Genomic DNA, 41041 nt, shown 5'->3' with positions numbered 1-41041 from the left:
CGATGGTAGTCGGACTTACGTTCCGCTAGAGTAGGACGTTGCCAGGCAATAAAAATGGATGCGATGAGCCGCATTGAGACCGTAAGGTCTCTTTTTTTTATGTCTAAAAGTCATGAAGGTATAGAAGGACTTGACGCAGAGCAAGCGTTTGAAGCTGACGAAATTTAAAATAAAGTAACTGCAAAAAATATGACAATACTGAAAGTAAAATGATGGCTTGGTTTACTTTTTCTTAGTTATTTAGATTATATTGAGACCGTGAGGTCTCTTTTTTTGTCTAAATATATCATGTTAGTATTGAAAATAGTGCGCCGCTAATAGTAAATAAGATGTATATTTTCTAAAGTAACTTAATTATTGTACAATAGACAAGCTATTGTATAACTAACACTAACTTTTTTAAAGAAGTGTTACTATATAATTAATGAATGTTTTAAGGGAAAGTGAGTAAATATGAAAACACCCATTATAGAAAAGTTGAATAAACTTAATGATTTGAATGCTATATCATTACATGTCCCGGGTCATAAAAATATGACAATAGGACATTTAGAAGCATTAAATATAAGTATGGATAAAACGGAAATAACAGGTCTAGATGATTTACATCATCCTGAAGATATAATTTTACAAAGTATGAATTTAGTAAAAAAGCATGAGGATTATACTGCTCATTTATTAGTTAATGGTACAACTTCTGGAATCTTATCTGTTATACAAGCTTTTAATAAGGAAAAAGGCCGAGTGTTATTGATGAGAAATAGTCATAAATCTGTGTTACATGCTTTGGATATTAGTAACCAGTTTGGCCAATTCACTGAAATGATTCAAAGTAGTACTAGTTTACATTACCAACAACCACTTTTTAATAATTTAGATAAACAAAAGAATAAGTTAGCAGTGTTAACATATCCTAATTATTACGGTGAGACATATGATGTAAGTGAAAAAATTAATGAATTACATAATAAACATATCCCAGTACTTGTAGATGAAGCTCATGGTGCTCATTTTGGTTTACAAGGTTTTCCGCAGTCATCTTTAAATTGCCGTGCGGATTATGTTGTACAATCATATCACAAAACATTACCAGCACTGACAATGGGATCTATGTTATTTATACATAAGGATGCACCATTAAGAAATGAAATCATTAAATATTTGAATTACTTTCAAACCTCAAGTCCATCATATCTAATTATGGCAAGTTTAGAGTCTGCACATCAATTTTATAATGAATATGATGAAAAAATATTTTTTATTAAGAGAAATATGTTAATAAAACAATTAAAACGAATGGAATTTAAGGTGATTCAAGTAGATGATCCTTTAAAATTATTAATTAGATATCAAGGAGCAACAGGTGAAGATATTCAAGCATGGTTAGAAGCGCAACATATATATGTTGAACTAGCAGATGAATATCAGGTGCTGTTAGTCTTACCTTTATGGCATAACAATGATAGCTATCCTTTTAATGACTTATTGCATAGAATTGCAAAGATCCAGTTACCACAAAAAAAATGGAAATTAAAAGGAAATTTTGCAAGTCCAAAATTATTGACTGATAGTGGCGAATATAAACCTTTTGAAAGCGATAAAACAACATGGTTAGATTTTACTAAAGCTAATGGAAGAATAGTAGCACAACATATTGTTCCATATCCTCCTGGCATTCCCACTATTATAAAAGGAGAAACAATAACTGAAAATATGATAGAATTACTTGAAGATTATTACAAATCAGGATTAACCATTGAAGGAATGGAAAATAATAAAATTTTAGTTGAGGATGAATAAAATGTCAGCTTTTATAACATTTGAAGGACCTGAAGGTTCTGGGAAAACTACAGTATTAAAAGAAGTATCTGAAAAATTACAAAATAAATATGATATTATTGCGACACGTGAACCTGGTGGTGTACCTACTGGAGAAGAAATACGTAAGATAGTGTTAGAAGGAAATGACATGGATGTTAGAACAGAAGCAATGCTGTTTGCAGCGTCTAGAAGAGAACATTTAGTCGACAAAGTTATTCCGGCTTTACGTGATAATAAAGTCGTATTATGTGATCGTTATATTGATAGTTCTCTAGCATATCAAGGGTATGCCAGAGGGATAGGTATGGAAGCAGTTAAGTCATTAAATGACTTTGCTATCAATGGTATATATCCTGATTTGACAATCTATTTAGATATTAGTGTAGAGGTTGGTAGACAGCGTATTGTTCAAAATGCGAGAGAACAAAATAGACTAGATCAAGAAGATTTGAAATTTCATGAAAAAGTAATTGAAGGTTATCATAAAATCATTCATAATGAACCACAACGGTTTGAAATTATTAATGCAGATCAACCTCTTGAAAATGTTGTCGAGGATACGTATCAAACTATCATCAAATTTCTTGAAAAGATATGATATAATTGCTGGAAGAGGTGTTATAAATAATGAAAATGGTTATAGCGATCGTACAAGATCAAGATAGTCAAGAATTAGCAGACCAACTTGTTAAGTATAATTTCAGAGCAACAAAATTAGCAACAACAGGTGGTTTCTTAAAAGCAGGAAATACGACATTCTTATGTGGTGTCAACGATGACCGTGTTGATGAATTACTAGATGTGATTAATAATACATGTGGTAATAGAGAACAACTGGTTTCTCCAATAACACCAATGGGTGGAAGTGCAGATTCATATATTCCATATCCTGTTGAAGTAGAAGTGGGTGGCGCTACAGTATTTGTAATGCCAGTAGATGCTTTTCACCAATTTTAAATGCATTTTGCAATAATAATTCGTAAAAGCTAATTATAATATCTAAATACTTATTAAATGATTTAGGGTTGCTTTAATGTAGCTAGTTATGAATAAAGATAAGGTAATCGTTGATGTATCTTCAATACAGTACCTTATTGTAATTATTTATGAATAATTAGTTTTCTGATAGCAACCTTTTTATATAAATGAAAAGGGGATTGTAATGAATGGATGAACAGCAACAATTGGCAAATGCATACCATTCAAATAAATTATCACATGCTTATTTATTTGAAGGTGATGATGCACAAACAATGAAACAAGTTGCATTAAATTTTGCAAAGCTTATCCTATGCGATAACGATAGTCAATGTGATGCAAAGGTTTCCGCATTCAATCATCCAGATTTTTTGTATGTTTCTTCTAATGAAAATACTATAAAAAAAGAACAAATTGAGCAGCTAGTACATTATATGAATCAACTTCCTATAGAAAGTGATTATAAGGTATATATCATTGAAGATTTTGAGAAGTTAACGATTCAAGGTGAAAATAGTATTTTAAAATTTTTAGAAGAACCTCCTGATAAAACCATTGCCATTTTATTATCAACTAAACCAGAACAAATATTAAATACCATACATTCGAGATGTCAACATTTGTATTTTAAGCCTATAGACAAAGGACAGTTTATTAAACGTTTAGAAGATAGAGAAATATCTAAACCAATAGCTGAAATGATTAGTACATATACGACACAAATTGAAAATGCGCTAGCTTTAAATGAAGAGTTTGATTTAATGTCATTAAGAAAGAGTATTATACATTGGTGTGAGCTGTTATTAACTAACAAACCAATGGCATTAATAGGTATTATAGATCTATTAAAACAAGCTAAAAATCGTAAATTGCAATTATTAACTATTGCTACTGTGAATGGATTTTTCGAAGATATTTTACATAGTAAAGTTAATATTGACAGTACGATTATTTTTAGTGATTTACAAAATGACACACAAAAATATGCGCAGAATTTAACTTTTAATCAAATCGTTTTAATGTTAGATCAGCTAACAGATGCACATAAAAAATTAAACCAAAATGTTAATCCAACATTAGTGTTTGAACAAATAGTAATTAAGGGTGTGAGTTAAATGCCAAATGTTGTCGGCATTCAGTTTCAAAAAGCCGGAAAATTAGAATATTATACACCTAATAATATAGATTTAGATGAAGGACAATGGGTAGTTGTTGAATCTCAAAGAGGTATTGAAATTGGTTTGGTCAAAACAGGAGTCAAAGATATCGCTGAAGAAGATATTTGTTTACCTATAAAATCAGTTATACGTATTGCAAATGAAGCGGACGTTGCTACATATTTTAAAAATGAACAAGATGCTGAAGAGGCATTAGAATTATGTAAAAACATAGTACAACAGCAGCAATTAGATATGCGTTTAGTTAACTGTGAATACACATTAGATAAAGCAAAAGTCATTTTTAATTTTACGGCTGATGATCGTATTGATTTTAGAAAATTAGTAAAAACTTTAGCACAAAATTTAAAAACGCGAATCGAGTTAAGACAAATTGGTGTTAGAGATGAAGCAAAATTACTTGGTGGAATCGGTCCATGTGGACGCTCGCTTTGCTGTTCAACATTTTTAGGGGATTTTGAACCTGTTTCTATTAAAATGGCTAAAGATCAAAATTTATCATTAAATCCTACGAAAATATCAGGTGCATGTGGTAGATTGATGTGCTGTTTAAAATATGAAAATGATTTATATGAAGAAGCTAGAGCACAATTGCCAGATATTGGTGATGCTATTGACACACCAGAGGGTAATGGTAAAGTCGTAGCATTAAATATACTAGATATTTCAATGCAAGTTAAAATAGAAGGACTTGAGCAACCACTAGAATATAAATTAGAAGAGTTAAACGCTTTGAAATGAGGAGGCTTAAGTAGAGTTGGAACGCAATGACATATTTGATAGATTACTGCGTTTAGAAACGAGTGTTAACCAATTAGCACAAGAAGCAACTGAATTAAAATCACTTGTTGTTGAAATGGTTGAAACTAATGTAGCGTTACAATTAGAAAATGATAATCTAAAAAAAGTACTAGGTAATGAAGACGTACAAAATGATGAACATTATAGTCAAGATATTGCTACACAACAGCAGACAAAGAAAGTTAAAAAACCATTGCCAAGTAAAGACAACTTAGCAATTTTGTATGGCGAAGGCTTTCACATATGTAAAGGTGAATTATTTGGAAAACACCGACATGGAGAAGATTGTTTATTTTGCCTTAATGTATTAAGTGATTAAATGATAAGGCAAATGAATTTTAAAATGAATCATAAAATGTAACTGGGTGTATAAGTGGTAATGATAGTGATTACTAACAATACATCCCTTTTTTAGGAGTAAATGAATGTTAAATGAAAATGAACGATATGACCAATTAATTAAAGAACAATTTAAAATTATTCAAAATGATGATGTGTTTTCATTCTCTACAGATGCGTTATTGTTAGGTCATTTTACGTATCCCAAAGCAAAAGATAAAGTAATAGATCTATGCGCAGGTAACGGTATAATTCAATTGCTATTATTTGCTAAAAAAAAGATAAGTATAGAAGGTATAGAAATACAGTCACAGTTAGTAGATATGGCACGTAGATCATTTCAAGTTAACAACGTAGACCAATTTTTAACAATGCATCATATGGATATTAACAAGGTATATCAGCATTTTAAACCATCACAATATTCATTAGTTACGTGCAACCCACCTTATTTCAAAGAAAATCAATTACATCAACATCAAAAAGAAGCACATAAAATAGCTCGACATGAAATTTTATGTACCTTAGAAGATTGTGTATTAGCTGCACGTCATCTTTTAAAAGAAGGTGGCAAATTAATCATGGTTCATAGAGCTGATAGACTGATGGATGTCTTAAGTGAAATGAGGCACGCTAATATAGAACCTAAGAAAATCAATTTTATTTATAGTAAAATAGGGAAATCAGCACAAACTATTGTTGTAGAAGGTAGAAAAGGTGGTAATCAAGGATTAATCATTGCGCCACCATTTTATATATATAATGAAGATGGAACTTATAGTAATGAAATGAAGGAAATATATTATGGATAGTCACTTTGTATATATAGTTAAATGTAATGACGGAAGTTTATATACTGGATACGCAAAAGATGTTAAGGCTCGAATTGCTAAGCATAATGATGGAAAAGGAGCCAAATATACAAAAACAAGACGCCCGGTACAGTTAGTTTATCATGAAGTGTATGATACAAAATCGGCAGCATTAAAAAGAGAATATGAAATCAAAACATATTCGAGGCAAAAGAAATTGCGATTAATTGAGGAGAGATAATATGGCTATACTATATTTAGTAGGAACGCCTATTGGTAATCTAGCAGATATTACTTATCGGGCAGTATCAATTTTGCAGCAAGTAGATATGATTGCATGTGAAGATACACGAGTTACTAAAAAATTATGTCATCACTACCAAATAGATACACCACTAAAGTCATATCATGAACATAATAAAGATAAGCAAACAAACTATATTATCGAACAACTTGAAGCGGGTTTGAGTGTGGCATTGGTATCAGATGCCGGCTTACCATTAATCAGTGATCCAGGATATGAATTAGTTGTTGCAGCTCGACAACATGGTATAAAGGTTGAAACTGTTCCAGGTCCGAACGCAGGATTGACAGCATTGATGGCAAGTGGTTTACCATCGTTCACGTATACATTTTTAGGCTTTTTACCACGAAAAGAAAAGGACAAGACAGCTATCTTAACGAAAAGAATGTATGAAGATAGCACGTTAATTATTTATGAATCGCCTTATAGAGTGGTAGAAACATTAAAGACCATTGCTAAAATTGACGCTCGGCGACAAGTATCAATAGGAAGAGAATTAACAAAGAAATTCGAACAAATTACAACAAATACTATTGAACAAATTTTGGAATTACTACGACATAATGATATCCCACAAAAGGGTGAGTTTGTTATACTCATTGAAGGCGCTAAAGCACAAGTTGATGAATCATGGTTTAATTCATTAACGATTGAGCAACATGTTAATCATTATATTGACAAAGATAATTTAAAACCCAAACAAGCTATTAAAAAAGTAGCTGCAGATAGACAAAAAAAACCAAATGAAGTGTATAATATTTATCATCAGATTGAACCAAATGATGATTGATACAATAGGAATGTAACTTAAAAATTGACTATTGTCGATAATGACTTTAAATCATATAACAATGCAGGACGTATGGAATAAAAATATTCTATATTTAAAATGATGTGATTAGCAGTAAATTTATGTAATAGTCTGAGACAAAAATGATTATATAATAAATTTTTATGATTGGCAGTTACTGTTTGTATTAAAAAATGATAAATACAACATTTTATAATACTAGTCAGTCTTGCAAGGTTGGAAAGGACTCGTTATTAAAAAAACACGTGTAGTTTTTACAATAATGTGCAAGATGGACATCTACGAATCAATTTATTTTAAATCAATTATAGTTGTCCTATTTCCATCTTAGTCAGTCTTGCCGGGATGTTATTACGACATAAAGCATTTAAAGATTTATTGCTATCTCACTTTCAAATATTTACAAAATTACAAGAAGTTAATCAATTAAAGTACACCACCAATCATTGAAAAGCTAAAGTAAGTTAGCTATTATTTATATGAAACCATACGAGGAGGAACAGTTATGACTAAAGAAACATTTTATATAACAACCCCAATTTATTATCCAAGTGGGAATTTACATATAGGGCATGCATACTCAACAGTAGCAGGTGATGTCATTGCACGATATAAAAGAATGCAGGGATACGATGTCAGATACTTAACAGGTACAGATGAACATGGTCAAAAAATTCAAGAAAAAGCTCAAAAAGCTGGTAAATCAGAAATTGAATATTTGAATGAAATGATAGATGGTATTAAACAATTATGGTCAAAACTTGAAATCTCTAATGATGATTTTATTCGAACAACAGAAGAAAGACATAAACATGTTGTCGAACAAGTATTTGAACGTTTGTTAAATCAAGGTGATATTTATTTAGGAGAATATGAAGGTTGGTATTCTGTTCCGGATGAAACTTATTATACTGAGTCTCAATTAGTTGATCCTCAATATGAAAATGGCAAAATAGTAGGCGGTAAAAGCCCAGATTCAGGCCATGAAGTTGAATTAGTAAAAGAAGAAAGCTATTTCTTTAATATAAGTAAATATACAGATCGACTATTAGAATTTTATGACCAAAATCCTGATTTTATACAGCCCCCTTCAAGAAAAAATGAAATGATTAATAACTTTATTAAACCTGGTTTAGCAGATTTAGCTGTTTCTCGTACATCATTTGATTGGGGAGTCCATGTGCCATCAAACCCTAAACATGTCGTTTATGTATGGATTGATGCGTTAGTTAATTATATTTCATCTTTAGGTTACCTTTCAGATGATGAAACACTATTTAATAAGTATTGGCCAGCGGATATCCATTTAATGGCGAAAGAGATTGTTCGTTTCCATTCTATTATTTGGCCAATTCTATTAATGGCTTTAGATTTACCATTACCTAAAAAAGTGTTTGCACATGGATGGATATTAATGAAAGATGGCAAAATGAGTAAATCTAAAGGCAATGTAGTTGATCCTAACGTTTTAATTGATCGTTATGGTTTAGATGCAACACGTTACTATTTAATGAGAGAGTTACCATTTGGCTCAGATGGTGTCTTTACACCAGAAGCATTTGTGGAAAGAACAAACTTTGATTTAGCGAATGACCTAGGTAACCTTGTTAACCGCACAATTTCAATGATTAATAAATATTTTGATGGAGAATTACCAGCTTACCAGGGACCACTTCATGATATTGATGAAGATATGGAGCAGTTAGCACTTGATACAGTTAAAAACTATACTGAAAGTATGGAAAGTTTACAATTCTCAGTGGCACTTTCAACTGTATGGAAATTAATTAGTAGAACAAATAAATATATTGATGAAACAACGCCTTGGGTGTTAGCAAAAGATGACAGTCAAAAAGCTATGTTGGGTAATGTAATGGCACATTTAGTTGAAAATATTAGATTTGCAGCTGTGTTATTACGTCCATTCTTAACACATGCACCTAAAGAAATTTTTGAGCAATTAAATATTAATAATCCAGATTTAATGGAATTTGCTAGTTTAAGTCAATATGGTTTATTGACAGAACCTATTATGGTTACAAATAAACCACAACCTATTTTCCCTAGATTAGATAGTGAAGCTGAAATCAACTTTATTAAAGATTCAATGCAACCACCTGAACCGAAAAAAGAAGAAGTAACAGAAACACATAAAGAACAAATAGATATTAAAGATTTTGACAAAGTAGAAATTAAAGCAGCTACAATTATTGATGCAGAAAAAGTAAAAAAATCTGATAAACTACTTAAAATTCAAGTCGATTTAGATTCAGAACAACGTCAAATTGTATCTGGTATTGCTAAGTTTTATCGTCCAGAAGATATAATTGGCAAAAAAGTTGCTGTAGTAACTAATCTAAAACCAGCAAAATTAATGGGGAACAAATCAGAAGGCATGATTTTATCAGCTGAAAAAGATGATGTTTTAACGTTAGTTAGTTTGCCTAACGCAATACCAAATGGAGCAGTAATTAAATAATGATTTAATTATAGGAGAGATAGTATGTTAATCGATACACATGTTCACTTAAATGATGAACAATACGATGAAGATTTAACAGAAGTTATTGATCGTGCGCAAGAAGCGGGTGTTGACCGTATGTTTGTAGTTGGATTTGATACGCCAACGATTGAACGTGCCATGCGTTTAATTGATGAATATGATTTTATCTATGGAATTATTGGTTGGCATCCTGTTGACGCAGTGGATTTTACAGAAGAACGTTTGCAATGGATTGAACAGTTAGCACAACATCCAAAGGTGATAGGTATTGGCGAAATGGGACTGGATTATCATTGGGATAAATCACCAGCAGATACCCAAAAAGAAGTGTTTAGAAAGCAAATAGCACTTGCTAAACGAGTAAACTTACCAATTATCATTCACAATCGCGAAGCAACACAAGATTGTATTGACATCTTATTAGAAGAGCATGCTGAAGAAGTTGGTGGCATTATGCATAGTTTTAGTGGTTCACCTGAAATTGCTGATATTGTTATTAATAAATTGAATTTTTATATTTCATTAGGTGGACCTGTAACGTTTAAGAATGCTAAACAACCTAAAGAAGTCGCAAAACATGTGCCTATGGATCGCTTATTGGTAGAAACAGATGCTCCATATTTGTCACCACATCCATATAGAGGTAAAAGAAATGAACCAGCAAGAGTTGTGTTAGTAGCTGAACAAATAGCTGAATTAAAAGGCCTAACATATGAAGAAGTATGCGAAGCAACAACTGCAAATGCTGAGAAGTTATTTAAGTTAAATTAATATAGCATAAAGTGAGAAAGATGGCATAGTTGAATATGAATGATAACAATATCAGTCATATTCAATGGAACTTTCTCACTTTTTCTTTATTGACTCTAGTGTTATGCTTATCCCCTTTGAAAGATTAATAGTTACAATATTACTAGAATACATTTGAATGCAATATAAGAGCAAGACAGTTATGAGATCATACTCGTATAGAAAATGAGCCTGGTGCAAAAGCGTTTTAGACTTAAAATTAAACATTGGACAGTAACTGTCTAGTTTTCAAAATGATGCTAAATCAACGTTTGAAAACATAGTCAGTCTTGTGGAGATGGAATTACGAAATAAATTTTATAGGAAATTTATTTCTGTTCTATTCACGAATTAACAATCAAGATTCAGGTCTCAATATTAACTTTTTCTTTAATGTACCATATAGGATAAAGAGACCATTAAAGTAATTAATCTAAGTAATTAAAGAAGTACATATTATAAGTAATACTACCGTATTTAAAGTAATCTAGCTCATTGTTATACATAGGAAGGTTGTTTTAAATGAAAATAAACGAATTTATTGTAGTTGAAGGAAGAGATGATACCGAGCGTGTCAAAAGGGCTGTCGAATGTGATACCATTGAAACAAATGGTAGTGCAATTAATGATCAAATATTGCAAGTGATTCAACATGCGCAACAGAGTAGAGGTGTCATTGTACTAACTGATCCAGATTTCCCAGGCAATAAAATAAGGAGTATCATTACTGAGCATGTTTCTGGCGTCAAGCATGCTTATATAGATAGAGAGAAAGCTAAAAATAACAAAGGTAAAATTGGAGTTGAACATGCTTCGATTAATGATATTAAAGAGGCATTGATGCATGTTAGCTCGCCTTTTGAGGAAGCACAAGAATCTATCGACAAGGATACACTAATAGAATTAGGTCTATTAGTTGGAAAAGATGCCAGAAGAAGAAGAGAGGTAGTTAGTAGTAAATTACGTATCGGCCATTCGAATGGTAAACAATTATTAAAGAAACTAAATGCCTTTGGCTATACAGAAGAAGATGTAAGAGAAGCGTTGAAAGATTCTTAATAGAGTAGGAAGTGTAAATAGATGGAACAAAAAGATATTGCAACACCTTCGCGTACCCGTGCATTATTAGATCAATATGGCTTTAATTTTAAAAAAAGTTTAGGACAAAATTTTTTAGTTGATGTTAATGTTATCAATAATATTATTGAAGCAAGTGATATTGATGATCACACAGGTATCATTGAAATTGGTCCAGGAATGGGATCATTAACTGAACAATTAGCAAAAGTTGCCAAAAAAGTACTAGCATTTGAAATAGATCAACGTTTAATACCTGTATTGAAAGATACATTAGCACCATATTCAAATGTGACAGTAATAAATGAAGATATACTAAAAGCTAATATTAAAGAGGCTGTACAAACACATTTGCAAGATTGTAATAAAATTATGGTAGTTGCTAATTTACCATATTATATTACAACGCCTATACTCCTTAATTTAATGCAACAAGATACACCAATTGATGGTTATGTTGTTATGATGCAAAAAGAAGTAGGTGAAAGGTTGAATGCAGAAGTCGGCTCTAAAGCATACGGCTCGCTCTCTATTGTTGTGCAGTATTATACAGAAACTAGTAAAGTTTTAACAGTGCCTAAATCTGTGTTTATGCCACCACCTAATGTAGATTCAATTGTTGTAAAATTGATGAAACGACATCAACCATTAGTAACAATAGATGATGAGGAAGCATTTTTTACATTAGCAAAGGCTGCCTTTGCTCAAAGAAGAAAAACCATCAATAATAACTATCAATCGTTCTTTCTGAATGGAAAACAACATAAAGAAGACATATTAAAATGGTTAGAACAAGCGGGTATTGATCCTAAACGTCGTGGAGAAACATTAACTATACAAGATTTTGCAAAATTGTATGAAGAAAAGAAAAAGTTTCCACAATTAGAAAATTAAACGATTGACAAAGTAAAAGACTATTGTTAAAATTTAAATTTATTTGACAAAATCGTTACAAATATGATATTATGTAACTTGTAGCGAGGTGGAGCAATATGCCAAAATCAATTTTGGACATCAAAAATTCTATTGATTGTCATGTAGGAAATCGTATTGTACTGAAAGCCAATGGAGGCCGTAAGAAAACAATTAAGCGTTCTGGAATTTTAAAAGAAACGTACCCATCAGTATTTATTGTTGAGTTAGATCAAGATAAACACAATTTTGAGAGAGTGTCTTATACATACACTGATGTGTTAACTGAAAATGTTCAAGTTTCGTTTGAAGAAGATAATCATCATGAATCAATTGCACACTAAATAAGACGTATAAGTAAACTATATTTCTGAGTATAAGAAAATATTAATGATAATTATTTGAGTGTTGAGCATTATGTTCAATGCTCTTTTTATTTAGGAATATATTTTCTTATGTGTATTTTAATAACGTTGTTTAAAATGACTGACTTAAAATTTAAAGGTGCATCATTTTATATAAACAAAAAGAATGACGATACATCATCAAATACTGTAACAAAAAAGTTATTAATTAAACGCTATGTCATTTATAAAAAAATAACGAAAAGTTACTTAAAAGGTCAAATAATATTTCTCTTTATGTTAAAATCATCATATTAAGATTACGAAAAGAGGGCGCAAAAATGATATATGAAACAGCTCCGGCTAAAATAAATTTTACGCTCGACACACTTTTTAAAAGAAATGATGGCTATCATGAAATAGAGATGATTATGACAACCGTTGATTTAAATGATCGCCTTACTTTTCAAAAACGGAAAGATCATAAAATAGTGGTAGAGATTGAACATAATTATGTGCCTTCAAATTATAAAAATCTTGCATATAAAGCAGCACAGCTACTTATAGAAAGATATCGTCTTAACCAAGGTGTGACGATTAAAATAGATAAAGACATACCTGTTTCAGCAGGATTAGCAGGTGGTTCAGCAGATGCTGCGGCAACTTTACGTGGTATGAATCGTTTGTATAATATTGGTGCATCGTTAGACGAATTAGCTATATTAGGAAGTGAAATAGGTACGGATATTCCGTTTTGTATTTATAACAAAACAGCTTTTTGTAGTGGTAAAGGTGAAAAGATAAAATTTTTGAATAAACCACCTTCAGCATGGGTGGTATTAGCGAAACCTAATATAGGAATATCATCACCAGATATATTTAAAAAATTAAATTTAAATGATGAATATCATGTTCATACTCAAATGTGTTATGATGCACTAACTGCAGGAAATTATCAACAGTTGTGTCATAGTCTATCCAATAGATTAGAACCGGTTTCAGTATCAAAATATCCACAAATTGCTAAGTTAAAGCAAAACATGTTGAATAGTGGTGCTGATGGTGCATTGATGAGTGGTAGTGGTCCAACCGTTTATGGTTTAGCGCGTAAAGAAAGTCAAGCTAAGCATATTTTTAATGCTGTTAACGGTTGTTGTAACGAAGTATACTTAGTTAGATTATTAGGATAGAAGGGTTGAAAAGATGAGATATAAAAGAAGTGAGAGAATTGTCTTTATGACACAATATTTGATGAATCATCCGAATAAATTAATACCATTAACATTTTTTGTGAAGAAATTTAAACAAGCCAAATCTTCTATTAGTGAAGATGTCCAAATTATTAAAAATACTTTCCAAAAAGAAAAATTAGGTACAGTTATTACTACTGCTGGTGCTAGTGGTGGCGTTACATACAAACCTATGATGAGCAAAGAGGAAGCAACAGAAGTTGTTAATGAAGTCATAGATTTATTAGAAGAAAAAGAACGCTTATTACCAGGTGGATATTTATTTTTATCAGATTTGGTTGGCAATCCAACGCTACTAAATAAAGTTGGTAAATTAATTGCAACTATCTATATGGATGAAAAACTTGATGCTGTTGTCACTATTGCAACTAAAGGTATTTCTCTAGCTAATGCCGTTGCAAATGTATTAAATTTACCAGTTGTTGTAATTCGAAAAGATAATAAAGTTACTGAAGGTTCTACGGTATCTATCAACTATGTTTCAGGTTCATCTAGAAAAATTGAAACAATGGTACTGTCAAAAAGAACATTAGCGGAAAATTCTAACGTCTTAGTAATTGATGATTTTATGAGAGCTGGTGGCTCTATTAATGGTGTAATGAATTTAATGAATGAGTTTAAAGCCCAAGTAAAAGGGGTATCTGTACTTGTAGAATCAAAAGAAGTTAAACAAAGATTAATTGAAGATTATACTTCCTTGGTGAAACTTTCTGATGTCGATGAATATAATCAAGAATTTAAAGTAGAACCAGGTAACAGTTTATCTAAATTTTCTTAAAAGGAGTTTTAGTATAGTGAAAGTTATAAATACTAATAAAGTAGCAGAAGCACTAGGTCCTTATTCACATGCAGTTATTATTAATGACTTAGTATACACTTCTGGACAAATCCCATTACTTGCTGATGGCACAATTGTAGGCGAAGATGTTCAACTGCAAACAAAACAAGTCTTAGAAAACTTAAAAACTGTCTTACAAGAAGCAGGTTCGGATTTAGATTCTGTAGTTAAGGCAACAATTTTCATTAAAGACATGAATGAATTTCAAAAAATAAATGAGGTATATGGACAGTACTTCGATGAACATCAACCAGCACGTAGTTGTGTTGAAGTTGCCAGATTACCTAAAGATGTAAAAGTAGAAATTGAACTAATCGCTCAATTAAAAGGAATATGATTTTCAATCATAAAACATTGTTAAGCTTCTAAACAACAGATAGATATACTATAGGGGGGGCTCACTACATGAAAGTGACAGATGTAAGACTTAGAAAAATAGATACAGATGGAAGAATGAAAGCACTTGTTTCCATTACATTAGATGAAGCTTTCGTAATTCATGATTTGCGTGTTATAGAAGGAAATACTGGTCTATTCGTCGCAATGCCAAGTAAACGCACACCAGATGGTGAATTCCGCGACATCGCACATCCTATTAACTCAGACATGAGACAAGAAATTCAAGATGCTGTGATGAAAGTATATGAAGAAACAGATGAAGTAGTACCTGATAAGAATGCTACATCAGATGACACAAAAGAAGTTTAATTAAGAACATACAATGAGTAAGAGACTGACGATTTAATTAGTTAGTCTCTTTTTTTATAATCATACGTTGGTTTGCCGTTAGTTGATACTTGATTAAATAAGTTCTGAAATGCAAAGTTTATGAGAGTTAATATTAAGCGATTAGCAGTATCTCTATGAATTAAAAAATACTGTTAAATGAATGTATTTAAACTTAATTAGTCTTGATAAAGTAGGTGACCCCAACACAGAGAAACTGGTTATCTGAAATAGGTTTACAGTTTATTACTTCATAATAAACTGCATAAGATTTTCTAGCTATCAAGATAGCAGAAACTCTAACATGCAATGCAGGGACCCGTCATAGAAAAATTTTATAACTAAAATTTTTACTTTAATGTGCAAGACGGGCAAGGTTGGGCAAGAGCTATTAAAGATCAAAAATCTAAAATAAAGGGTTACAATTGATTGCTAGCGCAACAATTGCATAAGAGCTACTAAAGATTAAAAATCTAAGTAGCTCTAAATGATTGATACGACTGTTCGAATATAGCTCTTTATATTAAGGGAATATCCACCTGGCAATATATTTAAAATATAAAAAAAGTTGAATTAAAATTGATTAGATTAAAGCAATCATTTTTTATCTGTTGAAAGACGAACATATATTAAATTATAATAATGGTGAAATGCAAAATTTATTGGAGGTATATTGTTCATGGGGAATTATGCAATTATTTTAGCGGCAGGTAAAGGTACAAGAATGAAGTCTAAAAAATTTAAAGTACTACATGAGATTGCTGGTAAATCAATGGTTGAACATGTATTACAAAGTGTCAAAGCTTCTGGCGTCGATCAAGTCGTAACGGTTGTTGGTCACGGTGCAGAAAGTGTTAAACAACAGTTAGGAGAACAGTCTTTATATAGTTTTCAACAAGAACAATTAGGAACAGCACATGCAGTGCAAATGGCTGAGGATCATTTACAAGGTAAAGAGGGAACAACACTAGTTGTTTGTGGCGATACACCATTAATCACACCAGAAACGCTAGAAGCATTAATCAAACACCATGAACAAACAGATGCACAAGTTACAGTTTTATCAGCAGTCATTCAAAGACCTCAAGGATACGGTAGAATTATTAGAGATTCACGATATCAATTAGAAAAAATAGTTGAAGAAAAAGATGCGAATGCAACAGAAAAAGAGGTTAAAGAAATCAGTTCTGGAATATTTGCATTTGATAATAAAGTATTGTTTGACACTTTACAACGTGTAGACAATGATAATGCACAAGGAGAATATTATTTACCAGATGTCGTTTCTCTCATGTTAACAGATGGTGGTAAAGCTGAAGTTTATTGTACCGAAGATGTCGATGAAATCATGGGCGTTAATGATAGAGTGATGTTGAGCCAAGCTGAAAAGTTATTACAACAACGCATTAATCATTTTCATATGATGAATGGTGTTACAATAATTAGCCCAGAACAAACCTTCATTGGACCTGATGTTCAAATAGGTATAGATACTATTATTGAACCAGGAGCTAGAATTACTGGACACACAAGCATAGGGGAAGACGTCGTTATTGGCCAATACTCAGAAATTAATAATAGTACAATTGAAAGCAACGCAGTGATTCAACAATCAGTTGTCAATGATTCTCATGTAGGAACAGCTACTAAAGTTGGACCTTTCGCTCAATTAAGACCAGGTTCGAATTTAGGTGCTGAAGTTAAAGTAGGTAATTTTGTTGAAATCAAGAAAGCACAACTTAAAGATGGCGCTAAAGTATCTCATTTAAGTTACATTGGTGATGCTGAAATTGGTGAACGTACTAACGTTGGATGTGGCACAATAACGGTTAACTATGACGGTAAAAATAAATTCAAGACTATTGTCGGTAGTGATTCATTTGTTGGTTGTAATGTCAACTTGGTAGCTCCTGTAACTGTAGGGAATGACACATTAATTGCTGCAGGTTCAACAATTACGGATAACGTACCTGACCATAGCTTAGCGTTAGCAAGATCAAGACAAACGACTAAAGAAGGATATATGACTGAACATAACAATAAATAATAAATTTATAGCAACTGATATTGAGTGTAATAAAAACGTAATCTTTATGATTTAATCATTCGCATAGTAATAAACTGTCATTTTATATATAATAGAAACTGCGTAAGTAAATAATTGGAGGACTATAAATGTTAAATAATGAATATAAGAATTCGTCATTAAAGATTTTCTCATTGAAAGGTAACGAAGCATTAGCTCAAGAAGTAGCTGACCAAGTTGGTATTGAATTAGGTAAATGTTCAGTTAAACGTTTTAGTGATGGAGAAATTCAAATTAATATCGAAGAGAGCATTCGTGGTTGTGACGTATTTATTATTCAACCAACGTCATATCCTGTTAACCTACATTTAATGGAATTACTAATCATGATTGATGCTTGTAAACGTGCATCTGCAGCAACAATCAACATTGTAAATCCATATTATGGATATGCAAGACAAGATAGAAAAGCTCGTAGTCGTGAACCTATTACGGCTAAACTAGTAGCTAATTTAATAGAAACTGCTGGCGCAACAAGAATGATTGCATTAGATTTACACGCTCCACAAATCCAAGGTTTCTTTGATATTCCTATTGATCATTTAATGGGGGTACCAATTTTAGCTAAACACTTTAAAAACGATCCTAATATTGACCCAGAAGAATGTGTCGTAGTGTCACCTGATCATGGTGGTGTAACACGTGCACGTAAATTGGCTGACATTTTAAAAACTCCAATTGCTATTATAGACAAACGTCGACCTAGACCAAATGTTGCCGAAGTAATGAATATTGTTGGTGAAATTGAAGGTCGTACAGCAATTATTATTGATGATATTATTGATACAGCAGGTACAATTACGCTAGCAGCACAAGCATTAAAAGACAAAGGTGCAAAAGAAGTATATGCATGTTGTACTCATCCAGTTTTATCTGGTCCTGCAAAAGAACGAATTGAAAATTCTGCAATTAAAGAATTAGTTGTGACGAATTCTATTCATCTTGATGAAGAACGTAAACCATCAAATACGAAAGAATTATCAGTTGCTGAATTATTAGCTCAAGCTATTATTCGCGTATATGAAAGAGAATCAGTAAGCGTATTATTTGATTAAGTCTTAAATGCTATTTGACGAACATAATTGAAACATGTATAATAGTTTCGTTCGTGATTATACGAATAAATAAACACTTGCAAGCAACAATGATGTTGATGGGTAAGTGAGGTGCTCAATAACGAGCAAAATATGAAAGGTGGAAATGACAATGGCTTCATTAAAGTCAATCATCCGTCAAGGTAAACAAACACGTTCAGATCTTAAACAATTAAGAAAATCAGGTAAAGTACCTGCAGTTATGTATGGTTACGGAACTAAAAACGTGTCAGTTAAAGTTGATGAAGTAGAATTCATCAAAGTTATCCGTGAAGTAGGTCGTAACGGTGTAATCGAATTAGGCGTTGGTTCTAAATCAATCAAAGTAATGGTTTCAGATTACCAATATGACCCACTTAAAAACCAAATCACTCACATTGATTTCTTAGCAATCAATATGAGCGAAGAGCGTACTGTTGAAGTACCTGTTCAATTAGTTGGTGAAGCAGTTGGCGCTAAAGAAGGCGGCGTTGTTGACCAACCATTATTCAACTTAGAAGTAACTGCTACTCCAGATAATATTCCTGAAGCTATCGAAGTAGATATTACTGAATTAAACGTAAACGACGTGTTAACAGTAGCAGATGTTAAGACTACAGGCGACTTCACAATCGAAAACGATCCTGAAGAACCAGTAGTATCAGTAGTTCCTCCAACTGAAGAACCAACTGAAGAAGAAATCGAAGCTATGGAAGGCGAACAACAAACTGAAGAGCCTGAAGTAATCGGTGAAGAAAAAGAAGACGAAGAAGAAAAAACTGAAGAATAAGACTAACTTATTATAAAGTGATCTACTTTGTTTATATAGCACTATGTTTATTTAATTATAAGCATAGTGCTTTTTGTGTTATTATAAACTTTGATTATCCTTTTAATATGTAGTTTGAAATATTAGGTTCTCTATTTTTTAAGACTGATAAATAAAAAATGAATAATTAAAAATAAAAATTATTTTAAAGCCGAGACTCCTGAGGTAGGGACCCAACACAGAGAAACTGTGAAACAGTTTCTACAAGAAATGCAAGTTGGGCAACAGTGCTAGTCGAAGACCCGGGCCCCAACAAAAAGAAACTAATCATTTAGTTTCAACGGACAATGCCAGTTGGGGTAGGCTGAGACAGCACCCTAGGAAGGGACCCAACACAGAAAAACTGGTTATCCAGTTTTTTCATGCAATGCAGGGCCCCGTCATAGAAAAATTTTAAAAATAAAGGATTACAATTGATTGCTAGCACAACAATTGCATAAGAGCTAGTAAAGATTGTAAATCTAACTAGCTCTAAGTGTGCAAGACGGGCAAGGTTGGGCATTGGGGCCCCAGCAAAGAAAAATTCTGTCAACAGAATTTTTACTATAATGTGCAAGCTGGGGTGCGAAGCTTGAAAAAATAATTATGTATAAGTCCAATTTGGGAGAGAACCAAATATTACTAGTAATAGCTAATTAAATGATTTAACAATTTAAAATAATGATATGATCAATCTTTTAATCACAAGATAAATTAGCTGTTTGTAAAATTGACTTTGAAGTGTTGATTCACTGATGATAACAACTGATGACAATAAGTGTACAATCATTCATATCATTTAATAAAAATGGAGATATAATGAGTGAAGACCAAACGCATTGTATACTTAATATGATACATTCGGCAGTGACTACATTGAAGTTAAAATATTGATAAATTAACATTTTAAATTATAATGAGTCATATTTGGATAGGACTATGACATGTATTTTCTGAAAAAATATTTCTATTCTGTTTCCATATAACTATACGTATCGTTGTAACTATTTCAAATATATGAAACGTATAACATTAACTTGATTTAAACTTTATGAGAAAATAGATAAATCTAAAATTAAAATATAAAATGGAGGGAATACAATATGAAATGTATTGTAGGTCTTGGTAATATAGGTAAACGTTTTGAACTTACAAGACATAATATTGGTTTTGAAGTTATTGATCATATATTAACTAAAAATAATTTTACGTTAGACAAACAAAAGTTTAAGGGTGCATATACCATTGAAAGAATGAATGGTGACAAAGTCTTGTTTATAGAACCTTTAACAATGATGAACCTTTCGGGTGAAGCGGTAGCGCCACTAATGGATTATTATAACGTAGATACTGAGGATTTAATTGTCTTGTATGATGATTTAGATTTAGACCAAGGGCAAATAAGACTTAGACAACAAGGTAGTGCTGGTGGTCATAATGGTATGAAGTCAATTATTAAAATGTTAGGTACAGATCAATTTAAACGTATTCGTATCGGTGTGGGGAGACCGACGAATGGTATGTCAGTACCAGACTATGTATTACAACGTTTTTCCAATGATGAAATGATTATCATGGACAAAGTCATTGAACATGCTGGTCGTGCGGTAGAGACATTTATCGAAACTTCACGTTTTGACCATGTCATGAATCAATTTAATGGTGAAGTGAAGTAATGTCTATATTAACTCATTTCATAACAGAAGATAAACGTTTTCAAGAACTTAGTCAGGTATTTGGTCAAGAACACAATTTAGTCACTGGTTTATCCCCATCTGCAAAAGCTACTATTATTGCAGAAAAGTATTTGAATTCCGATAGACAATTATTATTAATAACTAATAATTTATATCAAGCAGATAAAATAGAAGCTGATATTTTACAATATGTTCACAGCGATGAAGTATATAAATATCCAGTACAAGATATTATGACAGAAGAATTTTCAACCCAAAGCCCTCAATTGATGAGCGAACGTGTCAGAACATTAACGGCGTTAGCGCAAAATAAAAAAGGGTTATTTATCGTTCCATTGAATGGATTTAAAAAGTGGTTGACGCCTGTTGATATGTGGAAGAATCATCAAATGACTGTTCGTGTTGGTGAAGATATCAATGTTGATGAATTTTTAAATAAATTAGTTAATATGGGATATAGACGAGAAAGTGTCGTATCGCATATTGGTGAATTTTCATTACGTGGTGGAATTATTGATATCTTCCCGTTAATTGGGCAACCAGTTAGAATTGAACTTTTTGATACAGAAGTTGATTCTATAAGAGATTTCGATGTAGAAACACAAAGATCGAACGATAATCTTGAACAAGTCGAGATTACTACAGCTAGTGATTATATTATTACTGAAAATGTCATCAATACTTTGAAGAATAATCTACAAGAAGCTTATGAAACTACAAGACCTAAAATTGATAAGTCTGTACGCAATGATTTAAAAGAAACATATGAAAGTTTTAAATTGTTCGAAAGCTCGTATTTTGATCATCAGGTTTTACGACGACTTGTTGCATTTATGTATAACCAGCCATCTACAATCATTGATTATTTCCAAGATAACGCGATTATTGCTGTTGATGAATTTAATCGTATTAAAGAAACCGAAGAAAGTTTAACAATAGAATCAGAAGATTTCATTAGTAATTTAATAGAAAGTGGTAATGGTTTCATTGGACAAAGTTTTATTAAGTATGAAGGATTTGAACGTTTATTAGAACATTATCCAGTAACCTATTTCACATTATTTACTGCTACAATGCCTGTTAAGCTAGAACATATTATTAAATTTTCATGTAAACCTGTTCAACAATTTTACGGTCAATACGATATTATGCGTTCAGAATTTCAAAGATATGTTCATAATAACTATAATATTGTAGTCTTAGTTGAAACAGAAACTAAAGTTGAGCGTATGCAAGCAATGTTAAATGAAATGCACATACCAACTGTGACTAATATGCATCACGCAACTGCTTCAGGACAAGCTATTATTATGGAAGGAAGTTTGTCTGAAGGATTTGAACTGCCGTATATGCAATTAGTTGTTATTACAGAACGTGAATTATTTAAAACGAAGCAACAGAAAAAGAAAAAAAGAACCAAAACATTATCGAATGCTGAAAAGATAAAGTCATATCAAGATTTGAATGTTGGTGATTATATTGTTCACGTACATCATGGTGTAGGTCGCTATCTAGGCGTAGAAACGTTAGAAGTAGGAGATACACATAGAGATTACATCAAACTTCAATATAAAGGCACTGATCAACTATTTGTTCCAGTAGATCAAATGGATCAAGTTCAAAAGTATGTCGCATCAGAAGACAAAACACCTAAGTTAAATAAATTAGGTGGAACAGAATGGAAAAAAACAAAAGCCAAAGTACAACAAAGTGTTGAAGATATTGCTGAAGAGCTTATTGAACTATATAAAGAAAGAGAAATGGCTGAAGGATATCAATTTGGTGAGGATACAACAGAACAAACAACATTTGAGTTGGATTTCCCATACGAACTAACTCCAGACCAAGCTAAATCTATTGATGAAATAAAAATGGATATGCAAAAATCAAGACCAATGGACCGTTTATTATGTGGTGATGTTGGTTATGGTAAAACAGAAGTAGCTGTTCGAGCAGCATTTAAAGCTGTGATGGAAGGAAAACAAGTAGCATTTCTAGTACCTACAACGATTTTAGCGCAACAGCATTATGAAACATTGATCGAACGTATGCAAGATTTTCCGGTTGAAATTCAATTAATGAGCCGCTTTAGAAGTGCAAAAGAAATTAAACAAACGAAAGAGGGCATTAAGACTGGATTTGTGGATATTGTAGTTGGTACACATAAATTATTAAGTAAAGATATTGAGTATAAAGATTTAGGGTTATTGATCGTCGATGAAGAACAGCGTTTTGGAGTTAGACATAAAGAAAGAATCAAAACAATGAAAAACAATGTTGATGTCTTAACACTAACAGCAACGCCGATACCACGAACACTACATATGAGTATGTTAGGAGTTAGAGATTTATCAGTTATAGAAACACCACCAGAAAATAGATTCCCAGTACAAACTTATGTACTTGAACAAAATACGAATTTTATTAAAGAAGCTTTAGAACGTGAATTATCACGAGATGGACAAGTATTTTACTTATATAATAAAGTGCAATCAATATATGAGAAACGCGAACAATTACAAATGCTCATGCCAGATGCCAATATTGCAGTTGCACATGGTCAAATGACTGAGCGAGACTTAGAAGAAACGATGCTAAGTTTTATCAATCACGAATATGATATTTTAGTGACGACAACGATTATTGAGACAGGCGTTGATGTTCCAAATGCCAATACTTTAATTATTGAAGATGCTGATCGTTTTGGGTTAAGTCAGTTATATCAATTAAGAGGACGTGTAGGTCGCTCAAGTCGTATAGGATATGCCTATTTCTTACATCCAGCAAATAAAGTTCTTACTGAAACTGCTGAAGATCGTTTGCAAGCTATCAAAGAATTTACTGAACTCGGTTCCGGTTTTAAAATTGCTATGAGAGATTTAAATATTCGTGGCGCTGGTAATCTGTTAGGTAAACAACAACATGGCTTTATCGATACAGTTGGTTTTGACTTATATAGTCAAATGTTAGAAGAAGCAGTAAATGAAAAACGTGGCATTAAAGAAACTCAACCAGATGCACCAGAAGTTGAAGTTGATTTGAATTTAGATGCGTATTTACCTACTGAATATATTACAAATGAACAAGCTAAAATTGAAATTTATAAAAAATTACGTCAAATAGAAACAGAAGAACAATTACTAGATATCAAAGATGAATTAATAGATCGCTTTAATGATTATCCAATAGAAGTAGAACGCCTGCTAGATATTGTTGAAATTAAAATTCATGCACTTCATGCAGGAATCACTTTAATAAAAGATAAAGGCAAAACAATCGAAATTTCATTATCTGTTAAAGGTACTGAAGAATTAGATGGTGAAGCGTTATTTAAAGCTACGCAACCACTTGGAAGAACGATGAAAGTGGGGGTTCAAGATAATGCAATGAAAGTGACATTGACTAAGAAACAACAATGGCTAGACAATTTGAAGTTCCTTGTTAAATCTATAGCTGAAAGTATGAGAATTAAGGATGAAGAATAAAGCTGCATTTAATGGCGTTGTTATTTTGACTTTAGCTTTAATTATCATCAAAATTTTAAGTGCGATTTATAGGATTCCATATCAAAATATTCTAGGAGACTCTGGCTTATATGCCTACCAGCAAATTTACCCTATAGTCGCTTTAGGAATGATATTGTCAATGAATGCCATCCCTAGTGCTGTGACACAGAATTTAGGTCGAAATGAGGATAAGTACCAAACTCAAAATTATTCACAAGTACTTAAAGTCATTCAAATTGTTGGTATAGCATTATTTGCAATAATTTTTATATGTGCCAAGATATTGGCGTATGCAATGGGTGACACACATTTAACACCTATGATTCAAACGGCAAGTATGAGCTTTTTATTTATAGGTATTTTAGGCGTATTAAGAGGTTATTATCAAGCAGCTAATAATATGAATATACCTGCGATGTCACAAATAATAGAGCAAGTAGTAAGAGTTGGTATCATTATTATCACCATTTTACTTTTTAGCTCGTTAGGATGGACCATCTATCAAGCAGGTACTATGGCAATCTTAGCATCATCATTAGGGTTTTTGGCTTCATCAATATTTTTAATTTGTCAAAGGCCTTTCCGTTTTAAAATTAAAGTAGATAACACTAATATCTCATGGAAACGACTAATTGTTTCTATATTTATATTTGCAGTGAGTCAATTAATAGTTATTTTATGGCAAGTCATTGATAGTTTTACAATTATCCAAATGCTCAAAAGTATTGGTACACCGTTTAAGCAAGCAATTAGTGATAAAGGTATATATGATCGAGGTGCATCATTTATTCAAATGGGATTGATTGTCACGACAACATTCAGTTTTGCATTAATTCCATTATTAAGTGATGCTATTAGAGATAATAATCGTCTACAAATGAATAGATATGCGAACGCATCTTTAAAAATTACTATACTTATTAGTACAGCTGCAGGTATAGGATTAATCAATTTATTGCCCTTGATGAATAGCGTGTTTTTTAAAACAGACCAATTAACACTAACATTAAGTATCTATATGATTACCGTGATTTGTGTATCTTTAATTATGATAGATATGGCACTATTACAAGCGAAACATGCTATAAAACCAATAATGATAGGTATTTGTGCTGGTATAATTTTAAAAATAATCTTTAATATACTGTTAATTAAACTATTTGGCATATTAGGTGCAAGTTTAAGTACAGTGATGTCATTAATCGTATTTGGTACAATTTTACATGTCGCAGTGAAATCATTATATAATACGTATGCAATGAAACGTTTCTTAAGTAAAGTTATGTTGAGTATGTTAGTGATGTCTGGTGTAGTACAATTATTATTATTTATAATCACAACGCATCAAAGATGGACAGGGCTAATTGAACTTTTAATTGTTGCTATAATTGGCATTATTGTGTTAATCATTTTTATTATGAAATTTAATGTATTAACTTATAAAGAATTAATTTATCTGCCATATGGAGAAAAGTTGTATCGTAGGATGAAAGGGAGACGTAAATGACACACACAATTACTATTGTTGGTTTAGGAAATTACGATTTAGAGGACTTGCCGTTAGGAATTTATCGCTTTTTAATTAAACAAGATGTCGTATATGCAAGAACGTTAGATCATCCAGTTATTCAAAGTCTAAAAGATGATATGAAGTTTGAAAGCTTTGATGATGTTTATGAAGCGCATGATCAGTTTGAAGATGTTTACAAAGATATTGTGCGACGTCTTGCTGATGCTGCTAAATCAAATGATATTGTTTATGCTGTTCCTGGTCATCCAAGAGTAGCAGAGACTACAACTGTCATGTTGCAAAAAATGGCTAGCAAAGATAAACAAATTAATGTTTCAATACTAGGTGGAAAGAGTTTTATTGATGATGTCTTTGAAGCGGTTAATGTAGATCCCAATGATGGCTTTACATTACTTGATGCCACATCATTGAAAGAAACACAATTGAATATTAGAACGCATACGTTGATCACACAAGTATATAGTGGCATGATGGCAGCTGACTTGAAAATTACTTTAATGGAACGCTATCCAGATGAATATCCCGTACAAATAGTAACAGGAGCACGTAGTAATGGTGCAGAAGTTATCAACTGTCCATTGTATGAACTTGATCATTATGACAGTACTTTTAATAATTTAACCAGTGTCTTTATACCTATGATGTCACAAAGGGAAGACTTTTATAATGATTTCGATTTTGCGGTTGAAGTCATTGATACGCTTGTTGACGATAATGATGGATGCCCTTGGGATAAAATACAAACACACGAAAGTTTAAAACGTTATTTACTTGAGGAAACATTTGAATTGTTTGAAGCTATTGACAATAATGATGATTGGCATATGATTGAAGAGTTAGGAGATATTTTACTACAAGTGTTATTGCATACCAGTATTGGCAAAAAAGAAGGATATATGGATATTAAAGAAGTTATTTATAGTTTAAATGATAAAATGATACGTAGACATCCACATATTTTTAGTAATGAATCAGCTGAAACAGTTGAAGATTTAAAAGTGATTTGGTCGAAGGCTAAAGCAAATGAAGGTAAAGTACCAAGATTAAAATTTGAAAAAGTTTTTGCAGATCATTTTTTAACATTATATGATGCAACAAAGAACAATCGTTTTAATGAAGAATCCTTGAAAAAATTTTTACAGCAAGGGGAATAAAATAGATGAGATTAGATAAGTATTTAAAAGTATCACGTTTAATAAAAAGAAGAACATTGGCTAAAGAAATGAGTGATCAAGGCCGTATTACTGTTAATGGAAATGTTGCTAAAGCAGGGACAGATATTAAAGTTGGAGATCAACTCGTGATACGCTTTGGTCAAAAATTAGTTACTGTCAAGGTAACAGCACTTAACGAGCACGCATCTAAAGAGAATGCTAAAGGCATGTTTGAGTTGATTGAAGAGCAAAAAATCAATGAAGATTAGCGTTGGAGGTGACAAGTAATGTCAAATAATATTGAGAATATTGGTAATCAATATACATCTGAAAAAAATAAGAAAAAGCAAAGACATCAAATGAAAATGCGAGTGGTGAAGAAAAGAATCGCATTATTTGCTGGAATCATGTTGGCAATTATTATTGTGTTATCAATTATGCTTGTCGCCCAAAAACATCGCAATGACACAGATGCACAAGAACGTAAACATAAAGAAGAACAATTCCAAAAGCAACAAAATGAAGAAATTGCGCTCAAAGAACAATTAAACAATTTGAATGATAAAGATTATATTGAAAAAATTGCACGCGATGATTACTATTTGAGTAATAAAGGAGAAGTTATTTTTAAATTACCAGGTGATAAACAATCAAGTAATTCAAATTCTTCAAACAATTAAATAAAAATGTGTGAAAATAAAAGTGTATAGTCATTGTGAAAAACTTAAAACAAGGATATAATAAGAAAAAATCGAATCAAATCGGGAGGATTTATTTAGCATATGTCAATCGAAGTTGGAAATAAGCTTAAAGGTAAAGTTACTGGTATCAAAAAATTTGGTGCATTTATAGAATTACCTGAAGGGAAAAGTGGTTTAGTTCATATTAGTGAAGTTGCTGATAATTACGTTGAAAACGTTGAAGACCACTTGAAAATTGGCGATGAAGTTGAGGTTAAAGTATTATCTATAGCAGATGACGGTAAAATTAGTTTATCAATTAAAAAAGCTAAAGACCGTCCTCGTAGACCACAACATAATAATAAACCAAATCATCAAAAACCAGTACCAAAGGCTGAAGATTTTGAAAAGAAATTAAGTAATTTCTTAAAAGATAGTGAAGATAAATTAACTTCTATCAAACGTCAAACAGATTCAAGACGTGGCGGTAAAGGTTCTAAACGATAATATAAATAAATGAAGACTGTTTCATTAAGAAATGATTTTAAGTAAGTACTGCTATATAAGTAGTTGTCATTAAATAAACTTAGACTGTTTCTTATATAAGGAGCAGTCTATTTTATTTGTTATAAATTTATGATGACTTGTATTTTAGGTGAGCCGCTTTATAAAGTTTTAGCCTGAAAAACAATTAAATTTTGATAGAAGATTTGGAGGTGATGACATGAAAATCAATACACAATATTGGCAACCTAACCATCATATAGTCATTGCTGTATCTACAGGGATAGATAGTATGTGCTTATTACATGATTTACTACATCACTATCAACATAGTTATCATAAAATAACTTGTCTTCATGTTAATCATGGGTTAAGAGAACAATCTAGTGAGGAAGAACAATTCTTAAAAAAATATTGTGAAGGTCATAATATAGATTGTTTTATTAAACATTTGAATTTAACTTACCTAACTGAAGAAAATAAAAGTATACAAAATGAGGCAAGACAACAACGCTATGAATGGTTTGATCAAATGATGAAGTACCTGAATGCTGACATTTTATTAACTGCCCATCATCAAGATGACCAATTGGAGACAATAATGTATCGTCTTTATAGTGGCAAAAGTACGCGTAATAGATTAGGTATACCAGAAATAACCAGTAGGGAGCATTACAAAATCGTTCGGCCATTATTAAACAGTACTAAGAAAATGATACAACATTACCAGAAACAATATGGTGTAACATTTTTTGAAGATCAATCGAATGGCAATAATAAATACATAAGAAATGATATTCGTAATCGAATTATTCCAGCGATTAATCAAAATTCTCAATTACAAACTGAACAGTTGTTAAAATTAAAAATATGGCATGATATGCAGTTTGAAAGATTGCAGCAAGACGCTATTCGTTATATCGAAGACAATGTTCATATGGATCATCATCAAAGTATGATTGAAATACCAAGAGTGGCATTTAATAGTTTAGAATTCTATATTAAAGTAGCTATTTTTGATCAATTATTGTCGGACATAAATTTAGAAGCTAGTATCAGTGAAAAGACTTATGAAGATTGGTTTAATCAATTTGAAAGTAGCCAAGCACAATTCAATATTAATATTACAGAAAAATGGATTATTCAAATTTCATATGGTAAATTAATAATAATGGCAAAAAATAAATACCCTCATTATGATAAGGAGCTATTAATTCAACAGCCAGGTTTATATCATTTTAATAATTATGTTGTAGAAATTAATGTTGGTTTACCACAATATTTGTACCCTATTGTTGTCAGAACAAGACAAAATGGAGATAAATTTCAACTTAATGGACAGTATAATCACAAAAAAGTGAGTAGATTGTTAATTGATATGAAGGTCAATCAAACTGTGCGTGATCAACTTCCTATTTTAATAAGTAGTGACGGTACTATTATTGCAGTAGGTGATTTATATATTATGAACGATTTAACACAATGGATTTCAATTAGTGAAAAAGATGGAGATGAATAGTACTATGCATAAGGATTTAAAAGAAGTTTTATTAACGGAAGAAGAAATTCAAAGTATTTGTAAATCATTAGGTGAGCAACTAACAAAAGATTACCAAGATAAGCCATTAGTATGCGTTGGTATCCTAAAAGGTTCAGCAATGTTTATGTCAGATTTGATTAAAAGAATTGATACACATTTATCAATCGATTTTATGGACGTATCTAGCTATCATGGTGGAACTGAATCAACTGGTGAAGTTCAAATCATTAAAGATTTAGGATCATCAATTGAAAATAAAGATGTATTGATTATTGAAGATATATTGGAAACAGGCACTACACTTAAATCAATAACTGAACTATTACAATCTAGAAAGGTTAATTCTTTAGAAATCGTAACATTATTAGATAAACCAAACCGTCGTAAAGCAGATATTGAAGCGAAATATGTTGGTAAAAAGATTCCCGATGAATTTGTTGTGGGCTATGGTTTAGATTATAAAGAGTTATATCGAAACTTACCTTATATTGGAACTATGAAACCTGAAGTATACACTAAATAATTCTACATCAAGGTGAAGTAATATTACTATGACTTTTGCTAAGAATAGTGTAGACTCGTAATATGAAAAATGTATTTCATATATAATAAATTTTAAACAAGTTAAATACTAAAATATCTCTTAAACACATACAGATTGTACATATACTATATAGAAATAGAAGTAACGGATTTAAAGTCAATTACTAGCTAATAAAATATGTAATGTGTTACAATTCTTGTTAGTTTTATTATGGGAAGTAGGAGGAAATGACGCATGCAGAAAGCTTTTCGCAATGTGCTAGTTATCGTAATAATAGGCGTAATTATTTTTGGTCTATTTTCATATTTGAACGGTAATGGAAATATGCCGAAACAGCTTACATATAATCAATTTACTGAGAAGTTGGATAAAGGTGACTTGAAAACTTTAGAAATCCAACCAGAGCAAAATGTATATATGGTAAGTGGTAAAACAAAAGGTGATGAAGAATATTCATCAACAATTCTTTATAATAACGAGAAAGAATTGCAAAAAATTACTGATACAGCCAAGAAACAAGATGGCTTAAAACTTACAGTTAAAGAAGAAGAAAAACAAAGTGTCTTTGTTAATATACTGACTACATTGATACCAGTAGTAATCATTGCATTATTATTTATTTTCTTCCTTAGCCAAGCCCAAGGTGGCGGTAGTGGCGGTCGTATGATGAACTTTGGTAAATCCAAAGCTAAAATGTACGATAATAACAAACGTCGAGTTCGTTTTTCTGATGTTGCTGGTGCAGATGAAGAAAAACAAGAATTGATAGAAATCGTAGACTTCTTAAAAGATAATAAGAAATTTAAAGAAATGGGATCACGTATTCCTAAAGGTGTTCTATTAGTAGGACCTCCAGGTACAGGTAAAACATTATTAGCACGTGCAGTAGCTGGTGAAGCAGGTGCACCATTCTTCTCAATTAGTGGTTCAGACTTTGTTGAGATGTTTGTAGGTGTTGGTGCGAGCCGTGTTCGTGATTTATTTGAAAATGCTAAGAAAAATGCACCATGTATCATATTTATAGATGAAATTGATGCTGTAGGTCGTCAACGTGGTGCTGGTGTTGGTGGCGGTCACGATGAGCGTGAACAAACTTTAAACCAATTACTAGTTGAAATGGATGGTTTCGGTGAAAACGAAGGTATCATTATGATTGCTGCAACTAACCGTCCTGATATTTTAGATCCAGCATTATTACGTCCTGGTCGTTTTGATAGACAAATTCAAGTTGGTCGCCCAGATGTTAAAGGACGTGAAGCAATCTTACATGTACATGCTAGAAATAAACCACTTGATGAAACGGTAGATTTAAAAGCTATCTCTCAACGTACACCTGGTTTTTCAGGGGCAGATTTAGAAAACTTATTAAACGAAGCATCATTAATTGCAGTGCGTGAAGGTAAGAAGAAAATTGATATGAGAGATATTGAAGAAGCAACTGATAGAGTTATTGCAGGTCCAGCTAAAAAATCTCGTGTCATTTCTAAGAAAGAACGTAATATTGTTGCACACCATGAAGCGGGTCATACGATTATTGGTATGGTATTGGATGAAGCAGAAGTTGTCCATAAAGTTACTATCGTACCACGTGGACAAGCAGGCGGTTATGCTATGATGTTACCTAAACAAGATCGTTTCTTAATGACTGAACAAGAATTACTTGATAAAATTTGTGGTTTGCTTGGTGGTCGAGTGTCTGAAGATATTAACTTTAATGAAGTATCGACAGGTGCTTCGAATGACTTCGAACGTGCAACACAAATTGCGCGCTCAATGGTTACAGAATATGGTATGAGTAAAAAACTTGGACCTCTTCAATTTGGACATAGTAATAGCCAAGTATTCTTAGGTAAAGACATGCAAGGCGAGCCAAATTATTCTGGTCAAATTGCTTATGAAATTGATAAAGAAGTTCAACGTATTGTTAAAGAACAATATGAACGTTGTAAGCAAATTTTATTAGAACATAAAGAACAACTCATTTTAATTGCAGAAACATTATTAACTGAAGAAACATTAGTTGCTGAACAAATTCAATCTTTATTCCATGAAGGTAAACTACCAGAAGTTGATTATGATGCAGCTAAAGTTGTTAAAGATGAAGACTCAGAGTTTAATGATGGTAAATACGGTAAATCATATGATGATATTCGTAAAGAACAACTCAAAGAGGGACATCTTGAAGAAGAAGAAGATCGCAAGGAAGAAAAAGATATAGAGAAGGATAGACAGCAAGAACAAAAACAAGCAGACAAAGAACATCCTTCAGAAGATACAGCACATGAGCAAGCACCAAATATTGAAAAACCTTACGATCCAAATAATCCAGATAATAAATAAGAAATATATTCAAGCTCTTCGTAGTCATAAATGGCTATGGAGAGCTTTTTGGTTCTCTATTTTTCGGCTCTATAATAAATTCGGTTAGTAAGATAATTTGTAAGTTATCTTATCAACCGAATTCGACAATGAGCCATTTTTTACGACTGATTGAATATAAGTTGCAATGACTAAAATAAAAAATAATATACAATGGTATTGAATTGACTCATTATTACGTATATAAACAAGTTGCTTCATAATTTATAAATATCGGTGTAGAATAAATACAATTGAAAAAACAACTCATTTTTAACAAAATTAACAGAGTAGATATAAAGAGGAGATTAAATTATGACACATGATTATATTGTAAAAGCATTAGCTTTTAATGGAGAAGTTAGAGCGTATGGTGTATTAACAACTGAAACAGTACAAGAAGCACAAACTAGACATTACACATGGCCCACTGCCTCTGCAGCAATGGGAAGAACAATGACAGCGACTGCCATGATGGGTGCGATGTTAAAAGGTGACCAGAAATTGACAGTAACGGTAGATGGGCATGGACCAATAGGCAAAATTATTGCAGATGCCAATGCCAAAGGTGAAGTTAGAGCATATGTTGATCATCCTCAAACACATTTCCCATTAAACGAACAAGGAAAATTAGATGTTAGACGTGCTGTTGGTACAGATGGATCAATAATGGTTGTTAAAGATGTAGGAATGAAAGATTATTTTTCAGGAGCTAGTCCGATTGTTTCTGGAGAATTAGGAGAAGATTTTACTTACTATTATGCAACTAGTGAACAAACGCCATCATCTGTTGGTTTAGGTGTTTTAGTTAATCCAGACAACACGATTAAAGCTGCAGGTGGTTTTATTATTCAAGTGATGCCAGGGGCTAAAGAAGAAACAGTCACTAAATTAGAAACAGCGATTAATAATATGACGCCAGTTTCTAAATTAATCGATCAAGGTTTAACACCAGAAGGCATTTTAAATGAAATTTTAGGTGAAGATAACGTTCAAATTTTGGAAAAAATGCCTGTTCAATTTGAATGTAATTGTAGCCATGAGAAATTTTTGAATGCAATTAAAGGTTTAGGAGAAGCAGAAATTCAAAGCATGATTGATGAAGATCATGGTGCAGAAGCAGTATGTCATTTCTGTGGCAATAAATATCAATATTCAGAAGAAGAATTGAATGAATTATTACAAACATTAGCCTAGATATTGCATAAAGTATTAGCGTTAAATGTTTAATTTTAGCTGTTTTGTGAAATGGACAAGCGTAGCAAAGATATTATGATACTTTTAGTTTCATTTTTTAATAGAGTTTGATAAAATATAAATTATATCCGATAAAGAAACTAAGATTTTGATTATAGAATAAAAGGAGTGTTTATAATGGCGCAAAAACCAGTAGACAATATTACTCAAATTATCGGTAATACACCGGTAGTCAAATTAAGAAATGTAGTAGATGACAATGCAGCTGACGTTTATGTTAAATTAGAGTATCAAAATCCAGGTGGTTCTGTAAAAGATAGAATTGCTTTAGCTATGATTGAAAAAGCTGAGCGTGAAGGGAAAATTAAACCTGGAGACACAATTGTAGAACCAACAAGTGGTAATACTGGTATAGGTTTAGCATTTGTTTGTGCTGCTAAAGGTTATAAAGCAGTATTTACAATGCCAGAAACAATGAGCCAAGAACGTCGTAACTTACTAAAAGCATATGGAGCTGAATTAGTATTAACTCCTGGAACAGAAGCGATGAAAGGTGCTATTAAAAAAGCTAAAGAACTTAAAGAAGAACATGGCTACTTTGAGCCACAACAATTTGAAAATCCAGCCAACCCAGAAGTTCATGAGTTAACTACTGGTCCAGAATTAGTAGATCAATTCGAAGGTAGAAGTATTGATGCATTCTTAGCTGGTGTTGGTACTGGTGGGACGTTATCAGGTGTTGGTAAAGTATTGAAAAAAGAATATCCGAATATTGAAGTAGTGGCTATAGAACCAGAGGATTCTCCAGTATTAAGTGGAGGAAATCCTGGACCACACAAATTACAAGGTTTAGGAGCTGGATTTATTCCGGGTACTTTGAATACAGAAGTGTATGATAGTATTATTAAAGTTGGTAATGAAACAGCTATGGAAATGGCACGACGTGTTGCTAAAGAAGAAGGTATTTTAGCAGGTATTTCATCAGGTGCTGCAATTTATGCTGCAATTGAAAAAGCAAAAGAATTAGGTAAAGGTAAGACGGTCGTAACGGTATTACCAAGTAATGGTGAACGTTACTTATCTACACCTTTATATTCATTTGATGACTAATATAACTACTATATAGAGTGTAATAATAAGGCTGAAACATATTAAGATGTTTCGGTCTTTATTTTTGTATCTTATGAGTAAGTCTGAGATAAAAATTATTTTAAACTTAAAATGATGCATTGGGCAGTAACTGTCTAGTTTTCAAAATGTTGATAAATCAGCATTTTAAAAACCTAGTCAGTCTCGCTAGAGTGGGATTACGGCATAAATTTTATAGAATATTTATTTTTGTCCCCTCCTCCTATTGTTTGTATCGTTAATGATGTTTAATTTTTTATAATCGTTACAAGTCATTAGTTGGCTTAACATGTTAATAAGTTGAAATTTAATTACACAATAATAAAGAGAATACAAGAGATTTTTAGAATATAGTAGTGAAATGTAAGTTGATAGAATGATAATATATAGTAGTGAATTTAACTTAGACTTTATTGATAATTAGTATTTAATATTGAAAGTATATGCTTTTATTATTTATTTTAGAAGGATGGATAACATGGTTAAGACACAAATTATGGGAATTTTAAATGTCACTCCGGATTCATTTTCTGATGGCGGTCAATATGTTGCTCTAGAAGCAGCTGTAAAACGTGTTGAAGAAATGATTGCAGAAGGTGTGGATATTATAGATGTTGGTGGAGTATCTACAAGACCAGGGTATGAAGAAGTATCAGTTGAAGAAGAATTAAATAGAGTACTTCCAATTGTAGAAGCGATAACTACCTATGACGTGAAAATTTCAGTAGATACATATAGAAGTGAAGTAGCTGAAGCATGTTTGAAGTTAGGCGTAGATATGATCAATGATCAATGGGCTGGGTTATATGATAAACGGATGTTTGCTACGGTTGCAAAATATAATGCTGAAATTGTATTAATGCATAATGGTGATGGTGAACGTGATTCTCCAGTAATGGAAGAAATGCTAACGTCTCTTTTAGCACAGGCGCATCAAGCGAAAATAGCAGGGATTGATGCTAACAATATATGGCTTGATCCGGGTATAGGTTTTGCGAAAACGCGATTAGAAGAGAACGAAGTTATGTCACGTTTAGATGAATTAGTAGCGACTGGTTACCCTGTTTTATTAGCAACTAGTCGTAAGAGGTTTATAAAAGAAATGATTGGTTACGAGACGACACCACTCGAGAGAGATGAAGCTACCGCAGCGACGACTGCTTATGGCATTATGAAAGGTGTCAAAGCTGTACGGGTTCATCATGTAGCATTAAATGCTAAAATTGCACAAGGAATTGATTTTTTAAAGGAGAATGATGATGCAAGACAAAATATTTCTTAATGGCTTGAGGTTTTATGGCTATCATGGTGTGTTATCAGCAGAAAACGATATTGGGCAAATATTTGTAGTTGATGTTGAAATGTTAATAGATTTGTCGGCTGCAGGTATGTCAGATAAAGTAGAAGATACAGTGAATTATGGAGAAGTCTTTGAAGTAATTAAAAATATAATGGAAGGCCAACCGGTCAACTTATTAGAGCATCTAGCTGAACGTATTGCTAAACGTATAAATTCACACTATAATCGTGTATTAACAACAAAAATTAGAATCACTAAAGAAAACCCACCGATTCCAGGACACTATCAAGGTGTTGGTATAGAAATAGTGAGGGAAAATAAATGATAACTGCATATTTGGGATTAGGTAGTAATGTTGGAGATAGAGAAAGTCAATTACAACAAGCGATTGATATTTTGAATCATTTTTCAGGGATTGATGTTATAAAATGTTCTCCTATTTATGAAACTGCACCAGTAGGATATATAGACCAGCCTAACTTTTTAAATTTATGTCTTGAGATAGTAACAACTTTATCAGTAGAAGACTTATTAGAACATTGCTTAGACACTGAGAAACAATTGCATCGAGTTAGAAATGAACGTTGGGGACCAAGAACACTTGATGTGGATATATTATTATATGGAGACAGTATCATTGAGAAAGATAATTTGATAGTTCCTCATCCGAGAATGAACGAAAGAGCATTTGTTTTAATACCTTTAAATGATATAGCTCCTAATATAGTAGAACCGCGTTCTCAAAAAATGATTAGTGCGCTTGTACCAATTGACAACTCAGTGGTTAGATATGAAAATTAAGTGATAAATATATCAATATCACTAATTGAGGTAATATCATTATTGTTATTTTTGCAATATATTATAGAATTTACATTTTGTGATATATAGTATACTGTTGGTCTAAATAAGACAATATTGTATTAGTTAGTGATACAATAAGTTTAATTATTGTTTATTAAATGAGAGCTAACTTTTTATTTTAGAGTCTTGAAAATATATTTAGTTATAGTCAAAGTATAATTTTAAATATAACATTGTTTGCTATTAAGGAATGTTATTTTATTATATTTGAAGCGGATTATGCACTTTTAAGTTATATTGTTGCTTACAATGATTAAGTATCTATTCTTAAAGTTTATATATGTAGTTTAATTAAGTAATAAAGACTTTCTTCTAACGTAAAGAAAAAAGTAGAAAATGCTTTATTAGATGTGCGTCGTCTTGTAGAATTAATATGTGAAAAATAGTGAAATTGAACTAAGAAAATACATTATTATTTTTTGAAGTAAGTTAAATCTTAAATTTAGTATAAAGTAATTATGAATTTATTATTATTTAACATGACTTTTAAGTGTAATATATGAATACTTTTAAGAATGCCAAGAATAAAGGAGAGAATAGTATGTCAGAAGAAATGAATGACCAAATGCAGGTCCGTCGACAAAAATTACAAGAATTATATGATTTAGGAATAGACCCATTTGGATCTAAATTTGATCGTACAGGTTTATCAAGTGAATTAAAAGAGAATTGGGATCAATTTTCAAAAGAAGAACTTGCAGAAAAAGAAGAAGAAAGTCATGTTGCTATTGCTGGACGTCTAATGACAAAACGAGGCAAAGGTAAAGCAGGGTTTGCTCACATACAAGATTTAGCAGGCCAAATTCAAATTTATGTACGTAAAGACCAAGTTGGAGATGACCAATTTGAGTTGTGGAAAAATGCTGATTTGGGAGATATTGTTGCCGTAAAAGGTGTTATGTTTAAAACTAATACTGGAGAATTATCTGTAAAAGCTAAAGAGTTCATCCTTTTAACAAAATCTTTACGTCCATTACCAGATAAATTCCATGGACTTCAAGATATAGAACAACGTTATCGCCAACGTTATTTGGATTTAATAACTAACGAAGATAGTACTCGCACATTTATAAATCGTAGTAAAATTATTCAAGAAATGAGAAATTATCTTAATAAACAAGGTTTCTTAGAAGTAGAAACACCAATGATGCATCAAATTCCAGGTGGAGCAGCTGCAAGACCTTTCGTTACACATCATAATGCGCTAGATGCAACACTATATATGCGTATTGCTATTGAGCTACATTTGAAACGCTTAATTGTAGGTGGACTTGAAAAGGTATATGAAATTGGACGTGTATTCCGTAATGAAGGTGTATCAACTAGACATAATCCAGAGTTTACAATGATTGAATTATACGAAGCTTATGCAGATTATCATGATATTATGGATTTAACTGAATCTATGGTAAGACATATAGCTCAAAATGTATTTGGTTCTGCCAAAGTGCAATATAATGGCGAAACAATCGATTTAGAATCATCATGGAGAAGATTGCATATGGTTGATGCTGTTAAAGAAGCTACTGGTGTAGATTTTTATGAAGTAAATAGTGATGAGGAAGCTAAAGCTTTAGCTAAAGAACATGGTATAGAGATTAAAGATAACATGAAATATGGTCATATATTAAATGAATTTTTCGAACAAAAAGTTGAAGAAACATTAATTCAACCTACATTTATCTATGGTCATCCAATTGAAATATCACCCCTAGCTAAAAAGAATCCAGCAGATGCTAGATTTACTGATCGTTTTGAATTATTTATTGTAGGTAGAGAACATGCAAATGCCTTTACTGAATTAAATGATCCAATTGATCAAAGGGCTAGATTTGAAGCACAACTTGTCGAAAAAGAACAAGGTAATGATGAAGCTCACGAAATGGATGAGGATTTTATTGAAGCTTTAGAATATGGTATGCCTCCAACAGGCGGGTTAGGTATTGGTATAGACCGTCTTGTAATGTTATTAACTGATTCTCCATCTATTAGAGATGTATTATTATTCCCATATATGAGACAAAAATAAATAATAAGATTAAGCACTCTCGTTAAGTTTTCGAGGGTGCTTAATTTAGGTTATCTCACAAATTGGACTGATACATAATTATTTTTTAAACCTCGCACTCTAGCCTATACATAATAATAAAAAATCTGTTGATAGAATTTTTTACGTTTTGTCCCTACTCAGAAATTTTGGCTTCAAAATAACTTTTATTTTAAATTATTCACTTTTTATTTATCAGTGCTAAAAAATAGAGAAACTTAATTTAATTAGTATGAAAACGAGATTAATTAAGTAGAATGAATAAACAACTAAAATCAAATATATATAATTTCAGTAATAGTATAAAATGCCAAAATCAGTAGCAAAATACGTTATAAAATTTTCGTTATTTTATGGTTTTATCTCAAGTATTATGATAGAATACTAAAAGTGATTTGAAGTAGGAAACAGTTACGTATTAATTTAATTCGTTTCTTAAAAAGTGTTGACAATTCAAATGAATTAAAGTAATATATAAAAGTCGTCAAAATAAGACAGAGATACATAAACAGAAAATAAGTTATAAAGATTTTACAAAGTGTAAAATTGACTATTGAAACTAATTTCTGTAGCATGTATCATATATTAGTAAGTTAATTTGTCTGGTGATTATGGCAAAGAGGTCACACCTGTTCCCATGCCGAACACAGAAGTTAAGCTCTTTAGCGCTGATGGTAGTCGGGCTTACGTTCCGCTAGAGTAAGACATTGCCAGGCAACATTTAATCGGAGAATTAGCTCAGCTGGGAGAGCATCTGCCTTACAAGCAGAGGGTCGGCGGTTCGAACCCGTCATTCTCCACCATTTTAATTACATATGCCGGCCTAGCTCAATTGGTAGAGCAACTGACTTGTAATCAGTAGGTTGGGGGTTCAAGTCCTCTGGCCGGCACCATCTTTTTGAGCCATTAGCTCAGTTGGTAGAGCATCTGACTTTTAATCAGAGGGTCAGAGGTTCGAATCCTCTATGGCTCATTACGATTCATTTATATATTCGCAAAATAATGCAGAAGTAGTTCAGCGGTAGAATACAACCTTGCCAAGGTTGGGGTCGCGGGTTCGAATCCCGTCTTCTGCTCCATTATTTTGCCGGGGTGGCGGAACTGGCAGACGCACAGGACTTAAAATCCTGCGGTGAGAGATCACCGTACCGGTTCGATTCCGGTCCTCGGCATTATTTTAGCGCCCGTAGCTCAATTGGATAGAGCGTTTGACTACGGATCAAGAGGTTATGGGTTCGACTCCTATCGGGCGCGCCATTTTAATAGCGGGAAGTAGCTCAGCTTGGTAGAGCACTTGGTTTGGGACCAAGGGGTCGCAGGTTCGAATCCTGTCTTCCCGACTTACTTTAATAATTTATGGGGGCTTAGCTCAGATGGGAGAGCGCCTGCTTTGCACGCAGGAGGTCAGCGGTTCGATCCCGCTAGTCTCCACCATATTTTTAAAAATGAACATTGAAAACTGAATGACAATATGTCAACGTTAATTCCAAAAACGTAACATTAAGTTACAAACATTATTTAGTATTATGAGCTAATCAAAC

The 41041-nt window shown here is 32.1% G+C and carries 37 protein-coding genes, 8 tRNA genes and 1 rRNA gene; all 46 read left to right on the top strand.

Annotated features, from left to right (window positions below):
- Positions 1-453 precede the first annotated feature (453 nt).
- Positions 454-1800 (top strand): aminotransferase class V-fold PLP-dependent enzyme, encoded by a 1347-nt coding sequence (locus CD113_RS09665; protein ID WP_002464210.1) that lies wholly within the window; start codon positions 454-456, stop codon positions 1798-1800.
- 1 nt (position 1801) lies between these two features.
- Positions 1802-2419, top strand: coding sequence for a dTMP kinase (gene tmk, locus CD113_RS09660; protein WP_002464209.1), 618 nt, complete (start codon positions 1802-1804; stop codon positions 2417-2419).
- Positions 2420-2448: 29 nt separating this feature from the next.
- Positions 2449-2778, top strand: a complete 330-nt coding sequence (locus tag CD113_RS09655; protein ID WP_002464208.1) for a cyclic-di-AMP receptor — start codon at positions 2449-2451, stop codon at positions 2776-2778.
- A gap of 209 nt (positions 2779-2987) precedes the next feature.
- Positions 2988-3914, top strand: a complete 927-nt coding sequence (locus CD113_RS09650) for a DNA polymerase III subunit (protein ID WP_002464207.1) — start codon at positions 2988-2990, stop codon at positions 3912-3914.
- Positions 3915-4718 carry a PSP1 domain-containing protein gene (locus tag CD113_RS09645; protein ID WP_002464206.1) on the top strand — a complete coding sequence of 268 codons (804 nt, stop codon included), beginning with the start codon at positions 3915-3917 and terminating at the stop codon, positions 4716-4718.
- Between the two features lie 16 nt (positions 4719-4734).
- Positions 4735-5097 carry a DNA replication initiation control protein YabA gene (gene yabA / locus CD113_RS09640; RefSeq protein ID WP_002464205.1) on the top strand — a complete coding sequence of 121 codons (363 nt, stop codon included), beginning with the start codon at positions 4735-4737 and terminating at the stop codon, positions 5095-5097.
- Positions 5098-5203: 106 nt separating this feature from the next.
- Complete coding sequence (locus tag CD113_RS09635; RefSeq protein ID WP_002464204.1) at positions 5204-5929, top strand: tRNA1(Val) (adenine(37)-N6)-methyltransferase; 726 nt, start codon at positions 5204-5206, stop codon at positions 5927-5929.
- Positions 5922-6170 carry a GIY-YIG nuclease family protein gene (locus CD113_RS09630; protein WP_002464203.1) on the top strand — a complete coding sequence of 83 codons (249 nt, stop codon included), beginning with the start codon at positions 5922-5924 and terminating at the stop codon, positions 6168-6170. Before CD113_RS09635 ends, CD113_RS09630 begins: the two co-directional genes overlap by 8 nt.
- A 1-nt stretch (position 6171) precedes the next feature.
- The gene (rsmI, locus tag CD113_RS09625) at positions 6172-7023 is read left to right on the top strand and encodes a 16S rRNA (cytidine(1402)-2'-O)-methyltransferase (RefSeq protein ID WP_002464202.1); all 852 of its coding nucleotides are present in this window, start codon (positions 6172-6174) and stop codon (positions 7021-7023) included.
- Positions 7024-7549: 526 nt separating this feature from the next.
- Positions 7550-9523, top strand: a complete 1974-nt coding sequence (metG, locus tag CD113_RS09620) for a methionine--tRNA ligase (protein WP_002464201.1) — start codon at positions 7550-7552, stop codon at positions 9521-9523.
- 24 nt (positions 9524-9547) lie between these two features.
- Positions 9548-10318 carry a TatD family hydrolase gene (locus tag CD113_RS09615; RefSeq protein WP_002464200.1) on the top strand — a complete coding sequence of 257 codons (771 nt, stop codon included), beginning with the start codon at positions 9548-9550 and terminating at the stop codon, positions 10316-10318.
- Positions 10319-10858: 540 nt separating this feature from the next.
- The gene (rnmV, locus tag CD113_RS09610) at positions 10859-11395 is read left to right on the top strand and encodes a ribonuclease M5 (protein ID WP_002464199.1); all 537 of its coding nucleotides are present in this window, start codon (positions 10859-10861) and stop codon (positions 11393-11395) included.
- Between the two features lie 21 nt (positions 11396-11416).
- A complete protein-coding gene (gene rsmA / locus CD113_RS09605; RefSeq protein WP_002464198.1) occupies positions 11417-12307 on the top strand; it encodes a 16S rRNA (adenine(1518)-N(6)/adenine(1519)-N(6))-dimethyltransferase RsmA in 891 nt (296 codons plus the stop codon).
- Positions 12308-12405: 98 nt separating this feature from the next.
- A complete protein-coding gene (gene veg, locus CD113_RS09600) occupies positions 12406-12669 on the top strand; it encodes a biofilm formation stimulator Veg (protein ID WP_001126664.1) in 264 nt (87 codons plus the stop codon).
- A gap of 341 nt (positions 12670-13010) precedes the next feature.
- Positions 13011-13859 (top strand): 4-(cytidine 5'-diphospho)-2-C-methyl-D-erythritol kinase, encoded by an 849-nt coding sequence (ispE, locus tag CD113_RS09590; protein WP_002464196.1) that lies wholly within the window; start codon positions 13011-13013, stop codon positions 13857-13859.
- Between the two features lie 13 nt (positions 13860-13872).
- Complete coding sequence (purR, locus tag CD113_RS09585; RefSeq protein WP_002464195.1) at positions 13873-14697, top strand: pur operon repressor; 825 nt, start codon at positions 13873-13875, stop codon at positions 14695-14697.
- A 16-nt stretch (positions 14698-14713) separates the two neighbouring features.
- Complete coding sequence (locus tag CD113_RS09580; RefSeq protein WP_002464194.1) at positions 14714-15094, top strand: RidA family protein; 381 nt, start codon at positions 14714-14716, stop codon at positions 15092-15094.
- Positions 15095-15162: 68 nt separating this feature from the next.
- Complete coding sequence (gene spoVG / locus CD113_RS09575) at positions 15163-15465, top strand: septation regulator SpoVG (protein WP_002464193.1); 303 nt, start codon at positions 15163-15165, stop codon at positions 15463-15465.
- Positions 15466-16162: 697 nt separating this feature from the next.
- Positions 16163-17530: a bifunctional UDP-N-acetylglucosamine diphosphorylase/glucosamine-1-phosphate N-acetyltransferase GlmU gene (glmU, locus tag CD113_RS09570; protein ID WP_002464401.1), complete on the top strand. Its 1368-nt coding sequence runs from the start codon at positions 16163-16165 to the stop codon at positions 17528-17530.
- 128 nt (positions 17531-17658) lie between these two features.
- Positions 17659-18624 carry a ribose-phosphate diphosphokinase gene (locus CD113_RS09565; RefSeq protein ID WP_002464402.1) on the top strand — a complete coding sequence of 322 codons (966 nt, stop codon included), beginning with the start codon at positions 17659-17661 and terminating at the stop codon, positions 18622-18624.
- 151 nt (positions 18625-18775) lie between these two features.
- Positions 18776-19432: a 50S ribosomal protein L25/general stress protein Ctc gene (locus CD113_RS09555; protein ID WP_002464403.1), complete on the top strand. Its 657-nt coding sequence runs from the start codon at positions 18776-18778 to the stop codon at positions 19430-19432.
- A gap of 1121 nt (positions 19433-20553) precedes the next feature.
- A complete protein-coding gene (gene pth / locus CD113_RS09545; protein ID WP_002462759.1) occupies positions 20554-21126 on the top strand; it encodes an aminoacyl-tRNA hydrolase in 573 nt (190 codons plus the stop codon).
- Entirely contained in the window at positions 21126-24632 is a 3507-nt protein-coding gene (mfd, locus tag CD113_RS09540; protein WP_002462761.1) for a transcription-repair coupling factor, read from the top strand. The genes pth and mfd overlap by 1 nt, the downstream gene beginning before the upstream one ends.
- A complete protein-coding gene (locus CD113_RS09535) occupies positions 24622-26160 on the top strand; it encodes a polysaccharide biosynthesis protein (RefSeq protein WP_002462763.1) in 1539 nt (512 codons plus the stop codon). The genes mfd and CD113_RS09535 overlap by 11 nt, the downstream gene beginning before the upstream one ends.
- Entirely contained in the window at positions 26157-27338 is a 1182-nt protein-coding gene (locus tag CD113_RS09530) for a MazG nucleotide pyrophosphohydrolase domain-containing protein (RefSeq protein WP_002462765.1), read from the top strand. Before CD113_RS09535 ends, CD113_RS09530 begins: the two co-directional genes overlap by 4 nt.
- A 5-nt stretch (positions 27339-27343) precedes the next feature.
- Entirely contained in the window at positions 27344-27607 is a 264-nt protein-coding gene (locus tag CD113_RS09525) for an RNA-binding S4 domain-containing protein (protein WP_002462767.1), read from the top strand.
- Positions 27608-27625: 18 nt separating this feature from the next.
- Positions 27626-28018: a cell division protein DivIC gene (divIC, locus tag CD113_RS09520; protein ID WP_002462769.1), complete on the top strand. Its 393-nt coding sequence runs from the start codon at positions 27626-27628 to the stop codon at positions 28016-28018.
- Positions 28019-28120: 102 nt separating this feature from the next.
- Complete coding sequence (locus CD113_RS09515; protein ID WP_002462771.1) at positions 28121-28525, top strand: S1 domain-containing RNA-binding protein; 405 nt, start codon at positions 28121-28123, stop codon at positions 28523-28525.
- 217 nt (positions 28526-28742) lie between these two features.
- A complete protein-coding gene (gene tilS, locus CD113_RS09510; RefSeq protein ID WP_002462773.1) occupies positions 28743-30041 on the top strand; it encodes a tRNA lysidine(34) synthetase TilS in 1299 nt (432 codons plus the stop codon).
- 4 nt (positions 30042-30045) lie between these two features.
- Positions 30046-30585 (top strand): hypoxanthine phosphoribosyltransferase, encoded by a 540-nt coding sequence (gene hpt / locus CD113_RS09505; protein WP_002462775.1) that lies wholly within the window; start codon positions 30046-30048, stop codon positions 30583-30585.
- 255 nt (positions 30586-30840) lie between these two features.
- Entirely contained in the window at positions 30841-32946 is a 2106-nt protein-coding gene (ftsH, locus tag CD113_RS09500; protein ID WP_002462777.1) for an ATP-dependent zinc metalloprotease FtsH, read from the top strand.
- A 333-nt stretch (positions 32947-33279) separates the two neighbouring features.
- Positions 33280-34161, top strand: coding sequence for an Hsp33 family molecular chaperone HslO (gene hslO, locus CD113_RS09495; RefSeq protein ID WP_002462778.1), 882 nt, complete (start codon positions 33280-33282; stop codon positions 34159-34161).
- Positions 34162-34338: 177 nt separating this feature from the next.
- Entirely contained in the window at positions 34339-35271 is a 933-nt protein-coding gene (gene cysK, locus CD113_RS09490; RefSeq protein WP_002462780.1) for a cysteine synthase A, read from the top strand.
- 496 nt (positions 35272-35767) lie between these two features.
- Positions 35768-36571 carry a dihydropteroate synthase gene (folP, locus tag CD113_RS09485; RefSeq protein WP_002462782.1) on the top strand — a complete coding sequence of 268 codons (804 nt, stop codon included), beginning with the start codon at positions 35768-35770 and terminating at the stop codon, positions 36569-36571.
- Positions 36549-36914 (top strand): dihydroneopterin aldolase, encoded by a 366-nt coding sequence (gene folB / locus CD113_RS09480; RefSeq protein WP_002462784.1) that lies wholly within the window; start codon positions 36549-36551, stop codon positions 36912-36914. The genes folP and folB overlap by 23 nt, the downstream gene beginning before the upstream one ends.
- Complete coding sequence (folK, locus tag CD113_RS09475; protein WP_002462786.1) at positions 36911-37390, top strand: 2-amino-4-hydroxy-6-hydroxymethyldihydropteridine diphosphokinase; 480 nt, start codon at positions 36911-36913, stop codon at positions 37388-37390. Before folB ends, folK begins: the two co-directional genes overlap by 4 nt.
- Before the next feature lie 604 nt (positions 37391-37994).
- Complete coding sequence (gene lysS, locus CD113_RS09470) at positions 37995-39482, top strand: lysine--tRNA ligase (RefSeq protein ID WP_002462788.1); 1488 nt, start codon at positions 37995-37997, stop codon at positions 39480-39482.
- A 619-nt stretch (positions 39483-40101) separates the two neighbouring features.
- Positions 40102-40216 (top strand): 5S ribosomal RNA (gene rrf, locus CD113_RS09465).
- A gap of 11 nt (positions 40217-40227) precedes the next feature.
- Positions 40228-40303: transfer RNA gene (locus CD113_RS09460), tRNA-Val, on the top strand.
- 14 nt (positions 40304-40317) lie between these two features.
- Positions 40318-40393, top strand: a tRNA-Thr gene (locus CD113_RS09455).
- 7 nt (positions 40394-40400) lie between these two features.
- Positions 40401-40473 (top strand) — tRNA-Lys (locus tag CD113_RS09450).
- Between the two features lie 31 nt (positions 40474-40504).
- Positions 40505-40579: transfer RNA gene (locus tag CD113_RS09445), tRNA-Gly, on the top strand.
- A 7-nt stretch (positions 40580-40586) separates the two neighbouring features.
- Positions 40587-40672, top strand: a tRNA-Leu gene (locus CD113_RS09440).
- Positions 40673-40680: 8 nt separating this feature from the next.
- Positions 40681-40757 (top strand) — tRNA-Arg (locus CD113_RS09435).
- Positions 40758-40766: 9 nt separating this feature from the next.
- Positions 40767-40840, top strand: a tRNA-Pro gene (locus tag CD113_RS09430).
- An 18-nt stretch (positions 40841-40858) separates the two neighbouring features.
- Positions 40859-40934: transfer RNA gene (locus tag CD113_RS09425), tRNA-Ala, on the top strand.
- The last annotated feature ends 107 nt before the right edge of the window (positions 40935-41041 follow it).

The organism is Staphylococcus simiae, assembly GCF_002902085.1.
In the GTDB taxonomy this organism is placed as follows: domain Bacteria; phylum Bacillota; class Bacilli; order Staphylococcales; family Staphylococcaceae; genus Staphylococcus; species Staphylococcus simiae.
This window is presented reverse-complemented; position numbering and strand designations above follow the sequence as displayed.

Coding starts and splice junctions, on each gene's coding strand:
- CD113_RS09665 (WP_002464210.1), top strand. CDS start 454: ATGAAAACACCCATTATAGAAAAGTTGAATAAACTTAATGATTTGAAT.
- tmk (WP_002464209.1), top strand. CDS start 1,802: ATGTCAGCTTTTATAACATTTGAAGGACCTGAAGGTTCTGGGAAAACT.
- CD113_RS09655 (WP_002464208.1), top strand. CDS start 2,449: ATGAAAATGGTTATAGCGATCGTACAAGATCAAGATAGTCAAGAATTA.
- CD113_RS09650 (WP_002464207.1), top strand. CDS start 2,988: ATGGATGAACAGCAACAATTGGCAAATGCATACCATTCAAATAAATTA.
- CD113_RS09645 (WP_002464206.1), top strand. CDS start 3,915: ATGCCAAATGTTGTCGGCATTCAGTTTCAAAAAGCCGGAAAATTAGAA.
- CD113_RS09635 (WP_002464204.1), top strand. CDS start 5,204: ATGTTAAATGAAAATGAACGATATGACCAATTAATTAAAGAACAATTT.
- CD113_RS09630 (WP_002464203.1), top strand. CDS start 5,922: ATGGATAGTCACTTTGTATATATAGTTAAATGTAATGACGGAAGTTTA.
- rsmI (WP_002464202.1), top strand. CDS start 6,172: ATGGCTATACTATATTTAGTAGGAACGCCTATTGGTAATCTAGCAGAT.
- metG (WP_002464201.1), top strand. CDS start 7,550: ATGACTAAAGAAACATTTTATATAACAACCCCAATTTATTATCCAAGT.
- CD113_RS09615 (WP_002464200.1), top strand. CDS start 9,548: ATGTTAATCGATACACATGTTCACTTAAATGATGAACAATACGATGAA.
- rnmV (WP_002464199.1), top strand. CDS start 10,859: ATGAAAATAAACGAATTTATTGTAGTTGAAGGAAGAGATGATACCGAG.
- rsmA (WP_002464198.1), top strand. CDS start 11,417: ATGGAACAAAAAGATATTGCAACACCTTCGCGTACCCGTGCATTATTA.
- veg (WP_001126664.1), top strand. CDS start 12,406: ATGCCAAAATCAATTTTGGACATCAAAAATTCTATTGATTGTCATGTA.
- ispE (WP_002464196.1), top strand. CDS start 13,011: ATGATATATGAAACAGCTCCGGCTAAAATAAATTTTACGCTCGACACA.
- purR (WP_002464195.1), top strand. CDS start 13,873: ATGAGATATAAAAGAAGTGAGAGAATTGTCTTTATGACACAATATTTG.
- spoVG (WP_002464193.1), top strand. CDS start 15,163: ATGAAAGTGACAGATGTAAGACTTAGAAAAATAGATACAGATGGAAGA.
- glmU (WP_002464401.1), top strand. CDS start 16,163: ATGGGGAATTATGCAATTATTTTAGCGGCAGGTAAAGGTACAAGAATG.
- CD113_RS09565 (WP_002464402.1), top strand. CDS start 17,659: ATGTTAAATAATGAATATAAGAATTCGTCATTAAAGATTTTCTCATTG.
- CD113_RS09555 (WP_002464403.1), top strand. CDS start 18,776: ATGGCTTCATTAAAGTCAATCATCCGTCAAGGTAAACAAACACGTTCA.
- pth (WP_002462759.1), top strand. CDS start 20,554: ATGAAATGTATTGTAGGTCTTGGTAATATAGGTAAACGTTTTGAACTT.
- mfd (WP_002462761.1), top strand. CDS start 21,126: ATGTCTATATTAACTCATTTCATAACAGAAGATAAACGTTTTCAAGAA.
- CD113_RS09535 (WP_002462763.1), top strand. CDS start 24,622: ATGAAGAATAAAGCTGCATTTAATGGCGTTGTTATTTTGACTTTAGCT.
- CD113_RS09530 (WP_002462765.1), top strand. CDS start 26,157: ATGACACACACAATTACTATTGTTGGTTTAGGAAATTACGATTTAGAG.
- CD113_RS09525 (WP_002462767.1), top strand. CDS start 27,344: ATGAGATTAGATAAGTATTTAAAAGTATCACGTTTAATAAAAAGAAGA.
- divIC (WP_002462769.1), top strand. CDS start 27,626: ATGTCAAATAATATTGAGAATATTGGTAATCAATATACATCTGAAAAA.
- CD113_RS09515 (WP_002462771.1), top strand. CDS start 28,121: ATGTCAATCGAAGTTGGAAATAAGCTTAAAGGTAAAGTTACTGGTATC.
- tilS (WP_002462773.1), top strand. CDS start 28,743: ATGAAAATCAATACACAATATTGGCAACCTAACCATCATATAGTCATT.
- hpt (WP_002462775.1), top strand. CDS start 30,046: ATGCATAAGGATTTAAAAGAAGTTTTATTAACGGAAGAAGAAATTCAA.
- ftsH (WP_002462777.1), top strand. CDS start 30,841: ATGCAGAAAGCTTTTCGCAATGTGCTAGTTATCGTAATAATAGGCGTA.
- hslO (WP_002462778.1), top strand. CDS start 33,280: ATGACACATGATTATATTGTAAAAGCATTAGCTTTTAATGGAGAAGTT.
- cysK (WP_002462780.1), top strand. CDS start 34,339: ATGGCGCAAAAACCAGTAGACAATATTACTCAAATTATCGGTAATACA.
- folP (WP_002462782.1), top strand. CDS start 35,768: ATGGTTAAGACACAAATTATGGGAATTTTAAATGTCACTCCGGATTCA.
- folB (WP_002462784.1), top strand. CDS start 36,549: ATGCAAGACAAAATATTTCTTAATGGCTTGAGGTTTTATGGCTATCAT.
- folK (WP_002462786.1), top strand. CDS start 36,911: ATGATAACTGCATATTTGGGATTAGGTAGTAATGTTGGAGATAGAGAA.
- lysS (WP_002462788.1), top strand. CDS start 37,995: ATGTCAGAAGAAATGAATGACCAAATGCAGGTCCGTCGACAAAAATTA.